Raw genomic sequence first — 45,232 nt, forward strand, 5'->3', positions numbered from 1 at the left:
GGGGAGGGAGTGTCCGTGCTTGTGCGGGCACTCCCTCCCCCGTGTTCTAGCGTTCCGGGGTGGGCGCGGTCCCCGCGTGCACGGCACCGACATCGATGGTGTGGCTGTCCGCATTGGCATCCACCGCACCGAGATTCCAGCCCAGGCTCACGTTCGGATCGATCGGATCCCCGTGCGGATTACTCCCCGCCGCAGCGGTGTAAGTGATCGCGTTCGGCGTCTGCTGCTCCTCGGCGACCGCTGTCCAGTGCAAAGGCACATAAGCAGAACTGCCATCAGCGATCCCGACAGCAGGCGCACCACCGGCCGCCTCGTTGTCCACCAACACGTTGTGCGCACCCACCAGCCCGACCTCCGGCACCCCGGCAAGCGCACAACGCTCACCCTGCTTCGCGGTGAACTGGATCGCCCCGGAACGATTCCCCATACCCGCATCACCAGGCACGAGGTTGGTCGTGAACTGATTCGCAGTACACGGCAGCAAACCCGCACCAGAAGCCTCAGCAGCACTCGCGGTAGCACCGAGCACACCGACACCGATCCCGGCCACCGCGAACCCGGCCACCATCCGACGCACCACACTGTTCATGACTTCCCCTTCCCAGGCACCCCAAGCAGGGCACCACCATCGGTGAACCACTCACCACGATTGATCTCTCACCGGAAAAGATGCACAGACCCACGGGAAGGAGGCCAAAACATGACACCGCTCGCCAAAAGACAACCCCGACGCCACCCACACGTCCACAGGGCAGCCTCGTCGCCGATGGTGGTGCGCTTGAGATTCCCGCGAACCGCACCCGATGACCCGAGTTCACGCATCAACCGTTCCACGGTGCGGCGCGCCCACCCGAACGCCTTGACGATTCAGCGTCGGCCGTGACTTTCTGGCCCCACGAACACCGAAATTTTCCTCCTCCAGTCGCGCGGAGCGCGGAGCCGATGCCCGCCGAACCAGCACGACAGTATCCCGTCCCGGTTCAGCTCGGCGGCTTTCCAGGAGTCGGGGCATTGAAGACGGCTCGTACGGCTGTTTCATCGCCCTCGATCTCGACGAGCCCAGGGGTGTCGTCGAGATCGAGCACGCCGGCCGCCAATCCGAGCACGATCGCGCCATCAGCGCGCAGGACGGCGTCCAGATCGCCGCCGTCATGTGCCTTCGCCTCGATGCCCGAGCGTGTCGCCCGCAGCTGGAAAAGCTGATCCTCGACCGCGATCCCCACCGTCGCGGACCGGTGCGGGGCCGCCCTGCCCTCGAACAGGGCCCGCAGGGGTACGACCAGCCATCCGGCACGGAAGTGGTCCTCGCCCGGACCACGCACCATCAGTGGTGTGGACCAGCGGATGAGACCTTCGATCGGCTCGCGCAACTCGGCGCCCCACGGAGTGAGCGCGTACCGGACGGCGTTGCCTTCTTCGGCCAGTCTCCGCTCGATCACTCCTGCGGTCTCGAGATCGCGGAGGCGGTCGGTGAGCAGGTTCGTGGCCACGCCGGGAAGGCCATCGAGCAGTTCGCGGTAGCGGGCGGGAGCGATCAGCAGTTGGCGGACGATGAGCAGATTCCACCGGTCGCCGACCACATCCAGTGCCCGGGCGAGGCCGCAGTACTGACCATAGCTTCGACTCATGCCGACTACTTTACAATCTCAAGTCGGCTTGATAAACCTGTATCGGCGGAACCGCCGCGAGAAACACCGGCACGGGAGCGCATCGATGACCGAGACCTCAACCTCCGGGCAGGACGCGGATTCCCTGCTTCGGGCTCGTGCGGCACTGCGCGAGCTCGTCCCCGACCTCCTCACGCTCGTACGCGGTATCCCGGACGCCAGCTCGGCCTCGGTCGGCACCTGGACGGTAAGCGATGTCGCGGCTCACCTGTCCCACTCCTTTCGCGCCGACACCGACGCCATCGCCGGAAGGACTGTCCCGCAAGCGATCGTGACGAAGAAGGGAATAGCCGAGGCCACTGCTAAGCTGCTCGCCGAGGACGGTGAACGGGACCCGGCGGCACTCGCGGATCGCATCGACACCCTTTCCGGCGAGTTCGACCGGATCGCGTTGCATTCTCAAGCAGCCACCGTGAATTGGCTGCAGGGTACCCCTCTGCCACCTTCGGCGGTGGCCGGTCATCTGCTCACCGAATGCCTCATCCACGGCCACGACATCGCCACAGCCACCGGGCACCCGTGGCCGATACGGCGGCACCAGGCCCTGCTCGCGATCGAGGTCTTCCTGCTGCCGCTGATCGCGGTGCTGCCGCCGACCGCTTTCGTGAATCAGGAAAAGGCCGGATCCTTCCGAGCACGCGTCGAACTGCGCCTGCGCGGCGGAGGACGCACGACAATGGTTCTCGACCACGGTTCGCTCACACTCGAACCCGGGTGCACGCGTGACGTCGACGCCCATATCTCCGCCGACCCACCGGCTCTGATGCTGACGCTCATCGGCCGGCAAGGAATCGGGAAACCGCTCCTCGAAGGCAAACTCGCCGCCTGGGGAATCCGGCCGTGGAAGCTCACCCGCATGCTCAGCGTCATGAGCTTCCCGTAGCCACTCGCTCGTCGCGACCCGGATGCGGTGTTCCGTACGACACCGGGAACAGTTCCCGGTAGAAGTCGTCGCCGCGGAATCCGGCGGTGTGGTGCGGGGAATCCCACTCCAGCGCCATGACCTCGCTTCCGTCGGCGGGCCGGAGTTCCCCGGACAGGCGGTAATCGGGGTGCACGCCGTCGTCGCTGGGGGCCCAGTCGAAGGTGAGCGGGATACGGTCCCCGGGGGATACCGCGATCCCGTCCTGGGCGATCGGAGCATAGAGCGGTGGCCAGTTGGTGAGCTGCTGGACGGAGTCGATGGGCTCGCCGGTTTCGTCCACCCAGAGCCGTACCCCGAGCGCGAAACCGTGCAGCATGCCCTCCGTGGTCACCTCCAGTTCGAAGTGATCGGTGCCGGACCGGGCCAGCTCGCCGTTGAACTCGAGGGGTTCCACCTCCGCTTGGCCGGACAACAGCGTCTCCCCGGTGATGCCGAAAATGCACATGCGTACATCGAACGGCCGCCCGACATCGGTGAAGATGTTCTGCAGCCATCCTTCGCTGCCCTCGACGAGCGCGGGCAGGCACGGACTGGGCAGCCGGTTCAGGTCCACCGCGGCGACCGTGCTCGTGCTGCGGTGCGGGATGAACCGGCCGCCGGGTTTGAGAAACCGCTTCCGGGCGTCGTGCAGCACCTCTGCGACACCTTCGGAACTGCTGATCGTGCCGATGATCTCGGAGACGCACAGGTCCACCGGTTCGGGCAGGGACAGCTGGGTGGACAGTCCCTCCAGGATCGTCACGCGGTCGGTGAATCCGGCCCGCGCCACGGCGGCCCGCGCCAGTTCCGCGGACTCCGGCATCACCTCCATCGCATAGACGTGGCGCGCGCCGGACCGGACGCCCTCGATCGCCCAGATGGCGTCCGCGCCGGTGCCGATGTCCAGCACGGTCCGTCCGGGAGCGAGCCGCTGGACGGCGGTCCGGTACCACTCGGTCCGGAGCTCGTCCTCGATCATGTACTCGTAGAGCGTGCTGTCGAAGACGGGGTATTCGCCGACCGAGGGGAACATGAAAAACCCTGCCTGCTCCCAATCCCGGTAGACGGAGACACCGATCTCCTCGGCACCGGCCTTGAGATTCCTGACCGTCCTGTCCTGCATCGATTCCTCATTCCTCAGCCCGGATCCCGATGGCGCTCCGGCGATGCACTCCATCGTGCCCCGCGCGGCCCTCCCCCGGTCCCCGGTCGGGCGGATTTCGGCAGGATGCTCGTTTTCCCGCCGCGACCGGCGGTCGCGGCGGGATCGTCAACGCGTGGAGGAGTCGTAGCCACTCCGGTCTTCGCGGTCCCTGTTCGAGTCCCCGCTCTTGGTCGAGCCGGGCCCGAAAAAGAACCACGCCACCACGACGATGGCCAGGATCACCAGTGCCGCCCAGTACGGATGCCCGAACGCCTGACCGACGCTTGACGGCACGAACCAGCCCTGGAGCGCGATCATGACCAGCAAGCAGGCCGCGGCGATGATCGCGGCGAACAGGAGCCGGAACCATTCGGCCCACAGCGACTGGTTGTATTCCTTGGAACCCTTGACCGGCTTGCTCGGCCTCGGGCCGTCCGCGAATCGGTACCGGAACCAGGCATCGGCGCGCCGGATGATCGAATGCCCGAACGCCACGGTGAAACCGAGATACATCGACGCCAGCGCATGCGCCGCGGTCGGTGGGGCCCCGCGCACGACATCGACCGCGACCAGGATGACCAGGCCGAGATCGACGAGCGGGACACCGGCGAGTATGACGGAGCTCAGACGCTGGGCCTTGACCAGATAGCGCACCGCGAGACCGCCGACCAGAAGCACCCAGAAGGCGACCTCGGCCACCACGATCGCCGCGATCACGAGGTCACCTCCGGCGCCAGCAGCTCCAGCTGCGTATCGAGGATCTGCCGCATCTGCTCATCACTCAACAGTTCCGGGGCGGTCAGCCGCCGCAGTACGAGGCCGTCCATCACGACCGCCAGTTCGCGGGCGGCCGCACGGCGGTCGAAGTCCGCGCCGACCGCGCCCGCCTCCAGCAGATAGTCGAAACAGTACACATAGAAGTCCTCCAGTTCCCGATGACCGCACCGTGCCGCCTCGCCGAGCGGCTGATGCACGACCGCCTTGACGATGAACTGCAGGTGCGCGTGGAAATCCGCGGTGCTCTCCTCCGTCGTCGGCAGCACCTGCAGCAGCGCCGACCGGACCCGTTCACGGGCCACCGCCGGAGACAGGCCCGCGCCGGAACCGGATTCCCCGGCGACGAGCACATCCCCGACCCGCGCGGTGATCCGGCGGCCCAGCTCCTCCATTGCGAACACGTGCAGTTCGTCCTGCGTGGTGAAGAAGTGCCGCACGGAACCGGTGGACAGCCCCGCCTCGGCCGCCACCGCACGCACCGACGCCGCCTCGAGCCCGTCCTTGCGCAGCAGCCGCCACACCGCGTCGGCAAGCAGTTGCCGACGCGCTTCACCATCGATCGTCCGAACCACGCTGTTCAAACTATCACACGTGTGATAGTTTGACTCGGTGACGCGCCCCACCTGCACGACGCGCTGACGGACCCGCCCAAGAACCAACCGTCCACAACGGACACTCGAGCGGTCCCGGTACCAGCGGCACCGACCATCGTCAAGCCATCCGGCGGTTTCTGGCACCGTCCTGGTTCGTAGTGGCAAGCTGCCACTCTCGGCCCGCAGACGTTGTCCCGGCGCCGCGGGACCCGGCATCGTGGAATCGTCTTCGCAGGCTGCAGGCAGGGCGGTATTCCATGCGCTTCCATCTTCTCGGTCCCTTCGACATCGTCCACAACGGGCGCCCGGTGGTGCTCAGAGGATCGACGCAGCGAGCCGTACTCGCCTACCTGCTGCTGCACCACAACGAAGTTGTCGCGACGAGCTCCCTGCTTTCCGCGCTCTGGCCGGAGCAGATCCCGGCCACGGCGCGCAAGATGGTGCAGAACGCGGTCTCCGGGCTGCGCTCGACGCTCGCGGCGGGCACCAATCCCGGTGAACAGGAACCGATGCTGCTCACCCACGCGCCCGGGTACCTGCTGCGGATCGATGATGAGCAGCTCGACCTCGCCCGGTTCCGCCGGCTCGCGGCCGCGGGCCGTGCCGCGCGGGACAGCGGGGACACCGATGGCGCCGTCTCGGCCATGGGCGAGGCACTCGCGCTGTGGCGTGGCCGCATGCTGGCCGATCTCGCCGAGACCGGAGTGAACTGGCCCGAGCTGAGCACGCTCGAGGATGAGCGGCTGGCGGTGCACGAAGACCTGTTCGCCCTGGAACTCGACCGCGGCAGGCACCGCGAGGTGCTCAGCGCGCTGCAGGAGCAGGCAACGGCGAACCCCAACCGCGAGCGGCTCAACGCCCAGCTGATGACCGCGCTCTACCGGTGCGGGCGGGCGGTCGACGCGCTCGAGGTCTTCCGCGCCACCCGGGCGAGCCTCACCGATGAGCTCGGCCTCGAGCCCGGACGCGAACTGCGCGAACTCGAACGCGCGATCCTGCAGCACGACGAGGCGGTGCTCGATCGCACTCACCCGGCGGAAGCCGGTCCCCAGCCGATGGCCGCGGTCGTCTCGGCTTCCCCCGTGGTCCCGATGCCCGCTCCCGAGCCCGCGGACGAACCGGCCGAAGCCGGGGACGAGCGCCCCGAATCCTGGCGGCCACGGGAAACCGAGGCCGAACGCAAACCCGTCGTGGCGGTCGGGATCGCCGCCGCCACCTCCGACGACCCCGAGGAGGCCGGCGAGGTGCTGGCCCGGCTCTTGGCCGTGGTGGAGGAAGAGGCCGCCACCGAGGACGCCCATCTGCCCGGCATGCACGGCCCGGTCCTGCTCGCCGTGTACGGGCTTCCGCGCACCCGCGAGGACGACGCGGTCCGGGCGGTGCGCACCGCGCTGCGGATCCGGAACCGGCTCGCCGAATCGGGAATCGCCGTGCAGGTGAGCGTGGAAACCGGGGATGTGCTCACCACGCCTTCGGTGATCGGCGAGGAATCGGTCACCGGGCCGGTCCTCGATCGGTGTGTCCGGTCCACGCTCAGCGCACCGGAAGGCCGCGTCCGCGTCGTGGAGGCAGTCCGTGAGGCGAGCGAACCCGAGGTCGGCTACACCGCCACCGAGGAGGACGGCCGGTGGGAGGCTTGTCTGCTGCGGCCCCGTCCGGTGCCCGAACCGCCGGACACCCTCACCTTCGCCGGTCGCGACCACGAGCTCGAGCTGCTGCACCAGTTCCTGGGTTTCGTCGAACGCGGCCGTCATCCGCATCGGGTGACCGTGCGCGGCGAGCCCGGTATCGGCAAGACGCGCCTGCTCATCGAGTTCCGCCAGCTTCTCGAGGAACACCCGCGGATCCGGGTGCTCGACGTGGCCGGTGACCTGCTCACCGCGTTCGCCTCGGCCCCGGGATTGCTGCCCGGTACGGTGACCGGCCTGCGCGGTGGGGAGAGCGGACCCGCCCTCCGTGCCGCCGCGACCGAGCTGACCGCCAATGGTCCGCTGGTCGTGCTCGCCGACGATGTCCAGGACGCGGAGCTGCGCACGAGGCTGTCCTGGCTGGGCGAAGCCAGCGCGGGACTGCCGGTCCTGAGCGTCACCGCCGAACGCCCCGACCCGCACGACGTGCAGCCGCAACCGGTCACCGGGCAGACGACCATCGTGCTGGCGCCCCTGGCCGACGAGGCGGTGTCCAAGCTGCTCGACGTGCTGCTGCCGAACACGAACCGGCTGGCCCGGACCCGGCACGAGCTGATCACCCGGATCGGCGGCAATCCGCGGTTCGCGCAGGCGTACGCGCGAGCGGTGCACGACGACCGCACGACCCTGTCTCCTGCCCTCGGGCACACGGCACCTCCGACCCCGGCGAGCATCCGTCGCACGCTCGCCGCGGTGCTGGACAGCCTGGCTCCCGTGGAGAAGAGCGTGCTCAAGGCGGCCACCCTGACCGGCGAGGTCTTCGAGGCGGACGAGGTGACCGAGGTCTGCGACCGCGACCGGTCCGAGGTGGCCATGGCACTGGGCTCGCTTGCCGCGCAAGGCCTTCTCGAACACGCCGGGCACGGATTCGCCTTCCGCTGGGCGCCGCTGCGCGAACTGGCCTACCAGCGAATCCCGCGTTCGGCGAGCACCGAGCTGGTGCGGCGCTTCTCCGGCGGCCGCGTCGCGCGCACCGGGATTCCCGCCTGAACGTCCGAAGCCGCCGGGGCGCTCGGTCCACCCCGGCGGCGGTCCACCCGCTCAGCTCTCCCGGGCCTTCAGTGTGTCCAGACCGTACTTCGCCGGGGCCGCCTCGTGCCGGGAGGTGAACGGGCACTTCCAGTCCGGCTCGGTCATCCGCCCCGCGTAGTGCCGGGAGGGCATCTCGTACTCATAGGTCGTGAAACTCGGGTTCACCGAACCGTTGTTGTTCGTCTCCCGCTTGCGGATGGCGTCCTGCATCGAGAAAAACTTCTCACCGAGCAGCATGAACTGCATGAGGGAGTTGAACGCGATCGCCGGTCGTACGAACCGGCGGCTGGCCCGGGACGAGCCGGGGTGCATGCCCACCAGGAAGAAGGCGTGGCCCGCGACGTGAAAGCCGAAGTGCGGCTCGTTCGGATCCGAGGTGGCGCCGTCGTCCAGGCCGTAACTACGGCTGTCGATATCGTGCATCAGCTGCAGGTGCCGCCAGAGCAACCGCTCGAACTCGAGCTCCTCCAGCACCTCACCCGGCGTTTCGAAACTCGCCACGAAGGTGCGGAAGCTCTTGTCCGACAGGGTCGGGCGGATATCCCGGGCATAACCGAGCAGTTCCCGGTAGTTGGCGCGCGCCGACTCCGGCTCCCCCAGTGCCGGGTAGTGGCCGTGCCGGATGGTGCCTTTCTTGAGTGCCGAACGGGCACCGAGACAGCTGAATTCTTTGCTCTGAATGAACTCCTCGAGTTCGGCTCGGGCATCGGTGGTCATGACGCAACCCCTTCATCTCGGGCTCTGTTCGATGGCCGGTCGAAAACGCGCACGCGCACCCCGCGCCGGATCCGGTACCGGCGTCGATCCGGGTGATGGTCCGATCGCGCGGCTGCCGCGCCGCGTCCGGGAAAGCGCCATCGCGCTCAGCGCCCCAGCTTCGTTCGCACGGTGTGCAACAGTTCCGGAACCCTGTTCTCGAGGTAGAAATGCCCGCCGGGATAGAGGAACAGGTCCGGATCGCTGCCCACTTCCAGCCACGACGCGAGCTCCTCGGTGTCGGCGCGCGGATCGTGATCGCCGCCGAAAACGGTCAATGGCACCGGAAGCACCGCTCCGGGCACGTGCCGATAGGTCTCGTTGACCGCGAGGTCGGCGCGCAGCAGCGGCAGGAACATCGACAGCAGCTCCGGTTCCCGGCGCAGCACCTGCGGCAGCCCGCCGAGCGCGTCCAGTTCGGCGGTGAGCCGGTCGTCCGGAAGCCCTCGCAGCGGCGGACGGTTGTCCGGAAGCTGCGGTGCGGCCCGGCCGGATACGAACAGGTGCCGTGGCGGGTGGGCACCGCGTTCCACGAGGCGCCGGGTGATCAGGTAGACGGCCAGGGCTCCCACACTGTGCCCGAAAAACGCGTAGTCTCCGGTGAACGCCTCACCGAGATCGTCCAGCGCATCGTCCACAAAGGACTCGATGTTCTGGTGCGGGCGTTCCCGGCCACGCTCGGCACGGCCGGGCGGTTGTACCGGGAGCACGGCGAGCCCGTCCCCCGCCTCGGCCTGCCAGTCGCGGTACACCAGCGCGCTTCCGCCTGCGTGCGGGAAGCAGAACAACTTGGTCACCCCGGTGCCGGGCATCCCGCCCGGCAGCCAGGGGCGTTCCGGCGCGCCAGTCACCGCACGTCCACGGTCAGATAACCGGGAGGCGGCTGGATCTGCGCCAGATCCGACTCCAGAACCAGTCGCTCGCCGTCCCGGGAGAGCTCGCGGAATCCGGCGAACGCGTAGGTCACGTACATGACGCGATTGCGGCCGGTCTCCACGAAGTCGGCGCGTAACGTGGCACCGTCGGCCTTGGCCAGCCCCATGATGTGATTGAGCAGCACCGTACCGACTCCGCGGGACATCACCCGGCAGGACATCAGCATCATCCGCAGGTGCCAGGCGGGTGTGCCGCGTTCGACAAGGGCCAGCCCGATCTTGCCGTATCCGCCGTACTTGTCCGAGAGCGAAGCCACGAGCAGCACGTGATCGGGCGAGTCGCGCAGCTCGTCGAGCTCGTCGTAGGAATAGACCCGCCCGGTCGAATTCAGCTGATTGGTGCGCACCGTCAGCTCTTCGGCCCGCTGCAGGTCCTCCCGCTGCGCCCGGCTGATCGTGAACGTCATGTCCAGTGTGGACAGGAATTCCTCGTCGGTGCCCTGATACTCCTGCTCCACCCGGTCCCGCTCGGCAGCGGCGCGGTAGAGCTGGCGGCGGATCCGCGACTCGTCGGTGACGAACCGGGGCCGGAACTCCTCCCCCGCGAGTACCTGTTCGAACCGGGCGGCGCCGACGGTCGTCACCGATGGCAGCGCGTGCGCCACCTCGTCCAGCTCGAACTGCTGATCGTCGACGAACGCGATCGCGTCCAGGCCGATATTGAGCGCTTCGGCAACCCGTTCCACAGAGCCGGATTTGGGGTTCCAGTTGATCTGGGGATACAGGAAGTACTCCTCGAGCCCGGCGGCCCGCAGCCGTTCCATCGCCGCGTCGTGGTCATTGCGGCTGGCCACCGAATGCAGCACACCCAGCTCGTCGAGCCGCTTGATCTCGGCGACCACCTCCGGCCGGACGGTCACTTCCCCGTCCTCCAGCAGCGTGCCCTGCCACAGCGTGTTGTCCAGATCCCAGACGACGCATTTGATCCGGCCCCTGCCGGGCTTCCGCGACGTGCCGGGCTCGGTTTCCGTGCTCGTCATCGCGCCACCTCTCGATACGCTTCATCGGCGATGGTCAGCTCCTGGATCTGGGTGCTGCCCTCGATGATTTCCATGACCTTCGCGTCCCGGTACAGCCGCGCGACCGGATAGTCCGGGCCGCACCCGTTCGCACCGTGGATCTGCACGGCATCCGAAGCGGCCCGTGCGGCGGCGGTGGACGCGAAGTACTTGGCCACCCAGGTGGCCATGATCGTCGCCGGATCTCCGGCATCCTTGAGTCGCCCGGCTTCCGCGCACAGCAGGCGCGCCGCATTGCGCGCGGTGACCATCTCGCTGATCTTCGCCCGGATCTGTGGCTGATCCCGCAGCAGACCGCCGCCCGCGCGACGCTGCGAGGTGTAGGCCGCCGAGGCGTCCAGGGCGGCCCGGATGATTCCCACCGAACCGCTGGCGACGCTGTACCGGCCGAGGTCGAGCGCACCGGTCATCACCGTGCCCGCCGCCCAGCCGGGCGGGCCGACCAGCGCGTCCGGGCCGAGCCGCACGTGGTCGAACTCGATCGCGGCGAGCATGCTCGCGGCGGTGCCCAGCACCCGTGAGACCGGGCTGACCCGCACGCCGGGATGGTCGGCCGGTACGAGGAACGCGCTCATCCCGCTCTCGGTTTCGGCGAACACCAGCAGCACCCCGGCCCGTTGCCCTCCGGTGATCCACTTCTTGGCGCCGTTGAGCACCCAGCCGTCGCTCTCGGCGACCGCCGTGGTGCCGGCCACCGTGGCATCGCTGCCGCTGAACTCGGGCTCGGTCAGGCAGAACGCGCCCAGGGTTCCGCCCGCGGCGAGTGCGGGCAGCCAGCGCTCGCCCTGCTCGGCTGAGCCCCAGCGCTGCACGGTCGCGGTCACCATGGTGTGCACCGTCAGCAGGCTGCGCACCGAGGAACAGCCGCGGCCGATCTCCTCGTGTATCCGGCCGAGGGTGACCATATCCATGCCGGTACCGCCGGACTCGGCGGGCAGAAACGGGCCCCACAGTCCGAGTTCGCCCAGCCGCCCCTGCACTTCGGCGGGAATCTTCTCGGTCCGCTCCCACTCGTCCGCGTACGGGGCCACCTCCTCGTCCACGAACCGCGCGATCGTGGCGAGATCGGGTATGGCCGCCCGGGTCCCGGCGGTCATGTCACCGCCCCGCTCTCGGCGGCCTCCGCACGGCGCTGCACGAGTTCGGCCATCAGCACCACGGTGCGGAAATTCTCCAGCCGCAGCTCCTCGTTCGGAATCTTCGTGCCGAACGTCTTCTCGATGAACATGACCAGTTCCATCGCGAACAGGGAATTCACGAATCCCAGCGCGAAAATGTCCTCGTCGTCGGTGAACGACATTCCCGGAAACTTCGCGGCGATGAAACTACGAATGTCGTCGCGCACATCCTGCGCCATGGGGGAACCTCTTTCCTGTGGAATCGTCGGGCCGGTCTCAGGCGTGGGAGTAGCTGTGGAAACCCTTGCCGCTCTTCCGGCCGTGCAGTCCCGCCGCGGTCATCTGTTTGAGCAGCGGGCACGGCCGGTACTTGCTGTCGTTGAACTCCTCGTAGAGCACCTCCACGCTGTAGAGGATCGTGTCCACGCCGATCAGGTCCGCGGTTTCCAGCGGTCCCATGGGATGCCCGAAGCACTCGCGGAACACCTCGTCGACGGTGGCCGCGTCGGCGACCCCCTCGTGCACGAGGAACGCGGCCTCATTGACGGTCAGCATGAGCACTCGATTGGACACGAAACCGGACGCGTCGTTGACCGGGATGGGTTTCTTGCCCATCGACTCCAGCAGGGCCCGTACGGTGTCCTTTGTGGCCTCGCTGGTGTGATACCCGGGAATGAACTCGCAGGCGGATTTCATCGGGACCGGGTTCATGAAATGCACCCCCATCACCCTGTCCGGGCGGCCGGTGCATGCGGCGAGCTTGGTGATCGGGATGGCCGAGGTGTTGACCACGAATACCGTGCTGTCCTTGCAGGCCGCGTCGAGCCGCGGGTAAAGCCGCGCCTTGAGATCCCAGTTCTCGGTGATGTTCTCGATCACCACCGCCGATTCGGCCAGTGTCTCCAGCTCGGTACCGGTGCCGATCCGCGCGAGCACCGCGTCCGCATCCAGCTCCGGCCCGCCCAGCATCCGGCTCATCCGGCACTCCAGCCCGATGCGGTCCAGGGCAGCGGAGAGGGTGGCCCCGTCGACATCCACGAGCGTCACCTCGTGCCCGCTGGTGGCGAGGTTCTGCGCGACACCGGTGCCCATCACCCCGGCACCGACCACTCCGACCTTCGTCATCGTTCCTCCTTGGCTGCGTTGCTCTCGGCCGCATTGCTCATCGTCAGGTCCAGCACGCCGTCCAGCCGCCCGTGTGCGGCCCGCACCGCCTCGGCCCCGCCGGGGTGTTCGGCGGCGAACACCACCGTCGCGCCCAGCTCCGAACCGAGCCGGATCGCCAGATCGCGGGCCGTGCGGTCCACCGGGCCCTCCACCAGGTAGACCGGTTGCGGACGCGCCGCATCGGCTTCGCGGGCGCCGAGGGCGACCTCGGTCGCGGACCGGGCCGCCGTCGGCTCGATCCAGTACCGCTCACCGCCGAACACGTAGCCGGGCACCGTGGTCTTCCGCGGTTGTCGTCCCTCGTGGTAAGCGCGCCAGTCGAGCTCCACTCCGGACAGCCAGCACCGGCCGAGCGCCCCGGCCAGCACTTCGGTGTCCGGTCGGGGATCGGCCTCGCCGGGCAGGGTCGGCACGAGCAGCCTCCAGGACTCCTGCGGGAAGTCCGGGTGACCGCGGAACATGGCCCCGAGTGACTGCCCGGCACCGAGTTCCAGCAACACCGTGTCAGGCAGGGCACTGGCCGCATGCTCGATCATCGCCGCGAACTGCACCGGACGGCACATGTGCTCGGCCCAGTAGCCCGGATCGCGGAGCTGCTTTGCGGTGATCGGCGCCCCGGTGAGGTTGGACAGGTACGGCACATCCGGTTCCTGCGGGTTCAGGTGCTGTCGCGCCCACGCGGTCAGTTCGGCGGCCACCGGGCGCAGGGTGCGCGAATGGAAAGCGTGCGTGGTGCGCAGCGGGCGCGCGGGGACACCGTGCTCGGCGAGGGCGTCCGTCAAGCCGGTCATCCCCTCGGCCGCGCCGGAGACCACGACCAGCTGCGGACCGTTGATCGCGGCGATATCCACCCCGAACGCCGCCGGATCACCCACCAGCGCGGTCAGTTCGGCCGCACCGAGCGGAACGGCCGACATCGCCCCGCGCGACAGCTTCTCGATCAGCCGGGCGCGGAACGCGACGAGCTCGGTCGCTTCCTCGAGCGTCAGCGCGCCCGCGAGCGCCGCGGCCGCGAACTCGCCGACGCTGTAACCGGCCAGCACCGAGGGCTCGATCCCCCAGGCGCGCAGCAGCCTGCCGAGCGCATAGCCGAGAGTGAACACGGCGGGCTGGGTGAGCGCCGGGCCGGCTTCCTCGGTGTCGGCGGCACGGCCGAGCAGCCGCGCGAGCTCGCCGCCGCCGTCCGCGCGGGGCCCACGCAGGCTTTCCGTCGGATCGCTGCCGAGATCTCCGGCGAACAGGGCAGCGCACTCGTCGACCGCGGCCTTGAACTCCGGTTCGCTCTCGTAGAGTCCACCGGCCATACCGCGGTACTGCTCGCCGACCCCGGGGAGCAGAAACCCGGCCCGGCGCGGAATGCTGTCGGCCTCGGCGAGGATCCGGGTGTCCTGGGCGGCAAAGACTTCGGCTGCGTCCTCGGGCGAGGACACGACGGCCATCCGCCGGTGCGCGAAGGTCTTGCGCCCGGTCTGCAGCGTGTACGCCACATCGGCGAGATCCGTCCAGTTCTCCCGATCGGCGGCGAGCCGTTCGCCGGCGGCCGCGGCGGCTTCGGCGGTCCGGGCCGACCAGACGAGCAGCTGGTGCGGGCGCGCGGCGGGACGCGGTGCCGGTTCCGGCTCCGGGGCCTCTTCGAGCACCACGTGTGCATCGGTTCCGCCGAAGCCGTTGGCGCTCACCCCGGCCAGCCGTGGGCGCCCCCCACGCGGCCACGCGGTGGGTTCCCGCGGCACGACGAGTTTGTCTCCGCTGTGCGCGAACTGCGGATTCGGGCGTTCGAAGTTGATCGCGGGTGGCAGTTCCTCGTGATACAGCGCGAGCGCGGCCTTGATCAGCCGGGCGATCCCACCTGCCTGGTTGATGTGCCCGAGGTTCGCGTCGATCGAGCCGAGTGTGACCTGTTCGACGTCCTCGACGTCGAAGATCCGCTGCAGCGCGGCGATCTCGGCCACGTCGCCGAACGGAGTCCCCAGCGTGGACACTTCGACGTGATCGATGTCCGAGGGTTCGACATCGGCCGCGGCCATGGCCTCCGCGACGACCGCTGCCTGGCCGGGAACACCGGGGCGGTTGAACGACTGGCGGCCCTGCCTTCCCTCGTGGTGGATCGCCCAGCCGCGGATTACGGCGTAGACGCGGTCCCCCTCGGACTGCGCGTCCTCCAGTCGCCGCAACACGATCACGCCGAGACCATTACCGGGTACCTTGCCGGTGGCCTCGGCGTCCAGGATCCGGTTGACCCCGTCCGGGGCGAACCGGCTGTCCGAGCGGTAGAGGTACCCCGGCTCCTGGGGCACCACGACCGACACCCCGCCGGCGACGGCGAGATCGGACTCGCCGGTGAGCAGGCTGGAGCACGCCTGGGCGACCACGCTCAGCCCGGTGGAGCTGCAGCTCTGCACACTCACCGAGGGCCCGGTGAAATCGAGCGCGAACGACAGGCGCGAGGCGAGCAGATCCTTCTCGTTCTGCAGGATCAGCTGATCCGGCCCCACGGTCAGCGCCGTGACATCGTTCTGCAGCAGGTTCGACATCAGATAGGTGCTCGGCGCGCCACCGGTGAACACCGCGGCCAGGCCCTCGACCCCGTCCGGATCGATTCCCGCGTCCTCGAGCGCGTGCCACGCGCACTCCAGGAACAGCCGGTGCTGTGGGTCGAGCAGTTCGGCATCGGCCCGGTCATAACCGAAGAACTCCGCGTCGAACCGGTCGATGTCGGGCAGCATCCCGGCCGCGGCGACGAACGCGGGATCGTCGGCCAGTTCCGCGGAGACGCCCGAGTCGAGCAACTCCTCGCGGGTCATCCGGGTGATGCCGTCCCGCCCCGCGCACAGATCAGCCCAGAACTTGTCCAGGGTGGGGGCCCCCGGAAAATTCCCGGCCATGCCGACGATCGCGATGTCGTCGGCGGTGTCCCGTGGTTGCATGGCCATCGCGCGGTTCACCTTCCGGTCCGGCTCGGTCGTTTGCGGAGATTCGCGGCGCGGGCACGGCGGCGCTGTCCGCGTGCGGAGACATCCTCGGTCACCCCGCCGGGCCCCGCGGGCGCCTCGTCGGATTGCGGTTCGCCGAGCAGGGTGACGAATTCGGCAATGGTCGGCTTCTCGAAAAGACCGGCCGGGGCCAGCTCGACACCGAACTCCTTGGCCACCCTGCCGATCAGCACAAGCCCGATCAGCGAGGTGCCGCCGAGGTCGAAGAACGGATCGTGCACACCGACCCGTTCCAGGCCGAGGCATTCGCACCAGGCCGCGGCGACCCGCTCCTCGACCGGAGTGCGCGGGGCGAGGAACGCGGTGCGCAGCTCCGGGCGCGGGTAGCGCTGTCCGGACGGCACTCCGGTCTCGGCACCACCGAGCAGCGCGTCCACCGAGCCCATCCGGCCCAATGCGCCGAGTACCTCGGTCAGCGGCAAGGGCAACACGGTCACCTGCGGCTCGGCCGAGGCGAGGATCCGGGTCAACAGCTCGGTGCCTTCCTCGGCCCCGATGCCGAACTCCTCCCGGAACCGGCGCGCACCGTCCTGCAGCTCGGCCGATCCGGAGAGCCCGGAGCTGGTCCAGGCATCCAGCTGCCACGGTCCCCAGGCCACCGAGACCACCCGTTCGGCCGCCTTGCCGAGCGCGTTCTCCACCGCGGCGAACCCGTCGAGGAAGGCGTTGGCCGCGGAGTAGTCGGTCTCGCCGACGCCGACGGTGAGCGTGACCGTCGAGGAATACAGCACCAGCACCTCGACCGGTTCCGCGCGCAGTGCCTCGGCAAGGGCCAGGGTGCCGTCGATTTTCGGGGCCAGCACCGCGGCCGCCTGCTCGCGGGTCTTGTTCTGCAACAGGCCGCCTCCGGCGATACCGGCCGCGTGCACCACTCCGTCCAGTGCGCCGAAGTGACCGCGCACCTCGGCCAGCAACGCGGCCGCCTCGCCGGGAACGCTCACATCGGCCCGCACCGTCAGCACCTCGGCACCAAGCGCGCGCAGGTCCCGGATCGCGAGCAACACCGAGCTGGTCCGGTCGTCCACTCCGTGCGCGCCGATCCAGTCGTCCCAGCTTTCCTCCGGCGGCAGTGCACTGCGACCGGCGAGTGCGAGGTTCACCCCGAGCGGGGCGAGCCGCCGCGCGAGGGCCAGCCCGAGCACCCCGAGCCCACCGGTGATCAGGTAGGTGCCACCGGGTTTCCACGCCTGCTCCGCGGCGGCCTCGGGCAGCTCCACGACATCGAAATCCCGCAGCCAGCGACGGCCACCACGCCAGGCGGCCACCGCGACCCCGTCCACCGTGTCCGATGCGGATACCGGAGAGGCGGCGAGCAGATCGAGTTCGCTCAGCGCCTGGTCCGCCGGGTTCCCGGTTCCCGTCCCGGTTTCGGCGAAATCGGCGTACTGCGCGCGGACCAGGGGGTACTCCGCGGCGATCGCGTCACCGGCAGCGGCCAGCGTCGGACTGAGCGGATCGGTGGCGTCCGCCCCGAGCACGTCGAAACCACAGCGGCCAAGGGTCAGCAGCTCCACGCGGCGCGCGGAACACTCGGCACCGATCGCCTGGCCGAGCCACATCAGGCTGTAGAAACCGGATTCCCGGTCGCTCGCGGTCAGCCCGTGCGCGTGCACCACCCGCAGCGGACCGTCCCCGCCCGTGGCAGCCAGCACCCGGCGGTAACCGTCCACATCGGACGGTTCGCCACCGGCCAGGGTGACCCGATGCCCCGCTTCCCTGGCACGCCTGGTGAACTCCTCGGCGAACGGGCCCGGCTCGGCGAACAGCACCAGTTCCCCCGGTTCGGCGGGGATCCGGCGCGTGTTGTCCCTGCGCCAGGTCGGAACATGAGTGACCAGTCCGTCGCGCTCCGGTGCCGGTTCCGCAGCGGTCTCGTTCCCGGTTCCGGTCATCTGGGACATCGACCAGCTGCTGCCTCGCGATTCGACCTCGGGCCAGTAACGCGTGCGCTGGAAACGATAGGACGGCAGGCGGACGAACTGGCGACCCGGTCCGGCCCCGGCACTCCAGTCGATCCGCACACCCAGTTCCCACAGCCTGCCGAGCGCGGTGAGCCAGCACCGCCGGTCGTCCCCCGGCGCAGGATCGGCGAGCAAGGACACCACCGGAGTCCGCGGCGCGCACTGTGCGGCCGTTTCGGCGCCGATCGCGTCGAGCCCGGCCTCGACGAGGATCTCGGCATAGTCGGTGGCGGCCCGCAGCCCGTCGATGAACCGGTCGGCAGAACCGGCCCAGTGTTCCGGATCCGTGGCCTCCGCCGCGGTGAGCTGCTTGCCGGTGCGCGCGGAGATCACCGGGATCGCGGGCGCCCCTGCGGCCGGAATCGTCGCGCTAAGCGCAAGTTCGAGCCCCTCGGCGAGACCGAACAGCCCACCGGCGACGGCCGCGACGCACTCCCCGGTGCCGCGGCCGAGCAGCACCGCGGGCTCCAGGCCCCAGGCGGTCAGCAACCGCCAGTAGGCGTATTCGACGGCGAAAACCACAGCGCGCTCGTCGGCCTCGGCCGTCCCGGCCAGGGCGGCGAGCAGATCGACCGCACCGTCCGGATCCGCCCGGCGGGCCAGCACGACGGCGCATTCCTCGATGGCAGCGCGGAAGGCGGGCTCGGTGCCGTAGAGCTCGTCGGTGACCTGTGTCCATGGCCGCACGGTTCCGGGCAGCACCAGGCCGAAGCGCCGGCGGTCGGCGCTCGCCGTTTCGTCGGTGTCCGCACCGCCCTGCAGATCACGCAGTGCCGTGACGGCCTCGGCGGCATCGCGCACCACCACCGCCTTGCGCCGGGGCAGCGCGCTGCGCCCCGCCTGGGTGGTGAAAGCGACGTCGGCGAGTTCGAGGTTCCGCTCCGTCTCCAGGTGTTCGGCCAGCGCCTCGGCATTGGCGCGCAGCCCGGCCTCGCAGTGACCGGATACGGTGAGCAGTTGCCAGTCCGGACCCGGCCGCGGCGCCACGGCGGGCGTGGCCGCGTCGAGTACGAAGTGGACATTCGTCCCGGACCAGCCGAAGGAACTGACCCCCGCTCGCCGCAGGCCCTCGGCATTGACCGGGAACGGCAGCACACCGGGCACCGGCCGCACCGTGCCCTCCGGTGTGACGACCGAATTCGGCTCGGTCAGATTCAGGTTTCCGGGCAGCGTCGAGTGTTCCAGCGCGAGCACCGTCTTGATCAGGCCCGCCATGCCCGCGGCAGCGAGGGTGTGCCCGACGTTCGTCTTCACCGCGCCGACATACAGCGGATCCGGCGCGGTGCGCTCGGCGAAGATCTCCTTGAGCGCGGTGAACTCGATGGCATCTCCCAGCTGGGTACCGGAGCCGTGCGCCTCGACATAACCGATCTCGTCGGGCAGCGCCCCCGCATCGGCGAGGGCCGCGCGGATGACGGCGTGCTGCGCGGCACGGTTCGGGGCGGTGAGGCCGTTGCTGCGGCCGTCCTGGTTGGTCGCGGTGCCCCGGATGACCGCCCGCGCCCGCCCGGCCGGGCCGACCTCTCCGGCACGGCGTAGCACCACGACCCCACCGCCCTCACCGATCACGTAGCCATCGGCCGATTCGTCGAAGGTCTTCGTACGCCCGTCGGCGGCGAGCATGCTCATCTTGCAGGACTGGATGAAGACGTCCGGGTTGATCATCGCCGAGGTGGCTCCGACGATGGCGATATCGCACTCGCCGCGGCGCAGGCTCTGCACCGCGAGATGCGCCGCGCTCAGCGCCGAGGAGCAGGCCGTGTCCACGGTCAGGCAGGGCCCGCGCAGATCGAGCAGGTGCGCGATCCGGCCCGCCGCGGCGGACAGTGAGCTCCCGAGCCCGAAGTACGGATCGTCGGCCGCCCCGACACCGTCGGCCTCCAGCTGACGCATGCTGTACTGCATGGTGTCGATCAGGCCTGCGAACACGCCGGTACGGCTGCCACGCAGCTCCTCGGCGGTGAGCCCGGCGTCCTCGATCCCTTCCCAGACCAGTTCCATCAGCAGCCGGAAGGACGGATCGAGGCGGCGCGCCTCCTGCGGCGAGAGGCCGAAGAACGAGGCGTCCCAGCCGTCGAGTCCGGAGACGAACGCTCCCTGCTGGGTGTATGCCTTGCCCGCGGCGGTGCGATCCGGGTCGTAATAGTCGGCGGCGCGCCAGCGTTCCGGCGGGACCTCGCGCACCAGATCCCGGCCCTCCACGAGGTTCGTCCAGAATTGCTCGGGTGTATCGCTGCCGCCGGCGAACCGGCAGGAGAGCCCGGCGACGGCGATGTCGAGGCCCGCGGAGCCGGGTTCGGTCACGGTCGCGCCGGTCCCGGCAGAGGCCGCGGGCCCCAGTTCGGTCAGCAGCTGCGCGGCGAGCGCGGCGGGGGTGGCGTGGTCGAACACCATCGTCGGCGGCAGTGCGAGGCCCGTCTCGGTGTTGATCCGGCCGCGCAGTTCGATCGCGGTCAGCGAGTCGATGCCGAGTTTGGTGAACTGCTGCCCGGCCGGGACACCTTCGGTGTGCCCCAGCACGGCTGCGGTGTGCGTGCGGACCAATTCGGTGAGGACGCGTTCCCGCTCCGCCTCCGGCATCCCGACGAGCCGGGCGCGCCACGCTTCGGCGGTCTCGGTTCCCTCCTGCGCGCGAGCGGCCTCGGCCTCGGCGATCGCGCGGACCTCGGGCAGTTCGGCGAGCAACGGGCTCGGTCGCAGCGCGGCGAACGGCGGCGCGAACTTGTCCCAGTTCAGTTCGGCGACGGTGAGCGCCAGCGCGTTCCGGTCGAGTGCGTTGCCGAGAGCCGCGAGCCCGGTCTCCGGTGCCATCGCGGGTACCCCGAGGCCGCTCAACAGCTCGTCCAGTTCGGCACCCACACCCATGCCGACCTCACCCCAGCGTCCCCAGGCGATCGAGGTCGCGGGCAGGCCCGTGGCCCGGCGCCGTTGCGCGACCGCCTCCAGGTAGGCGTTCGCCGCCCCGTAGGCGCTCTGCACGGCATTGCCGATGGATGCGGCGATCGAGGAGAACAGCACGAACGCGTCGAGTTCGAGGTCTGCGGTCAGTTCGTCGAGATTGCGCGTACCGGCAACCTTGGGGCGCAGTACATCCGCGTAGCGCCCGCGGTCCATGGACTCGACAAGGCCGAGATCGAGCACACCGGCAAGGTGGAACACCGCGCGCAGGTCCGCCCGGACGGGCCGCAGCACCGCGTCGAGGGCCTCCCGGTCGGCGACATCGCAGGCGAGCACGCTCACCCGCTCGCCGAGTTCCGTGATCAGTTCCGCCGCGCCCGGTGCCGCACTCCCCTGCCGGGACACGAGGACGACCCGTTCGGCGCCGTGCTCCACCAGCCAGCGGGCCAGGATTCCGCCCAGGCCGCCGGTTCCACCGGTCACGAGCACCGTGCCACGCGGTCGCCAGGATCGTACCCGCTCGGTGTGCTCGGCATGCGTGAGACGGCGGCCGAAGGCTCCGGTGGCGCGGATCGCGACCTGGTCCTCAGCGCGCGGACCGGTGAGCACCCCGCGCAGCAGTGCGACGGCGGATTCGCTCACCTGCTCGGGAACATCGACCAGACCGCCCCACCCCTGCGGGTTCTCCAGCGCGGCGGCACGGCCGAATCCCCACAGCTGAGCCTGTTCCGGCGCCTCCGGCGCCTCGTCTTCGGCCGCGCACACCGCCCCCCTCGTCACCGTCCACAGTGGACCCTGGGGTTCGCGCGCGGACAGCTCTCTGACCAGTTCCATGCTCGCCTCGGCGCCGAACGAGAGCCCCTCGGTCTCGGTCTGGTCGAGTGCCAGCAGCGAGACGATGCCGTCGTAGGGTTCGCCATCCGGGAGTTCGTCCAGGGACACCTCATCGGGGCGATCGAGCACCAAGCGGCGCACCTCCGCGCCGGAGAGCGCCTGGAGCGTCGCCGCCGTCCAGGGATGTTCCTCGGAAGCACTGGAGCTGACCAGCAGCCAGCGGCCACTGGCGGTGGTGCTCGCGGGCGTGCACGGCTGCCAGCGGATCTCATAGCCGAGCGCGTCCGCCTCGGCCGCCGCCGAACGGGCGCGCCGATAGCGGGTCAGCGCGGGCAGCACCGTGCCGAGCGGGGCCTCGCTGTCGGAGAGCTTGAGCTCGGCGGCGAACTCGCCCACATCGCCTGCTTCGACGACCGACCAGAACCGACTGTCCTCGGTTCCGCCGACCACACGATCCGCACCGGGGTCCTCGAGCCAGAACCGCTTGCGCTGAAAGGAATAGCCCGGCAGCGCGACGGTGCGGGCGCCGCTGCCCGCCAGGTACTCGGCCCAGTCCACGGCGGCCCCGTTGCTGTGCAATCTGCCGAGCGCGGTGAGCAGGGTCTGCGCCTCGTCCCGGTCCTTGCGCTGGCTCGCCGCGAACACCGCGTCATCGGGGCGGACCGACTGGCCCATCGGGGTCAGCGCGGCATCGGGCCCCAGTTCGAGAAACACCCTCGCATCGTGCGCATGCAGTGTCTCGACGGCGTCGGCGAACCGGACGGTGCCGCGGACGTGCTCGGCCCAGTAGCCGGGGTCGGTGAGCCGCTCGGCGAAAGCACCGGTCAGTGTGGAGACGATCGGAATCGAGGGCTCGTGGTAGGTCAATGTCCTTGCCACCGCGGTGAATTCGGCGAGCATCGGTTCCATCAGCGCCGAGTGGAACGCGTGCGAGACCGTCAGCCGGGTCGAGCGGCGGTCCGGGAACCGCGCGGCCACCGCGAGGGTCGCCTCCTCCGCGCCGGAGAGCACGACCGCGCGCGGGCCGTTGACCGCCGCCAGCGCCACCTCCCCGGACAGTTGCTCCCGGACTTCCTCCTCGCTCGCTTCCAGGGCGATCATCGCGCCACCCGGCGGCAGCGCCTGCATCAGCCTGCCGCGGGCGAGCACCAGCTTCGCCGCGTCCTCCAGGGAGAACACCCCGGCCACATGCGCGGCGGCCAGTTCCCCGACCGAGTGCCCCGCCAGGAAATCCGGGCGCACCCCCCACGCCGCGAGCAGTCGGTAGAGCGCCACCTCGAAGGCGAACAGCGCGGGCTGGGCGAATTCGGTGCGCTCGAGCAGACCGGGATCCGTGCCGAAGGCCACCTCCCGGACCCCGGGCAGGTGCGCGCATGCCTTGTCGAAGGTCTCGGCGAACACCGGGAAGCACTCGTAGAGCCGCTGGCCCATCCCGAGCCGCTGCGCCCCCTGTCCGGTGAACAGCGCCGCGAGCCGCCCGCCGGTGTCGCTGCCGGTCACGGTGCCCGCATCCCCATCGGCGAGCGCGCGCAGTCCCGCGGCCAGCTCCTGCCGGTCCGCCCCGGTGACCACCGCCCGATGCTCGAGCACCGTCCTCGTGGCCACGAGCGAATGCGCCACATCGACCGGTTCGGCCCCCGATTCGTCCACTGTGGACAGCAGCGCGGCGGCCTGAGCCCGGAGCGCGCCCGCCGAGGCACCGGACAGCGGGTACGGGATCACCGGGGGCGTGCGGACCATCCGCTCGGCCGCGGCCTCCTCGACTGCCTGTTCGAGGACGACGTGCGCGTTGGTGCCGCTGATACCGAACGCCGAGACCCCGGCGCGGCGCGGCCGCTCGGTTTCGGGCCACGGCCGGGATTCGGTGAGCAGTTCCACCGCGCCACTCGTCCAGTCGACGTGCGGGGACGGTTCCCCGGCGTGCAGCGTCGCGGGCAGCACACCGTGCCGCATCGCCTCGACGGCCTTGACGATTCCCGCGATACCGGCCGCCGCCTGCGCGTGACCGATGTTGGATTTCACCGAACCCAGCCACAGCGGCGCGGTCGAGTTCGTGGCGGTCCGCTCACGTCCGTAGGTGGCCAGCAGGGCCTGGGCCTCGATCGGGTCACCGAGCGCGGTCCCCGTCCCGTGCGCCTCGACCATGTCCACGCCTGCCGCATCCACACCGGCATCGGCCAGCGCCGCCCGGATGACGCGTTGCTGCGCGGGTCCGTTCGGTGCGGTGAGCCCACTGGACGGTCCGTCCGAGTTGACCGCGCTCCCCCGGATCACGGCCAGCACCGGATGACCGTTGCGCCGGGCATCGGAAAGCCGTTCCAGCATCAGCATTCCGGCGCCCTCGGCCCAGTTGGTGCCATCGGCGGCCGCCGCGAACGGCTTGCATCGCCCGTCCGGTGCCAATCCGCGCTGACGGGAGAACTCGACGAACGCGCCGGGCGTCGCCATCACCGTCACCCCGCCCGCCAGCGCCAGCGTGCATTCCCCGCTGCGCAGCGAACGGGCCGCCAGGTGCAGCGCGACCAGCGAAGAGGAACACGCCGTGTCCACCGAAACCGAAGGCCCCTCCAGCCCGAGCACATAGGAAACCCGGCCGGACACCACCGAGCCGGACGTGCCGATGCCGAGATAGCCCTCGTGCTCCTCGGGAAGCGCGGTCAGCCTCGAGGCGTAATCCGTGAAGCCCACCCCGGCGAACACGCCGGTGGCGCTGCCCTTCAGCGAGTCCGGGGCGATCCCGGCCAGTTCCACGGCCTCCCAGGCGGTCTCCAGCAACAGCCGCTGCTGCGGGTCCGTCGCCTCCGCCTCCCGCGGCGAGATGCCGAACAGTTCGTTGTCGAACTCGGCGGCGTCGTGCAGGAAACCGCCCTCGCGGACATAGCTGGTGCCAGACTTCGACGCGTCCCGGTCGTGGATGGCCTCGACGTCCCAGCCGCGGTCGGTGGGCCACGGCGAGATCGCGTCGACGCCGTCGGCGACCACATCCCAGAGCTGCCCCGCGCTGCGGACGCCACCGGGGAACCGGCAACTCATCGCGGTGATCGCGATGGGCTCACGCTCCCTTTCCCGCACATCCGCGAGTTCGCGGCGAGTTTCGCGCAGGTCGGCCGCCATCCGCTTGAGGTAGTCGACGTACTGCTCTTCCGAAGGCATGGGTCATGGCTCCCGGGGACTGGTGGTTGGGGTCAGCGCGAACCGAACTCGTCGTCGATCAGGGCGAGGAGATCCTCCGGCGAAGCGGCTTCCAGATCGGCAGTGGATTCCGGGACACGATCCGGTTCCCTGGCCGACCAGGCGGTCAGCAGCCGCCGCAGCCGCACATCGATGTCCGGGTCGGCGGGATCGGCTTCGTCGAGAAGGGCTTCGAGCCGGGTGATCTGCTCGGTCACCGCGACTGCCGGGCCGGTCTCCGCGAGCAGTTCGGCTCGCAGATATTTGGCCAGCGTGTCCGGTGCCGGGTAGTCGAACACCACCGTGGTCGGCAGTTGCAGCCCGGTTTCGGCGGCCAGCGCGGAGCGGAACTCGACCGCAGTGAGTGAATCGAATCCCAAGTCCAGAAAGCCCCTTGCCGGGGCGATCGCGGCCGGTCCGGCATGCCCGAGCACGGTCGCGGCGTGCCCGCGGACCAGGTCCAGCAGGGTGCGCTCCTGCTCCGGGCCGGACTGCCCGGCGAGCCTGCGCCGCAGTTCTCCGGCCTCGGCCGCAGCCGCGCGGCGGCGCACCACGGGGACCAAGCCCCGCAGCACCGGTGGAAGCAGACCCGCTCCGGCGGCCGCGGCCAGCGCGGTCCGGTCGAGCCGCACCGGTACCGTCGCGGCCGGTTCGGTGGCCAGCGCACGGTCGAACAGCGCCAGACCGTCCGTTGTGGACAGTGCCGGGAAACCGGTGCGATTGAGCCGCTGTGCGGCCGTTGCGTCGAGTGCGCCGCCCATGCCCTCGGCCCAGCGGCCCCAAGCAAGCGAGCGCGCGGGCAGGCCGAGCGCCCGCCGATAGGTGGCCAGGCCATCGAGGAACGCGTTCGCCGCCGCGTAGTTGCCCTGCCCGGCATTGCCGAGCACCCCGGCGGCCGAGGAGAACAGTACGAACGCGGCGAGCTCGCGTTCCTTGGTCAGTTCGTGCAGTTGCCAGGCCGCGACCGCCTTCGGTTCGAAGACATCGGCGAGGCGCTGCGGAGTCTGGGCCTCGACCAGCCCGTCGTCGACAACACCCGCCGCGTGCACGACCGCGCGCAGTTCCGGGATTCCCGCCAGCAGCCCGGAAAGTGCAGCGCGGTCGGCGACATCGCACGCCTCGATCCGCGCGGTCGCGCCGAGCTCGTTCAGTTCGGCGAGGAGCTCGGCGGCCCCGGGGGCCTCCGGTCCACGGCGGCTCGCCAGCACCAGATCGGTCACCCCGTACGTTCGGACCAGGTGCCGGACCACGTGGGCGCCGAGGCCGCCCGTGCCACCGGTGACGAGTACCGTGCCGTCGCCGAGTCCGGGGGCATTCGAGGCGGGCTCCCGCACCGGTTCCAGCCGCGGTGTGTACGCCACACCGTCCCGCAGCAACAACTGCGGCTCGCCGGTGGCCAGCGCCCGGCCCAGCAGCGCGGTATCACCGTCCCCGTCCACGAGAACGAACCGGTCCGGATGCTCGGACTGCGCGGAACGCACCAGGCCCCAGACCGCGGCGGCGACCGGATCGGCGCCGTCGTACTCGGACAAGGCCACGGCACCCGTGGTCAGCACGACCAGACGGCTCTCGGCGTACCGCGGTTCGGCCAGCCACTCCTGGACGGCGGAGAGCACCCGCGCGGTCGTCGCCCGCGCCGCACCGAGGAGATCACCGTCCGATTCGGGCAGTTCGAGCACGACCGCGGGCGGAACCTCGGTCCCTGGCTGCTCCCAGCGCGCCCACGCCATTTCGGTGCCGCCGAGCGCGGCCTGGTTCCAGGCCAGCCGGTGCAGGTTCTGCTCCTCGCCCCCGGGAACGGCCGGGCGCTCACCGAAGGCGATCTCGGCGGAGAGAACCGGGGCGCCCGAGACATCGAAGACGGTCAGCTCGCCGTCCTCGGTCAGCCGGGCCCGGACGGTGGTCGCTCCGGCGGCGTACAGGGTGACGTTGCGCCAGGCGACCGGCCAGCCGTACGTGCCGAGCAGCGGTTCGAGCAGACCGGGCGGCAGGCCGTAGAGCTGCGCGGTGTCGTCCGCGGCATCCGGGGCGAGCAACTCGGTGAGCGGGCCTTCCGGTGCCACCGGGGCCGGGACGGGTGCGCTCACCAGGTATCCGGTGGCGTGCCGCTGCCAGTCGCGGCCGGCCCGGGAGTGAATGGACACCGCGCGCCTGCCGTCCTGCTCCGGTCCGACCGCGACCTGGACCTCGCGGTCCCCGGCCAATGGCGCCTCGACACGCAGTTCGGCCAGGGTGCCCGAACCTGCCTCGTCACCCGCCCGGATCGCCAGCTCCACCAGCAGGGTGTCCGCCAGTTCTCCCGGCAGCACAGCGCCGGGCAGCATCCCGCTGCACAGCACCGAACCGTCACCGGCCGAGGTGACCGCGGTGGCCAGCACCGGGTGTCGCAGTTCGCCGGACGCGGCCGCCCGCGCGGGTTCGCGCAGCCAGAACCGTTCGTGCTGGAACGCGTAGGTGGGGAGCTCCACGGTGTTCGGTCGGGCCGGCGCGAAGTAGCCGGACCAGTCGACCTCGACACCGCGCACGTGCAGGCGGGCCAGCGCGGTGACGGCCGCGGTGGCTTCGTCGTGACCGGCGCGCAGGACCGGGATCGCCGTCGCGCTGTCGGCGGCCAGCGCGGACAGGACCGCGTCCGGGCCGATCTCCAGGAAGGTGGTCACGCCTTCGGCGCACAGCGTTTCGACGGCATCGGCGAACCGCACCGGTTCCCGCACATGGCGCACCCAGTGATCCGGATCGCCGAGCTGGGTGCCGAGATTCCCGGTCCGGGTCGACACGATCGGGATCGACGGTTCGGCGTAGTTCAGATTCCCGGCGATCTCGGCGAATTCGCCCAGCATCGGATCCATCAGCGCCGAGTGGAAGGCGTGCGAGACCTCCAGGCGTTTCACCTTGCGCCCCCGCGCTTCCAGTGCCGCCGCGGCTCCGCCCACCGCCGTTTCGGTTCCGGAGAGCACCACCGACCGCGGACCGTTGACAGCGGCCAGACCGGCGCCGTCGGAGAGGAATTCGGCGACCTCGGCTTCACTCGCCTCGACGGCGACCATCACGCCCCCCTCGGGCAGGGCCTCCATCAGCCGTCCCCGCGCCTCGATCAGGGTGACCGCGTGCTCCAGGGACAGCACCCCGGCGACGTGCGCCGCGGCGATCTCGCCTATCGAGTGCCCGGCGAGGAACGCGGGCCGTACTCCCCAGGACTCGAAGAGCCGGTAGAGCGCGACCTCGAGAGCGAAGATCGCGGGCTGAGCGGAACCGGTCCGGCCGAGTGTTGCGGCATCGTCCACATCCCGCACGGCGGGCAGCAGTGCGGCGATCTCGTCGTAGGCCGCCGCGAACGCGGGAAACGCCGCGTACAGCTCGCGGCCCATCCCGGCCCGCTGGGACCCCTGACCGGTGAACAGGAAAGCCGTCCGGCCCGGGGCAGTCGCACCGGTGATCAGGTTCGCGGCCGCGCCGTCGATCACGGCCGTTCCCTCGGACAGGGCGTCCAGTCCGGCGGCCGCATCCCCCACGATCACGGCACGGTGTTCGTGCTGGGTCCGCGTAGTGGCCAGGGAGAACCCGACATCCGCCGCGGCACCGAGTTCGTCCACAGTGGACGCGAGCCGTGCGGCCTGCGCGGCCAGTGCCTCCGGGGTGCGGCCCGCCACCGGATAGGCGGCGACCGGCAGCGGCTCCGAGGGCCGTGGTTCGGGTTGTTCGGGTGCCTGTTCCAGGATCACGTGTGCGTTGGTGCCACTGATCCCGAACGAGGAGACACCGGCCCGGCGCGGGCGATCGGTCTCCGGCCACGCGCGCTTGTCGGCCAGCAGGGCGACATTGCCGGACTCCCAGTCCACGTGCGGGGAGGGCTCGTCCAGGTGCAACGTCTTCGGCAGCATGCCGTGCCCGATGGCCTCGACCATCTTGATGATCCCCGCGACACCGGCGGCCGCCTGCGTGTGCCCGATATTCGACTTGATCGAGCCCAGATACAGCGGTTCCGCGCGTCCCTGGCCGTAGGTGGACAGCAGCGCCTGCGCCTCGATCGGATCACCGAGAGCCGTACCGGTGCCGTGCGCCTCGACAGCGTCCACTGTGGACGCTTCCACCCCGGCATTGCCCAGTGCCGCACGGATCACCCGCTGCTGCGAGGGACCGTTCGGCGCGGTAAGCCCGTTCGAGGCACCGTCTTGATTGACCGCGGACCCCTTGACGACCGCCAATACGCGGTGCCCCTTGCGCCGTGCCTCGGAAAGCCGCTCCAGGACCAGGAATCCGACGCCCTCGGCCCAGTTCGTTCCGTCGGCGGCACCCGCGAACGGTTTGCACCGCCCGTCCGCGGCCAAGCCGCGCTGCCTGGAGAATTCGATGAACATGTCCGGAGAGGCCATCACGTTGACCCCGCCGGCCAGTGCCAGTGTGCACTCGCCCGCGCGCAGTGCCTGCGCCGCCAGGTGCACCGCGACCAGCGAGGAGGAACACGCCGTGTCCACCGACACCGCCGGGCCCTCCAGGCCGAGCGCGTAGGCGACCCGGCCGGAGATGACGCTGCTGAACGAGGCCGTGCCGAGGAAACCCTGCACCTGCTCGGGAATTGCGCTCAGCCGGGAAACGTAATCGTTGGACAGCGCCCCGGCGAACACCCCGGTTGTGCTGCCACGTAAGGACGCCGGATCGATCCCGGCCCGTTCCACCGCCTCCCACACGGTCTCCAGCACCTGGCGCTGCTGCGGGTCCATGGCAAGAGCCTCGCGCGGCGAGATCCCGAAGAACTCCGGATCGAAATCGCCCGCATCGTAAAGGAATGCGCCTTCGGAGGCGTACGTCGTACCGCGGTGATCGGGATCCGGGTGGAACAGCGAGTCCAGCGGCCAGTCCCGGTCGGCGGGGAACTCACCGACACCGTCGCCGCCCTCGGCGACCAGCTGCCACAACTGTGCCGGTGAGCTGACACCGCCCGGATAGCGGCAACCCATGCCGACGATCGCGATCGGATCGGCCGTCGTGCCGGTTCCCGTCACTTCGGGAACCGTGGCGACCGGAACCGCTTCCGCGGAGCCGAGGAGTTCGGTGCGCAGATAACTGCTCAGCGCCGCGGGTGTCGGGTGATCGAAGACGAGCGTCGCGGGCAGCCGCAGCCCGCTCGCGGCATTGATCCGGTTGCGCAGTTCCACCGCGGTGAGCGAGTCGAAACCGATCTCGTTGAACGCCCGGCTCGCGGCGATCCCGCTCGCCTCACCGTGCCCGAGCACCAGCGCGACCTCGCGGCGCACCAGGTCGAGCAGCAGTTCCTCCTGCTCGGCCCCAGGCAGCCCGGCGAGGCTGCGGCGCAGTTCGCCCGCCTGCTCGGCGGTGGCCGTCCTGGCCTTGGCCCGTGCGGAACCGCCGACGAGAGCGCGGATCAGCGGGGAGATCGGCGCCTCGCTGGCCCGCACCGTCGCGCGGTCGAGCTTCAGGCCGAGCAGCACGGCGTGGTCGAGGCCGACCGCGCGGTCGAACATCGCCAGGCCCTCGGCACCGTCGATCGGCGGGAAACCGCTGCGCCGCATGCGTTCCTCGCCCTCATCGCCGAGCTCGCCGCGCATCCCGCCGGACCACAGGCCCCAGGCGATCGACTGCGCGGGCAGTCCTTCGGCCCGGCGGCGGACCGCGAGACCGTCGAGGAACGCGTTGGCAGCCGCGTAGTTGCCCTGCCCGGGATTGCCGAGCATCCCGGCGGCCGAGGAGAAGTTCACGAACCAGCGCAGCGGAAGGCCCGCGGTCAGCTCATGCAGCTGCCAGGCGGCGTCGGCCTTCGGGGACAGCACCCGGTCCAGCCGCTCCGGGCTCAGCATCTCGATCGGGCCGTCGTCGAGCACACCGGCGGCGTGCACCACACCGGTGAGCGGGTGCCCGGCCGGGATCCCGGCGAGCAGCGCGGCCACGGCCTCCCGGTCGGAGCTGTCGCAGGCGGCGATCCGGACGGAGGCGCCCAGACCGGTCAGCTCCCCGGCCAGTTCCGCCGCGCCGGGAGCGTCCGGTCCGCGACGGCTGGTCAGGATCAGGTTGCCGACGCCGTGTCCGGTGATCAGGTGCCGGGCCAGCATCGCACCGAGCCCGCCGGTGCCCCCGGTGATCAACACGGTCTCGTGTGGCTGCGGTCCGCGCGGGATGGTGAGCACCAGCTTGCCGACGTGCTTCGCCTGGCTGAGCAAGCGAAACGCCTCGGGCGCGCGCCGCACGTCCCAGACCCGGCGCGGCAGCGGAGCGAACGTGCCCGCCCCGAACAGTTCCAGGACCTCGGCCCACATCCGGGAGAACTGGTCCGGCCCCGCCTCGATGAGGTCGTAGGGCCGGTAGTGCACGCCCGGGTGTTCGGCGGCGACTTCCTCCGGATCGCGCAGACCGGCCTTGCCCATCTCGAGGAACCGGCCGCCGCTGGGCAGCAGCCGCAGGGACGCGTCCACGAACTCCCCGGTGAGCGCGTCGAGCACGACGTCGACGCCGCGGCCCTCGCTGGTGGCCAGGAACTGCTGCTCGAAATCCAGGGTGCGGGAGTTGGCGATGTGTGTCTCGTCGAGCCCGGCTTCGCGCAGCAGGTACTGTTTGGCCGGGCTGGCGGTGCTGTACACCTCGGCGCCGAGATGCCGGGCGATCTGGATCGCCGCCATCCCTACCCCACCGGCTCCGGCGTGGATCAGCACGCTCTCCCCGGCACGCAGCCCGGCGAGCTCCTTGAGCCCGAAGTACGCGGTGAGGAAGACCAGCGGCACGGATGCGGCCGCTTCGAACGTCCAGCCGTCCGGGATGCGCGCGCACATCGAACGCTGCGCGGTGGTGACCGTGCCGATACCACCGAGGGCGACACCCATCACCGGATCACCGGGAGCGAGGTCGTCCACGTCGGCTCCGACCTCGATGACGGTCCCCGCCACCTCGTTGCCGAGCGGTCCGGGTTCACCGTCGAACATGCCGAGCACGTTCAGCGCGTCCCGGAAGTTCAGGCCCGCCGCCGAGACCGCGATGCGGATGTCGCGTGGTGCCAGGGGATCCAGCGCCTGCGGGCACGGCTCGATGCGCAGGTCCTCCAGCGTCCCTCGCGCGGCCATGCCGAGCCGCCAGGCTTCCTCCGCTGGCGGGGACAGGACATCGGGTCCGGGCACCGGGCCGAGACGCGGCACGGAGAACTCCGCCTCGCACACCGCCAGCTGTGGTTCACCGGTCGCCAGCGCCGCGGCGATCTCCGCACCGGAGAGATCTCCGGTGTCGCTGTCCACGAGGACGAACCGCCCCGGGGACTCGCTCTGCGCGGACCGGACCAGGCCCCAGACCGCGGCCGCGGCCGGATCGACCCGCTCACCGGTGGCGCCCGTGGTGAGGATGATCAGCCGCGCCTCGGCGAAGCGTTCCTGGCTCGACCACCGCTGCAGGACGCCGAGGACTTCCCGGGTGGCCAGCCGCGCACTGCCCGCGGCGTCCACCGGATCGGTCAGCACGGGCAGCACGACGACCGGTGGGACCGGGCCGTCGCCGAGGCGGCCGTGAAAGGACCACTCCACGGCTTCGGGCTCCGCGGGTACCGGGAGCGGGGCCCAGTCGAGCCGCCACAGCGCGTCCATCCCGGGCGCCGCGGGCACGGTAAGCGGACCCGCGGTGAGCTCACGCAAGGTCAGCGAGCCCACGGTGACCACCGGCGCACCGGTGCCGTCGGCCGCGCGCAGCGTCACGGCGCCGGATTCCTCGCGACCGATCCGCAACCGCAGCCGATCGGCGCCACCGGCGTGCAGGGTGACGTGCTGCCAGAGGAACGGCAGCTGCGCACCTCCGCCCTCGCCGGTGAGCAGGCCGATCGCGTGCAGTCCGGCATCCAGCAGCGCGGGATGCAGACCGAACCGTCCGGCATCGGAGGTCACCGAGGCATCGGGCAGTGCCGCCTCGGCGAAGACCTCGGTTCCCGCGCGCCAGGCCCGGGTCAGGCCACGGAAACTCGGCCCGTACTCCATACCCGCGGCGGCGAACGCCGGATAGACCTCGGTGAGATCGATCGGCTCGGCATCGCGCGGGGGCCATGCCGTCAGCTCGAACCCGGCACCGGGAGCGACCGGTGCGAGGGTTCCGGTGCCGTGCAGCGTCCAGGCGTCCTGTCCGGATCGGGAGTAGACCGCGGCCGCGCGGCGGCCGGTTTCGTCCGGCCCGGCCACCGCGACCTGCACGTCGACCGCCCCGGCAAGCAGCATCGGCTCCCGTAGCGTCAGCTCCTCCAGGTGCGCGCAGCCGGCCTCATCACCCGCGCGCAGCACCAGTTCGACCAGCGCGGTGCCCGGGACGATCACCGAGCCGCCGACAGCGTGATCGGCCAGCCAAGGGTGAGTGGACGGGGAGATCCGGCCGGTGAGCACCACCCCGGAGTCCTCGGCCAGCGCCACGGATGCGCCGAGCAACGGATGAGCGGCGTCGGCGAGGCCGAGCCCACTCGGATCACCGGCTCCCCCGGTACCGCGCAGCCAGTAGGTGTCCCGCTGGAACGGGTAAGTCGGCAGGTCCACGGTCCGGGCGCCGGTGCCCGCGTAGAACCTCGTCCAGTCCACCGTGGCGCCGCGCACGTACAGCTCGGCGAGTACGGACAGCGCGGTCCCGGTCTCCGGCCGGTCACGGCGCAGCACCGGCACCGTCAGCGCGCCCTCGGCGGGCAACGTCCTGGCCGCCATCCCGGCAAGCACCGAGTCCGGCCCGATCTCGATGAACCGGGTAACGCCCTCCTCGCGCAGAAACCGGACACCGTCGGCGAACCGGACCGGTCGCCGCACGTGCCGCGGCCAGTAACCGGGAACAGTCACCTCGTCCGGGCCGGCGAGTCGTCCGGTCACATTGGACACCACCGGGATCGTGGGCTCGTGGTAGCTCACCTGCTCGGCGATCGTGCCGAATTCGGTCAGCATGCCGTCCATCCGCGCGGAGTGCGAGGCATGCGAGATGTTGAGCCGTTTGGTCTTCCTGCCGCGCTCGGCGAACGTCGCCGCGAGCGCCTCGGCCGCCGCCTCCTCGCCGGAGACCACGACCGAATCGGGCGCGTTGAGGGTGCCGATCGCGAGGCCCTCGGGCAGTTCCGCGCTGACCTCTTCCTCGCTCGCCTGGATACCGATCATGGCGCCACCGGGTGGCTGCGCCTCCATCAGGCGACCGCGGGCCGCCACCATCCGCGCCGCGTCGGCGAGGTCCCAGACCCCGGCGACGTGCGCGGCCGCGAGCTCACCGGCGGAGTGCCCCACGACGTAGTCGGTCCGCGCTCCCCAGCTCTCCAGCAGCCGGAACAACGCCACCTGGAGAGCGAACAGCGCGGGCTGGGCATACCCCATCCGGTCCAGTGGTGCCTGTTCGGTACCGAACACCAGTTCGGCGAGCGGCCGGTCGAGGTGTTCGTCGAGTGCGGCACACGCTTCGTCGAATGCCGCCCGGTACACCGGAAAGGCGTCGTAGAGCTCCCGCCCCATCCCGCAGCGCTGGGATCCCATACCGGAAAACAGGAACGCGGTCCGCCCGTGCGACGGATCGCCGGTGACCACCCCCGGAGCGGGTGCGCCGTCCGCGAGCGCGGTCAGTCCGGCAGCGAGGTCCTGGCGCGTGCTGCCGATCACCGCTGCGCGTGATTCGAGCGCGGTGCGAGTGCTCGCCAGCGACCAGCCGAGGTCGAGCGGGTCGGTTTCGTCCACTGTGGACAGCAGTTCGCGCGCGGTCGCCTGCAGTGCCGCCGGGCCACGGGCGGAGAGCACCCATGGCTGGGCGGCAGGCGGAGTCCGCGCACCGGTCTGCTCCTCGGCGGCGGGCGCCTGTTCCAGGATGATGTGCGCGTTGGTCCCGCTCAGGCCGAACGCCGAGACCCCGGCCCGGCGCGGCCGCTCGCCCGAGGGCCAGGCGCGGCGCTCGGTGATCAGCTCCACCGCTCCCGCAGACCAGTCCACATGCGGCGTCGGTTCGTCGATGTGCAGCGTCTCGGGCAGCACGCCGTGGCGCATCGCCTCGATCATCTTGATGATTCCGGCCGCGCCCGCCGCGGCCTGAGTGTGCCCGATGTTCGACTTGATCGAGCCGAGCCACAGCGGCTCCTCCCGGTCCTGGCCGTAGGTGGCCAGCAGGGCCTGCGCCTCGATCGGGTCACCGAGCGCGGTACCGGTGCCGTGTGCCTCGACCGCGTCGATTTCGGCCGCATCGAGTTTCGCGCTGGCCAGCGCCGCCCGGATCACCCGTTGCTGGGAAGGACCATTCGGTGCGGTCAGTCCGTTGGATGCACCGTCGGAGTTCACCGCCGAGCCACGGATCACCGCGAGGATGCGGTGCCCGTTGCTCCGGGCGTCGGAAAGCTTCTCCAGCAGCAGCATGCCCGCGCCCTCGGACCAGCCGGTGCCATCGGATGCCTTCGCGAACGCCTTGCAGCGACCGTCCGCGGCCATCCCGCGCTGGCGGGAGAACTCCACGAAGGTCTCCGGGGTGGCCATCACCGTGACACCACCGGCGAGCGCGAGCGAGCACTCCCCCGAGCGCAGCGCGTGCGCGGCCAGGTGCACCGCGACGAGGGACGAGGAACAGGCCGTGTCGATCGTGACGGCCGGGCCCTCGAGACCGAGCGTGTAGGCGATCCGGCCGGAGAGCACACTGCTGGAGGCACCGGTACCGAGAAACCCTTCGACCTCCTCGGCGGCCCCGTCGAAGCCGGACACGTACTCGCTGCGCATCGCCCCGGCGAACACCCCGGTGTCGCTGCCCTTGAGCCGCGCGGTGTCCAGGCCCGCCCGTTCGAAGGTCTCCCAGGTGACCTCCAGCAGCAACCGTTGCTGCGGGTCCATGGCCAGTGCCTCCCGCGGCGAGATACCGAAGAAGCCCGCGTCGAACTCGGCCGCGTCGTGCAGGAACCCGCCCTGATCGCAGTAGGTCGTGCCGCGGTGTTCCGGATCCGGGTGGTACAGCGCCTCGATGTCCCAGCCGCGGTCGGCCGGGAAGGCCGAGATGCCGTCGCCGCCACCGGAAACCAAGTCCCACAAGCCTTCCGGCGAGGTCACCCCGCCCGGGTAGCGGCAGGCCATACCGACAACGGCCAGCGGCTCGGAACCGCTCTGCTCGGCCTCCTGGAGCCGGCGCCGCGTCTCGCGCAGTTCGGCGGCCAGTCGCTTGAAATAGTCGAGCGTGCGCTCGTCGGTGGTCATAGCGGTGGTCCTCCTAGCGGCGACGGAGCCGTGGCGCCGGGCCCGGGTCAGAGTTCGTTGTCCAGCAGGGCGAACATGTCGTCGATGGTTTCCACGTCGAGGTCGGCGTCGTCCTCGCCTTCCGGCCTGGACCGCTGCTGCCAGAGCGTGACCAGCTTCCGGAGCTTCGCCTCGACCTCCGCGCCTTCGGCCTCCGATACGTCCACTGTGGACAGTTCGGCGGCGAGCCGGTCGATTCCGGCGGTCACCCCGGGTTCCGGTTCGGTGGCCGCGGGAACCACTTCCGACTGCAGGAATGCGGCGAGCGCGTTCGGGGTCGGGTAGTCGAAGACGAGGGTCGCGGGCAGCCGCAGCCCGGTGGCCGCGTCGAGCCCGTTGCGCAGTTCCACGGCGGTCAGCGAGTCGAAGCCGAGTTCGGTGAACGCCCGGTCCGGTTCGATCGCGCCCGGGCCCGCGTGCCCGAGCGCGGCCGCGGCCTGGCCACGGACCACGCCGAGCAGCACCTGTTCCGCGTCCGGCCCGGACAGTCCGGCGAGCCTGCGCTTGAGCCCTTCGGCCTGTGCCGCTCCGGCCACCGGTGCGGCGCGGCGGGCGGACCCGCGCACGAGACCGCGCAGCAGCGGCGGAATCGGTTCCTGCTCGGCGCGCAGCCCGGCCAGGTCCAGTTTCACCGGAACCGGCACCGGTTCGGCGAGGCCGATCGCCCGGTCGAAGAGTTCCAACCCCTCCGCGGGGGTGAAGCTGCCGATACCGTTCCGGCCGATCCGGTCACTGTCCGCCGAGTCGCCCATCCCCCGGGCCCACAGACCGAAGGCGAGCGAGGTGGCGGGCATACCGAGGGCGCGCCGGTGCTGGGCGAGACCGTCCAGGAAGGTGTTGGCGGCGGCGTAGTTCGCCTGCCCCGGCGCGCCGAGCACCCCGGCCGCCGAGGAGAACAGCGCGAACATCGCCAGGGCACGATCCCGGGTGAGCTCGTGCAGGTTCCATGCCGCATCCACCTTGGGGCGCAGCACCTTCGCCAGCCGCTCGGTGTTGAGCCCGGTGAGCAAGCCGTCGTCCAGCACCCCGGCAACGTGGATCACCCCGGTGAGTTCCGGGATCCGGTCCAGCACGGCGGCGAGCGCCGCGCGGTCGGCGGCGTCGCACGACTCGATCCGGACGGTGGCTCCCAGCCCGGTCAGCTCCGTGGCCAGTTCGGCCGCGCCGGGCGCGTCCGGGCCGCGACGACTGGTCAGCACCAGATCGGTGATGCCGTGCCGGGAAACCAGATGCCTGGCCAGCATCGCGCCCAGTTCTCCGGTGCCGCCGGTGATCAGCACGGTGCCACCGGCCGGGTGACGCGGAACGGTCAGCACGACCTCGCCACCGGGCCGTTGATCGGAGTGTCCCTGTTCGAGATGACGCAGTGCCTCCGGCGCGCGGCGCAGATCCCAGGCGCGGGTCGGCAGCGGAGTGAGCACACCGGCCTCGAACAAGGCGCTCAGCTCCTCCCATATCCGCGCGATCCGGTCCCGGTCCGCGTCGATCACATCGCCGACCCGGTAGGTCACACCGGAATCCTGCCCGTCCGGGCCGCCGTCCGGACCGGACTCCGCCTTGCGCATTTCCACGAACCGCCCACCGCGCGGTAACAGGCGTTCGGCCGCCCCGGCGAACTCCCCCGGCGACTGGTCGAGCGCCACCTCGGCACCGCGGTCCTCATCGGTGTCCAGCACCACGGCGCCGAAGTGCCTCGCCAGCTGGACGGCGGCCGTCCCGGCCCCCCTCACCGCGGAGTGGATCAGCACCGATTTCCCCGCCTCGAGCTCCGCGAGATCGGTCAGGGCGTGGTAAGCGGACAGGAACGCCAGCGGTGCCGCGGCGGCCTGCTCGAACGTCCAGCCCTCCGGAACGCGGGCCAGCAGCTCGCGGTCGGTGAAGGTGAGCGGCCCGAACCCGCGGTGCACCAGGCCCATCACCGGATCACCGGGCGACAGATCACCGATCGCCGAGCCGGTTTCCACCACCACACCGGCGGCCCCGCAGCCGAACCGAGCCGGTTCTCCCGGATCCGTGCCGAGCGCGGTGCGCGAGGAGCCCGCATCGGCCGCACGGACCGCGATCCGCACCGAGCGGGGCGCGAGCTCGGCGGTGGCCTCCGGATACGGCTCAAAGCTCGGTCCGGTGAGGTCCAGGAGCCAGGCCGCCTCCTGTGGGGGCGGCAGGAGATCGGTGGAGGAGACCGCGGTGAACAGCCGGGCGGCGTGCACAACACCGTGCCGCACGGCGAGCTGCGTCTCCTCTCCCAGCACGGCGAGCGCGGTCTCCACTTCGGACTCCTCGGCGTCCAGCAGCACCAGCCGTCCCGGGTTCTCGGACTGGGCGCTGCGCACCAAGCCCCAGACCGCCGCGGCGGCCGGATCGACGTCGTCCGCCGCGGACACCGCGACAGCATTCTGGGTGCGCACCACCAGCGGAGCCGGATCGCCCTCCGGTTCCGCATCGGCCAGTTCCTCGTGCAGGCCCGCCAGGACCCTGGTCAGCAGTTCGTGGGTGACCGCAGGGGTATCCGCCCCATCGGGTACCGCGGCGAGCACCCGAGCCCGCGGAACCGGTCCGGGCTCGTTGGCGACCGAGGCCCAGTCCAGCCGGTACAGGTCACCGGAACTCCCCGGTCCCGGCTCGGTGATCTCGCGCAGCGCCAGCGCCCCGACCGTCAGGACCGGGGCACCGGCTCCGTCGGTCAGCTCCAGCCGGACCGTGTCCGATCCGGCGGCGGTGACCCGGACGCGGGCGGCCGTCGCCCCCACCGCGTGCAGCACCACATCCCGCCACTGGAACGGAAGCCGGGTCGCGTGTGGATCCGCCGAGGGCAGCAGGCCGATCGCGTGCAGCGCGGCGTCGAGCAGCGCCGGGTGCAGCCCGAACCGGGCGGCGTCCTGGTGCAGCGCGGCGGGCAGTTCGAGCTCGGCACAGACATCCTCACCGATCCGCCAGGCCGCGCGCAGCCCGTGGAACGCCGGACCGTAGTGCAGCCCGGCCTCGGCCAGCTCCGTGTACAGCTCGGAGATCTCGAGCGCCTCGGCCCCGGGCGGTGGCCAGGCCCCGTCCTCGGCGGCGGGATGGGTCTCCGCGCAGCCGAGCAGGCCGCTCGCGTGCGCCGTCCAGGGTTCGCCCGTGGGCGCGTCGACGTGTCGCGTGTGGACCGATACCGGGCGGCGGTCCTCGCCGTTCGGGGCGCCGACCACGATCTGCACGGCCAGGGCACCGCGGTCCGGCAGCACCACCGGCGCGGCCAGGGTCAGCTCGGCCAGTTGCCCGTAACCCAGTTCCGCACCGGCCCGCACGGTCAGTTCCACCAGGGCCGCTCCGGGCACCAGCGCGGTGTCCCGCACCGCGTGGTCGGCAAGCCAGGGAGCGGCCGTGCGGGACAGCCTGCCGTAGGCGATCAGTCCGTCTTCGGCGGCCGTCGAGGAGATCGCCCCGAGCAGCGGGTGCCCGGTGGAGGTCAGCCCGAGCCCGGCCGCATCACCGGTGTCGGCGGGCGCCTCCAGCCAGAAGCGCTCCCGCTGGAACGCATAGGTCGGCAACGCGACCTCGCGGGCACCGGTGCCCGCGAAGAACGTGGCCCAGTCGACCTCCGTGCCACCGGCGAGCAGCCGCGCGAAGGCGGTCTCCGCGCTCGCCGATTCGGCGCGGTCCTTGCGCAGCACCGGAACGAACACCGCGTCCGGGGCGCTGTCGGTCCCGGCGGCCGAGAGCACCCCGTCGGGTCCCAGCTCGGCGAACCGGGTCACTCCGGCCTCGGTGAGTGCCCGGACACCGTCGGCGAACCGCACCGGTTCCCGAACATGGCGCACCCAGTAGGCCGGATCGGTCAGCTGCTCGGCGAACCGGCCGGTGACGTTGGAAACGACCGGGATCGACGGCGCGGCATAGTCGATCGAGCGCGCCACGGCTTCGAATTCCGCCAGCATCGGCTCCATCAGGACCGAGTGGAACGCGTGCGAGACGGCCAGTTCCTTCGTGCGGTGGCCACGTTCGGCAAGGGCCACGGCCGCGGCCCGCACCTCAGTGTCCACACCGGACAGAACCACGGATTCCGGCCCGTTGACCGCGGCCAGCCCGACCTCCGCGGAGCAGAACTCGGTGGCCTCGGCCTCGCTCGCCTGCACCGCGATCATCGCCCCACCGGCGGGCAACGCCTGCATCAACCGGCCACGGGCCGCCACCAGCCTCGCCGCGTCCGCCAGCGAGAACACCCCGGCCACGTGCGCCGCGACGATCTCCCCGATCGAGTGCCCGGCAAGGAAGTCCGGCCGGATACCCCAGGATTCCAGCAGCCGGAACAGCGCCACCTCGAGCGCGAACAGGGCGGGTTGCGCCGTACCGGTGCCGTTGAGCGCTTCGGCGTCCGGGACTGCCCGGAGCTCCGGCAACAGTGCGAGTACTTCGTCGTATGCGGCGGCGAAGACCGGGAACGCTTCGTAGAGCCCGAATCCCATGCCCATCCGCTGCGATCCCTGCCCGGTGAACAGGAACGCGAGCTTCCCTTCCTTCGCCCGGCCGGTGACCACCCGGTCCGTGGCATGCCCCTCCGCGAGTGCGGTCAGCCCGGCGCGCAGCGTCTCGGTGTCACCGGTGAGCACGGCACGCCGCTCGAACGCCGTGCGCGTGGTCGCCAGCGAATACGCGATGTCGACCTGGTCCGCGGAGCCGAGCGTGCCCAGCAGCTGCCCGGCCTGAGCGGACAGCGCCTCCTCGGTCCGGGCGGAAAGCAGCCACGGCAACAGCGCGGGCGCCGACACCGTGCGCGCGGTCTCCGGTTGTTCGGGCGCCTGTTCCAGGATCACGTGCGCGTTGGTGCCACTGATCCCGAACGAGGACACCGCTGCCCGGCGCGGACCGTCGTCCTGCCGCCACGTGTGTCCCTCGGTCAACAGTGCGACACTGCCGGAATCCCAGTCCACGTGCGGAGAAGGCTCGTCCACATGCAGCGTCCTTGGCAGCATCTCGTGGTTGATCGCCTCGACCATCTTGATGATCCCCGCGACACCGGCGGCCGCCTGCGTGTGCCCGATATTCGACTTCACCGAACCCAGCCACAACGGCTCTTCCCGCTCCTGACCGTAGGTCGCCAGCAAGGCCTGTGCCTCGATCGGATCGCCCAAAGCCGTACCCGTGCCATGCGCCTCGACAACGTCCACTGTGGACGGATCAACCCCGGCATTGTCCAGTGCCGCACGGATCACCCGCTGCTGCGAAGGACCGTTCGGCGCGGTCAGACCGTTCGAGGCACCGTCGGAGTTGATCGCCGAACCCTTGACCACGGCCAGTACCCGATGCCCATTACGGCGCGCATCGGAAAGCCGCTCCAGCAACAGGAATCCGGCGCCTTCGGCCCAGCTCGTCCCATCGGCGGCACCCGCGAACGGCTTGCACCGCCCATCCGGGGCCAGACCACGCTGCCGGGAGAACTCGATGAACGGATGGGGACTGGACATCACCGCCGCACCACCGACCAGTGCCAGACCGCATTCGCCCGAGCGCAGCGCCTGCGCCGCCCAGTGCAGCGCGACCAGCGAGGAGGAACACGCCGTGTCCACCGAAACCGCCGGCCCCTCCAGACCGAAGGTGTAGGCGACCCGGCCGGACAGCACACTGCCCGCGCTGCCGGTGCCCAGCAGTCCTTCCATGCCTTCCGGTGTCGCGGAGAGGCGGGAGGCGTAGTCGTCGTACATCACCCCGGCGAACACCCCGGTGGCGCTGCCGCGCAGCGAGACGGGATCGATTCCCGCCCGTTCGAAGGCCTCCTGCGCGGTCTCCAGCAGCAGGCGCTGTTGCGGGTCGAGGGTGAGCGCCTCGCGCGGCGAGATGCCGAAGAACTCCGCGTCGAATTCCGCGGCCTCGTGCAGGAATCCGCCCTCGCGGGTGTAGGACGTGCCTGGATGATCCGGGTCGGGGTCGAACAGCCGGTCCAGATCCCAGCCGCGGTCGGCAGGAAAGGTGGTGATGGCGTCGGTGCCCTCGGCGACGAGTCGCCACAGATCCTCGGGTGAGCGAACCCCGCCGGGGAAGCGGCAGCTCATCGCGACGATCGCGAGCGGTTCATCCGGTTCGGTCCGGTGCGCTCGCTTCCGGGGAGTCTCGGCGGCCGCACCGACCAGCTTGGTGCGGATATGGGTGGCCAGTGCCGCGGGACTCGGGTGGTCGAACACCAGTGTCGCGGGCAGTCGCAGTCCGGTCGTCTCGCCGAGCCGGTTGCGCAATTCCACCGCGGTGAGCGAGTCGAAACCCAGCTCGGTGAACGCGCGCCCGGCCTCGATGGATGCCGTGCTGTGCCCGAGTACGTTCGCCACCTGCCGCCGGACCAGTTCCAGGAGGTGGCTATGCTGGTCGGCGGCGGACAGCCCGCTGAGCGTGGCCGATAGTCCCTCCGCGCCCGCCGCGTTGGCCGCACCCCGCCGGTTCGGCACCCGGACCAGTCTCCGCAGCACCGCGGGCGGCTCCGCCGTCCGGGCCAGGGCACGCAGTACGGGCAGGTCGAGTTCGACCGGTACCGGGACCGGGGTCTCGACGGTTTGGGCCGCATCGAAGAGGGCAAGCCCCTCGGGCACGGTCAGCGCGCCGAACCCGGACCTGGCGAGCCTGTCCACATCGGACTGTCCACCCATTCCGTCCGCCCACAGGCCGTAGGCCACCGAGACCGCGGGCAGTCCCTCGGCCCGGCGGCGGCGGGCGAGGTCGTCGAGCAGGGCGTTGGCGGCCGCGTAGTTCGCCTGGCCGGGGCCACCGAGAATGCCGGAGACCGAGGACAGCAGCACGAACCGGGTCAGCGGGCGCTCGCGGGTCAGCTCGTGCAGGATCCGGGCCGCCTCGGCCTTCGGCCGCAGCACGGTCTCGAACCGCTCGGGGGTCAGCTCGGTGAGCACACCGTCGTCGAGAATCCCGGCGGCGTGCACGATCCCGGTCAGATCCTCGATGCCGTCGAGGAGTTCGCGCACCGCGATCCGGTCGGTGACGTCACAGGCGACGACCTCGGCGCCCAGTTCCTCGGCGAGCTCGGCCGCTCCGGGGGCTTCCGGGCCGCGGCGGCTGGTGAGCACCAGCTTGCCGACCCCGTGCGCGGTGACCAGATGGCGGGCGATCGCCGCACCGACGCCGCCGGTTCCGCCGGTGACGAGCACGGTGCCCGTGCCCCAGCCGACGGGTTCGCCCGGTCGGCTCCGGGTGAGCCGGGGCACTTCGGCGGCCCCGTCCCGGACACGGACCTCGGGTTCACCGGTGGCCAGCGCGGCGGCCACATCCTCGCCGTCCAGGATGACGAGGCGGTCGGGGTTCTCCGAGGCGGCGCTGCGGGCCATGCCGCGTACGGCCGCCCCGGCCGGGGAATCCCCGGTGCGCAGCACGAGCCGGGACTGTGCGAACCGTGGGGCGGCGAGGAATTCCTGGACGACCCGCAGGCTCGAGGCGAGCGCCTCGTGGGGCTCGGTGTCGAGGACGGTGTGCACGACGGCGGGCGGAGGCTGTTCGCCCGGGTCCTCGAGCAGTGCAGCCTCGATCGGGGCGAACGCGACGGGTTCGCCTGCCGGTTCGGCGGTGATCCAGCTCAGTTCGTACAGCGAATCCGTATCCGACCGCGCCGGAAGCTGCGCGGTACGCACCGTGACGGCGCCGAGCGTGGCCACCAGTGTTCCGGCGGCATCGGTGGCGAGTACCGACACGCTGTCGGTTCCCCGCGCCTCGGCCCGGACCCGCAGTGCGGTGGCTCCCGTGGCGTACACGGCGACCTCGGCGAAGCCGAACGGCAGTCGGCCGCTTTCCCCTGGCAGCAGGGCGATCGTGTGCAGGGCAGCGTCCAGCAGCGCCGGGTGCAGCCCGAAGCCGTCGACCTCGGTGTGTTCCGGCAGGGCCACCTCCGCGAGAACGGCATCCCCGTCCCGCCAGGCGGCGGTGAGCCCGCGGAACGGCGGCCCATAGTCGAGGCCCGCGGCGGACATGTCCGCGTAGAAGCCGTCCAGCTCGATCGGTTCCGCGGTGGGTGGCCATTCGCGGAGACCTTCCGGTGCGGCCGGGTGGGCGGCGGCGAGGGTGCCGCTGGCGTGTTCGGCCCAGTCGCCCTCTTCGAGGCGGGAGTGGATGGAGACCGGGCGGCGTCCGGAGGCATCGGCTTCGCCCACGAGGACCTGGACCTCGATCGTGCCGCGCTCGGGCAGTACCAGGGGCGCGGCGAGGGTCAATTCCTCGACCGCCGCGCAACCGGCCTCGTCTCCGGCACGGATCGCGAGTTCGAGCAGTCCGGTCCCGGGAACCAGAACCTCGCCGAACGCGCGATGTCCGGCCAGCCACGGGTGCGTGGCCGCCGAGAGCCGTCCGGTGAGCACCCAGCCGTCCCGGTCGGCGAACGGCACCGCGGCGCCCAGCAGCGCATGCCCGGCCGCCTGCAGCCCGGCCGCGCGGACGTCCGCCGCTCCGGTGCCGGTGGCCAGCCAGAACCGGCGGCGCTCGAACACCGAGGTGGGCAGGTCGACCGTTCGGGCGCCGGTGGGCCGCAACAGCGCCGCCCAATCGACCGGCACTCCGCGGGTGTGCGCGGCGGCCAGGGTGGTGACCGCGGCACCGGCCTCCTCGCGGCCGTCGCGCAGGAAGGAGGCGGCGAAGACCTCGCTTCCGGTCAGCGCGGTGAGGACCGCACTGGGACCGATTTCCAGGTATTTCGTGACATTGGCTTGGGCGAGCCAGGACAGGCCGTCGGCGAACCGGACGGTGGCGCGGACGTGCTCGACCCAGTAGTCCGGTTCCGCGACCCGTTCGGTCCGTTCTCCGTCCACGGTGGACACGAACGGAATCCGCGGAGCCGAGAACTCCAACTCCCCCACCACCGCAGCAAACTCGGTAAGCATCGGCTCCATCAACACCGAATGAAACGCATGCGACACCTCCAACCGCCTCGACCGGCGACCAGCAAACCGATCCACCACCCCGGAAACCGCACCACCCACACCCGACAACACAACCGACTCCGGACCATTCACCGCAGCCAACGACACCTCATCCGAAAGAAACCCGGCAACCTCAGCCTCACTCGCCTGCAAAGCAACCATCACCCCACCCCCAGGCAACGCCTGCATCAACCGCCCACGAGCCCCCACCAACCTCGCCGCATCCTCCAACGACAACACACCAGCCACATGCGCCGCCGCGATCTCCCCAACCGAATGCCCAACCACAAAATCCGGCCGAACACCCCACGACTCCACCAACCGAAACAACGCCACCTCAAACGCAAAAATCGCCGGCTGCGCCACCCCCGTCCGATCAAGTCGCCCAACATCCCGCACCACCGGCAACAACCCGGCAACCTCATCAAACGCCGCCGCAAACACCGGAAATGCCTGGTACAACCCCGATCCCATCCCGGCACGCTGCGAACCCTG

The 45,232-nt window shown here is 70.8% G+C and carries 17 protein-coding genes; 2 read left to right on the top strand and 15 right to left on the bottom strand.

The genetic code is table 11. The annotated features are described in order from the left end of the window. Positions 1–46: 46 nt before the first annotated feature. Together A37U_RS0128590 and A37U_RS0128595 are read right to left on the bottom strand one after the other, a co-directional pair. Positions 47–589, bottom strand: coding sequence for a DUF4232 domain-containing protein (locus tag A37U_RS0128590; protein WP_020497574.1), 543 nt, complete (start codon positions 587–589; stop codon positions 47–49). Between the two features lie 391 nt (positions 590–980). Then, positions 981–1,628 (bottom strand): winged helix-turn-helix transcriptional regulator, encoded by a 648-nt coding sequence (locus tag A37U_RS0128595; RefSeq protein WP_040588964.1) that lies wholly within the window; start codon positions 1,626–1,628, stop codon positions 981–983. 85 nt (positions 1,629–1,713) lie between these two features. Between A37U_RS0128595 and A37U_RS0128600 the strand changes: the two genes are divergently transcribed. After that, the gene (locus A37U_RS0128600) at positions 1,714–2,550 is read left to right on the top strand and encodes a maleylpyruvate isomerase N-terminal domain-containing protein (RefSeq protein WP_020500108.1); all 837 of its coding nucleotides are present in this window, start codon (positions 1,714–1,716) and stop codon (positions 2,548–2,550) included. On the opposite strand, the gene A37U_RS0128605 is transcribed toward A37U_RS0128600, so the two are convergent. From A37U_RS0128605 to A37U_RS48670, 3 genes are all read right to left on the bottom strand, one after another. Continuing rightward, positions 2,534–3,694, bottom strand: a complete 1,161-nt coding sequence (locus A37U_RS0128605; protein ID WP_020500109.1) for a 50S ribosomal protein L11 methyltransferase — start codon at positions 3,692–3,694, stop codon at positions 2,534–2,536. The two genes, A37U_RS0128600 and A37U_RS0128605, sit on opposite strands and share 17 nt — an antisense overlap. 147 nt (positions 3,695–3,841) lie before the next feature. Then, complete coding sequence (locus A37U_RS45765) at positions 3,842–4,432, bottom strand: hypothetical protein (RefSeq protein WP_020500110.1); 591 nt, start codon at positions 4,430–4,432, stop codon at positions 3,842–3,844. After that, positions 4,429–5,064 (bottom strand): TetR/AcrR family transcriptional regulator, encoded by a 636-nt coding sequence (locus A37U_RS48670; RefSeq protein ID WP_020500111.1) that lies wholly within the window; start codon positions 5,062–5,064, stop codon positions 4,429–4,431. Before A37U_RS48670 ends, A37U_RS45765 begins: the two co-directional genes overlap by 4 nt. Positions 5,065–5,342: 278 nt before the next feature. Between A37U_RS48670 and A37U_RS0128620 the strand changes: the two genes are divergently transcribed. Beyond that, positions 5,343–7,763, top strand: a complete 2,421-nt coding sequence (locus tag A37U_RS0128620; RefSeq protein WP_020500112.1) for an ATP-binding protein — start codon at positions 5,343–5,345, stop codon at positions 7,761–7,763. 51 nt (positions 7,764–7,814) lie between these two features. Here A37U_RS0128620 and gntA read toward each other — a convergent pair whose 3' ends face one another. The 10 genes from gntA to A37U_RS45775 form a co-directional block, all read right to left on the bottom strand. Next, on the bottom strand, positions 7,815–8,522 hold the full coding sequence (gene gntA, locus A37U_RS0128625; protein WP_020500113.1) for a guanitoxin biosynthesis heme-dependent pre-guanitoxin N-hydroxylase GntA: 708 nt from the start codon (positions 8,520–8,522) through the stop codon (positions 7,815–7,817). Positions 8,523–8,668: 146 nt separating this feature from the next. Continuing rightward, positions 8,669–9,412 (bottom strand): thioesterase II family protein, encoded by a 744-nt coding sequence (locus A37U_RS0128630; RefSeq protein WP_040588965.1) that lies wholly within the window; start codon positions 9,410–9,412, stop codon positions 8,669–8,671. After that, on the bottom strand, positions 9,409–10,476 hold the full coding sequence (locus tag A37U_RS0128635; protein ID WP_020500115.1) for an HAD-IIIC family phosphatase: 1,068 nt from the start codon (positions 10,474–10,476) through the stop codon (positions 9,409–9,411). The genes A37U_RS0128630 and A37U_RS0128635 overlap by 4 nt, the downstream gene beginning before the upstream one ends. Then, positions 10,473–11,612 (bottom strand): acyl-CoA dehydrogenase family protein, encoded by a 1,140-nt coding sequence (locus A37U_RS0128640; RefSeq protein ID WP_020500116.1) that lies wholly within the window; start codon positions 11,610–11,612, stop codon positions 10,473–10,475. Before A37U_RS0128640 ends, A37U_RS0128635 begins: the two co-directional genes overlap by 4 nt. Beyond that, positions 11,609–11,872: an acyl carrier protein gene (locus tag A37U_RS0128645; RefSeq protein ID WP_020500117.1), complete on the bottom strand. Its 264-nt coding sequence runs from the start codon at positions 11,870–11,872 to the stop codon at positions 11,609–11,611. The genes A37U_RS0128640 and A37U_RS0128645 overlap by 4 nt, the downstream gene beginning before the upstream one ends. A gap of 37 nt (positions 11,873–11,909) precedes the next feature. Further along, positions 11,910–12,758: a 3-hydroxyacyl-CoA dehydrogenase family protein gene (locus tag A37U_RS0128650; RefSeq protein ID WP_020500118.1), complete on the bottom strand. Its 849-nt coding sequence runs from the start codon at positions 12,756–12,758 to the stop codon at positions 11,910–11,912. Beyond that, a complete protein-coding gene (locus tag A37U_RS0128655; protein WP_026197706.1) occupies positions 12,755–15,733 on the bottom strand; it encodes a type I polyketide synthase in 2,979 nt (992 codons plus the stop codon). Before A37U_RS0128655 ends, A37U_RS0128650 begins: the two co-directional genes overlap by 4 nt. Before the next feature lie 8 nt (positions 15,734–15,741). Further along, entirely contained in the window at positions 15,742–24,639 is an 8,898-nt protein-coding gene (locus A37U_RS0128660; protein ID WP_020500120.1) for a type I polyketide synthase, read from the bottom strand. Between the two features lie 32 nt (positions 24,640–24,671). Next, on the bottom strand, positions 24,672–35,816 hold the full coding sequence (locus A37U_RS0128665; RefSeq protein WP_020500121.1) for a type I polyketide synthase: 11,145 nt from the start codon (positions 35,814–35,816) through the stop codon (positions 24,672–24,674). Positions 35,817–35,863: 47 nt separating this feature from the next. Then, the coding region (locus A37U_RS45775) for a type I polyketide synthase (RefSeq protein WP_040588971.1) at positions 35,864–45,232 on the bottom strand (9,369 nt) is incomplete at its 5' end.

Origin of the sequence: Sciscionella marina DSM 45152 (assembly GCF_000379465.1) — a bacterium.
GTDB classification, from domain to species: domain Bacteria; phylum Actinomycetota; class Actinomycetes; order Mycobacteriales; family Pseudonocardiaceae; genus Sciscionella; species Sciscionella marina.

Bases quoted from the DNA above. Each gene is read 5' to 3' on its own strand.
- A37U_RS0128595 (WP_040588964.1), bottom strand. From the start codon at position 1,628: ATGAGTCGAAGCTATGGTCAGTACTGCGGCCTCGCCCGGGCACTGGAT.
- A37U_RS0128605 (WP_020500109.1), bottom strand. From the start codon at position 3,694: ATGCAGGACAGGACGGTCAGGAATCTCAAGGCCGGTGCCGAGGAGATC.
- A37U_RS0128650 (WP_020500118.1), bottom strand. From the start codon at position 12,758: ATGACGAAGGTCGGAGTGGTCGGTGCCGGGGTGATGGGCACCGGTGTC.
- A37U_RS0128655 (WP_026197706.1), bottom strand. From the start codon at position 15,733: ATGGCCATGCAACCACGGGACACCGCCGACGACATCGCGATCGTCGGC.
- A37U_RS0128635 (WP_020500115.1), bottom strand. From the start codon at position 10,476: ATGACGAGCACGGAAACCGAGCCCGGCACGTCGCGGAAGCCCGGCAGG.
- A37U_RS0128590 (WP_020497574.1), bottom strand. From the start codon at position 589: ATGAACAGTGTGGTGCGTCGGATGGTGGCCGGGTTCGCGGTGGCCGGG.
- A37U_RS0128665 (WP_020500121.1), bottom strand. From the start codon at position 35,816: ATGACCACCGACGAGCGCACGCTCGACTATTTCAAGCGACTGGCCGCC.
- gntA (WP_020500113.1), bottom strand. From the start codon at position 8,522: ATGACCACCGATGCCCGAGCCGAACTCGAGGAGTTCATTCAGAGCAAA.
- A37U_RS0128620 (WP_020500112.1), top strand. From the start codon at position 5,343: ATGCGCTTCCATCTTCTCGGTCCCTTCGACATCGTCCACAACGGGCGC.
- A37U_RS0128640 (WP_020500116.1), bottom strand. From the start codon at position 11,612: ATGACCGCCGGGACCCGGGCGGCCATACCCGATCTCGCCACGATCGCG.
- A37U_RS0128645 (WP_020500117.1), bottom strand. From the start codon at position 11,872: ATGGCGCAGGATGTGCGCGACGACATTCGTAGTTTCATCGCCGCGAAG.
- A37U_RS0128600 (WP_020500108.1), top strand. From the start codon at position 1,714: ATGACCGAGACCTCAACCTCCGGGCAGGACGCGGATTCCCTGCTTCGG.
- A37U_RS0128660 (WP_020500120.1), bottom strand. From the start codon at position 24,639: ATGCCTTCGGAAGAGCAGTACGTCGACTACCTCAAGCGGATGGCGGCC.